44 protein-coding genes, 1 other RNA gene and 1 pseudogene (1 of these 46 running past the window's edge) are annotated in these 57,671 nt (G+C 65.9%); 28 read left to right on the forward strand and 18 right to left on the reverse strand.

Annotated features, from left to right (window positions below; translation table 11 throughout):
* Positions 1-278, reverse strand: a 278-nt coding sequence (locus XcodCFBP4690_RS18435; protein ID WP_146091960.1) for a leucine zipper domain-containing protein, incomplete at its 3' end; no start/stop codon positions are given.
* Positions 279-1,025: 747 nt separating this feature from the next.
* Here XcodCFBP4690_RS18435 and XcodCFBP4690_RS18440 point away from each other — a divergent pair.
* From XcodCFBP4690_RS18440 to XcodCFBP4690_RS18445, 3 genes are all read left to right on the forward strand, one after another.
* Positions 1,026-1,283: a KGG domain-containing protein gene (locus tag XcodCFBP4690_RS18440; protein WP_064630009.1), complete on the forward strand. Its 258-nt coding sequence runs from the start codon at positions 1,026-1,028 to the stop codon at positions 1,281-1,283.
* Between the two features lie 215 nt (positions 1,284-1,498).
* Entirely contained in the window at positions 1,499-1,855 is a 357-nt protein-coding gene (locus XcodCFBP4690_RS22545) for a hypothetical protein (protein WP_146091962.1), read from the forward strand.
* A 166-nt stretch (positions 1,856-2,021) separates the two neighbouring features.
* Positions 2,022-2,942 carry a M14 family metallopeptidase gene (locus XcodCFBP4690_RS18445; protein WP_104543242.1) on the forward strand — a complete coding sequence of 307 codons (921 nt, stop codon included), beginning with the start codon at positions 2,022-2,024 and terminating at the stop codon, positions 2,940-2,942.
* Positions 2,943-3,035: 93 nt separating this feature from the next.
* Here the strand turns inward: XcodCFBP4690_RS18445 and XcodCFBP4690_RS18450 are convergent.
* Positions 3,036-4,846, reverse strand: a pseudogene (locus XcodCFBP4690_RS18450) (EAL domain-containing protein).
* 695 nt (positions 4,847-5,541) lie between these two features.
* Here XcodCFBP4690_RS18450 and XcodCFBP4690_RS18455 point away from each other — a divergent pair.
* Complete coding sequence (locus XcodCFBP4690_RS18455; protein WP_104543246.1) at positions 5,542-15,741, forward strand: autotransporter-associated beta strand repeat-containing protein; 10,200 nt, start codon at positions 5,542-5,544, stop codon at positions 15,739-15,741.
* Between the two features lie 179 nt (positions 15,742-15,920).
* On the opposite strand, the gene XcodCFBP4690_RS18460 is transcribed toward XcodCFBP4690_RS18455, so the two are convergent.
* Together XcodCFBP4690_RS18460 and XcodCFBP4690_RS18465 are read right to left on the reverse strand one after the other, a co-directional pair.
* Positions 15,921-18,680, reverse strand: a complete 2,760-nt coding sequence (locus tag XcodCFBP4690_RS18460; RefSeq protein ID WP_104543247.1) for a S8 family peptidase — start codon at positions 18,678-18,680, stop codon at positions 15,921-15,923.
* A 998-nt stretch (positions 18,681-19,678) separates the two neighbouring features.
* Positions 19,679-20,311 (reverse strand): carboxymuconolactone decarboxylase family protein, encoded by a 633-nt coding sequence (locus XcodCFBP4690_RS18465; RefSeq protein WP_104543249.1) that lies wholly within the window; start codon positions 20,309-20,311, stop codon positions 19,679-19,681.
* A gap of 271 nt (positions 20,312-20,582) precedes the next feature.
* On the opposite strand from XcodCFBP4690_RS18465, the gene XcodCFBP4690_RS18470 reads away from it, so the two are divergent.
* Together XcodCFBP4690_RS18470 and XcodCFBP4690_RS18475 are read left to right on the forward strand one after the other, a co-directional pair.
* A complete protein-coding gene (locus XcodCFBP4690_RS18470; RefSeq protein ID WP_104543313.1) occupies positions 20,583-20,999 on the forward strand; it encodes a hypothetical protein in 417 nt (138 codons plus the stop codon).
* Positions 20,996-22,318, forward strand: coding sequence for a PQQ-dependent sugar dehydrogenase (locus tag XcodCFBP4690_RS18475; protein WP_104543251.1), 1,323 nt, complete (start codon positions 20,996-20,998; stop codon positions 22,316-22,318). The genes XcodCFBP4690_RS18470 and XcodCFBP4690_RS18475 overlap by 4 nt, the downstream gene beginning before the upstream one ends.
* 296 nt (positions 22,319-22,614) lie before the next feature.
* On the opposite strand, the gene XcodCFBP4690_RS18480 is transcribed toward XcodCFBP4690_RS18475, so the two are convergent.
* The 6 genes from XcodCFBP4690_RS18480 to XcodCFBP4690_RS18505 all read right to left on the reverse strand — a co-directional run bounded on the left by XcodCFBP4690_RS18480 (position 22,615) and on the right by XcodCFBP4690_RS18505 (position 29,355).
* Positions 22,615-24,069 (reverse strand): amidase, encoded by a 1,455-nt coding sequence (locus tag XcodCFBP4690_RS18480; protein ID WP_104543253.1) that lies wholly within the window; start codon positions 24,067-24,069, stop codon positions 22,615-22,617.
* Positions 24,070-24,076: 7 nt separating this feature from the next.
* Complete coding sequence (locus tag XcodCFBP4690_RS18485) at positions 24,077-25,294, reverse strand: MFS transporter (RefSeq protein ID WP_208622767.1); 1,218 nt, start codon at positions 25,292-25,294, stop codon at positions 24,077-24,079.
* A 34-nt stretch (positions 25,295-25,328) separates the two neighbouring features.
* Positions 25,329-26,258 carry a SphA family protein gene (locus XcodCFBP4690_RS18490; protein WP_104543257.1) on the reverse strand — a complete coding sequence of 310 codons (930 nt, stop codon included), beginning with the start codon at positions 26,256-26,258 and terminating at the stop codon, positions 25,329-25,331.
* Positions 26,259-26,375: 117 nt separating this feature from the next.
* Positions 26,376-27,344 (reverse strand): helix-turn-helix domain-containing protein, encoded by a 969-nt coding sequence (locus tag XcodCFBP4690_RS18495; protein ID WP_104543259.1) that lies wholly within the window; start codon positions 27,342-27,344, stop codon positions 26,376-26,378.
* Between the two features lie 276 nt (positions 27,345-27,620).
* Positions 27,621-27,989: a cupin domain-containing protein gene (locus tag XcodCFBP4690_RS18500; protein WP_104543261.1), complete on the reverse strand. Its 369-nt coding sequence runs from the start codon at positions 27,987-27,989 to the stop codon at positions 27,621-27,623.
* A 64-nt stretch (positions 27,990-28,053) separates the two neighbouring features.
* Positions 28,054-29,355, reverse strand: a complete 1,302-nt coding sequence (locus tag XcodCFBP4690_RS18505) for an NAD(P)/FAD-dependent oxidoreductase (protein ID WP_104543263.1) — start codon at positions 29,353-29,355, stop codon at positions 28,054-28,056.
* Between the two features lie 349 nt (positions 29,356-29,704).
* On the opposite strand from XcodCFBP4690_RS18505, the gene feaR reads away from it, so the two are divergent.
* Positions 29,705-30,670: a transcriptional regulator FeaR gene (gene feaR, locus XcodCFBP4690_RS18510; RefSeq protein WP_167394699.1), complete on the forward strand. Its 966-nt coding sequence runs from the start codon at positions 29,705-29,707 to the stop codon at positions 30,668-30,670.
* Between the two features lie 326 nt (positions 30,671-30,996).
* Here the strand turns inward: feaR and XcodCFBP4690_RS18515 are convergent, their stop codons facing one another.
* The 3 genes from XcodCFBP4690_RS18515 to XcodCFBP4690_RS18525 all read right to left on the reverse strand — a co-directional run bounded on the left by XcodCFBP4690_RS18515 (position 30,997) and on the right by XcodCFBP4690_RS18525 (position 32,577).
* Complete coding sequence (locus XcodCFBP4690_RS18515; RefSeq protein ID WP_104543267.1) at positions 30,997-31,272, reverse strand: hypothetical protein; 276 nt, start codon at positions 31,270-31,272, stop codon at positions 30,997-30,999.
* A gap of 151 nt (positions 31,273-31,423) precedes the next feature.
* Positions 31,424-31,849 carry a YqaA family protein gene (locus XcodCFBP4690_RS18520; protein WP_104543269.1) on the reverse strand — a complete coding sequence of 142 codons (426 nt, stop codon included), beginning with the start codon at positions 31,847-31,849 and terminating at the stop codon, positions 31,424-31,426.
* A 185-nt stretch (positions 31,850-32,034) separates the two neighbouring features.
* Positions 32,035-32,577: a TetR/AcrR family transcriptional regulator gene (locus tag XcodCFBP4690_RS18525; protein WP_104543315.1), complete on the reverse strand. Its 543-nt coding sequence runs from the start codon at positions 32,575-32,577 to the stop codon at positions 32,035-32,037.
* Between the two features lie 141 nt (positions 32,578-32,718).
* Here XcodCFBP4690_RS18525 and XcodCFBP4690_RS18530 point away from each other — a divergent pair, with 141 nt between their 5' ends.
* The 11 genes from XcodCFBP4690_RS18530 (at position 32,719) to XcodCFBP4690_RS18580 (ending at position 42,922) form a co-directional block, all read left to right on the forward strand.
* Positions 32,719-33,402, forward strand: coding sequence for a DUF1349 domain-containing protein (locus tag XcodCFBP4690_RS18530; protein ID WP_104543271.1), 684 nt, complete (start codon positions 32,719-32,721; stop codon positions 33,400-33,402).
* A gap of 51 nt (positions 33,403-33,453) precedes the next feature.
* Positions 33,454-34,593, forward strand: coding sequence for an MFS transporter (locus tag XcodCFBP4690_RS18535; RefSeq protein WP_104543273.1), 1,140 nt, complete (start codon positions 33,454-33,456; stop codon positions 34,591-34,593).
* A gap of 939 nt (positions 34,594-35,532) precedes the next feature.
* Positions 35,533-36,051: an acyl-CoA dehydrogenase family protein gene (locus tag XcodCFBP4690_RS18540; protein ID WP_104543317.1), complete on the forward strand. Its 519-nt coding sequence runs from the start codon at positions 35,533-35,535 to the stop codon at positions 36,049-36,051.
* On the forward strand, positions 36,039-36,797 hold the full coding sequence (locus XcodCFBP4690_RS18545; RefSeq protein WP_104543275.1) for a PIG-L deacetylase family protein: 759 nt from the start codon (positions 36,039-36,041) through the stop codon (positions 36,795-36,797). Before XcodCFBP4690_RS18540 ends, XcodCFBP4690_RS18545 begins: the two co-directional genes overlap by 13 nt.
* On the forward strand, positions 36,794-37,396 hold the full coding sequence (locus tag XcodCFBP4690_RS18550; protein WP_104543277.1) for a class I SAM-dependent DNA methyltransferase: 603 nt from the start codon (positions 36,794-36,796) through the stop codon (positions 37,394-37,396). The genes XcodCFBP4690_RS18545 and XcodCFBP4690_RS18550 overlap by 4 nt, the downstream gene beginning before the upstream one ends.
* Positions 37,393-38,061: a glycosyltransferase family 2 protein gene (locus tag XcodCFBP4690_RS18555; protein ID WP_104543279.1), complete on the forward strand. Its 669-nt coding sequence runs from the start codon at positions 37,393-37,395 to the stop codon at positions 38,059-38,061. Before XcodCFBP4690_RS18550 ends, XcodCFBP4690_RS18555 begins: the two co-directional genes overlap by 4 nt.
* 265 nt (positions 38,062-38,326) lie before the next feature.
* Positions 38,327-39,688 carry an alpha/beta hydrolase gene (locus tag XcodCFBP4690_RS18560; RefSeq protein ID WP_104543281.1) on the forward strand — a complete coding sequence of 454 codons (1,362 nt, stop codon included), beginning with the start codon at positions 38,327-38,329 and terminating at the stop codon, positions 39,686-39,688.
* The gene (locus tag XcodCFBP4690_RS18565; RefSeq protein ID WP_104543283.1) at positions 39,685-41,226 is read left to right on the forward strand and encodes a GMC family oxidoreductase; all 1,542 of its coding nucleotides are present in this window, start codon (positions 39,685-39,687) and stop codon (positions 41,224-41,226) included. The genes XcodCFBP4690_RS18560 and XcodCFBP4690_RS18565 overlap by 4 nt, the downstream gene beginning before the upstream one ends.
* A gap of 43 nt (positions 41,227-41,269) precedes the next feature.
* On the forward strand, positions 41,270-42,073 hold the full coding sequence (locus XcodCFBP4690_RS18570) for an SDR family NAD(P)-dependent oxidoreductase (protein WP_104543319.1): 804 nt from the start codon (positions 41,270-41,272) through the stop codon (positions 42,071-42,073).
* A gap of 171 nt (positions 42,074-42,244) precedes the next feature.
* Positions 42,245-42,320: non-coding RNA, sX9 sRNA (locus XcodCFBP4690_RS18575), on the forward strand.
* A gap of 158 nt (positions 42,321-42,478) precedes the next feature.
* Positions 42,479-42,922: a Rid family hydrolase gene (locus XcodCFBP4690_RS18580; RefSeq protein WP_104543285.1), complete on the forward strand. Its 444-nt coding sequence runs from the start codon at positions 42,479-42,481 to the stop codon at positions 42,920-42,922.
* 264 nt (positions 42,923-43,186) lie between these two features.
* Here the strand turns inward: XcodCFBP4690_RS18580 and XcodCFBP4690_RS18585 are convergent, their stop codons facing one another.
* Complete coding sequence (locus tag XcodCFBP4690_RS18585; protein ID WP_146091964.1) at positions 43,187-44,212, reverse strand: alpha/beta hydrolase; 1,026 nt, start codon at positions 44,210-44,212, stop codon at positions 43,187-43,189.
* Positions 44,213-44,323: 111 nt separating this feature from the next.
* Between XcodCFBP4690_RS18585 and XcodCFBP4690_RS18590 the strand changes: the two genes are divergently transcribed.
* On the forward strand, positions 44,324-45,154 hold the full coding sequence (locus XcodCFBP4690_RS18590) for an AraC family transcriptional regulator (RefSeq protein ID WP_104543287.1): 831 nt from the start codon (positions 44,324-44,326) through the stop codon (positions 45,152-45,154).
* A gap of 148 nt (positions 45,155-45,302) precedes the next feature.
* Here the strand turns inward: XcodCFBP4690_RS18590 and XcodCFBP4690_RS18595 are convergent, their stop codons facing one another.
* The 4 genes from XcodCFBP4690_RS18595 to XcodCFBP4690_RS18610 all read right to left on the reverse strand — a co-directional run bounded on the left by XcodCFBP4690_RS18595 (position 45,303) and on the right by XcodCFBP4690_RS18610 (position 49,444).
* The gene (locus XcodCFBP4690_RS18595; RefSeq protein WP_104543289.1) at positions 45,303-46,427 is read right to left on the reverse strand and encodes an acyltransferase family protein; all 1,125 of its coding nucleotides are present in this window, start codon (positions 46,425-46,427) and stop codon (positions 45,303-45,305) included.
* A gap of 272 nt (positions 46,428-46,699) precedes the next feature.
* A complete protein-coding gene (gene hisN, locus XcodCFBP4690_RS18600) occupies positions 46,700-47,488 on the reverse strand; it encodes a histidinol-phosphatase (protein WP_104543291.1) in 789 nt (262 codons plus the stop codon).
* Positions 47,489-47,498: 10 nt separating this feature from the next.
* Entirely contained in the window at positions 47,499-48,638 is a 1,140-nt protein-coding gene (locus tag XcodCFBP4690_RS18605) for an MFS transporter (protein WP_104543293.1), read from the reverse strand.
* A gap of 29 nt (positions 48,639-48,667) precedes the next feature.
* Entirely contained in the window at positions 48,668-49,444 is a 777-nt protein-coding gene (locus XcodCFBP4690_RS18610) for a DeoR/GlpR family DNA-binding transcription regulator (RefSeq protein ID WP_104543295.1), read from the reverse strand.
* A gap of 152 nt (positions 49,445-49,596) precedes the next feature.
* Here XcodCFBP4690_RS18610 and XcodCFBP4690_RS18615 point away from each other — a divergent pair, with 152 nt between their 5' ends.
* The 9 genes from XcodCFBP4690_RS18615 to tssG form a co-directional block, all read left to right on the forward strand.
* Entirely contained in the window at positions 49,597-49,920 is a 324-nt protein-coding gene (locus XcodCFBP4690_RS18615; protein ID WP_279628115.1) for a LacI family DNA-binding transcriptional regulator, read from the forward strand.
* Between the two features lie 33 nt (positions 49,921-49,953).
* Positions 49,954-50,634 (forward strand): substrate-binding domain-containing protein, encoded by a 681-nt coding sequence (locus XcodCFBP4690_RS18620; protein ID WP_104543299.1) that lies wholly within the window; start codon positions 49,954-49,956, stop codon positions 50,632-50,634.
* A gap of 437 nt (positions 50,635-51,071) precedes the next feature.
* Positions 51,072-51,578 carry a type VI secretion system contractile sheath small subunit gene (gene tssB / locus XcodCFBP4690_RS18625; RefSeq protein ID WP_104543323.1) on the forward strand — a complete coding sequence of 169 codons (507 nt, stop codon included), beginning with the start codon at positions 51,072-51,074 and terminating at the stop codon, positions 51,576-51,578.
* A 7-nt stretch (positions 51,579-51,585) separates the two neighbouring features.
* On the forward strand, positions 51,586-53,091 hold the full coding sequence (gene tssC, locus XcodCFBP4690_RS18630; RefSeq protein ID WP_104543301.1) for a type VI secretion system contractile sheath large subunit: 1,506 nt from the start codon (positions 51,586-51,588) through the stop codon (positions 53,089-53,091).
* A gap of 101 nt (positions 53,092-53,192) precedes the next feature.
* Positions 53,193-53,696: an Hcp family type VI secretion system effector gene (locus XcodCFBP4690_RS18635; RefSeq protein ID WP_104543303.1), complete on the forward strand. Its 504-nt coding sequence runs from the start codon at positions 53,193-53,195 to the stop codon at positions 53,694-53,696.
* Positions 53,697-53,725: 29 nt separating this feature from the next.
* Positions 53,726-54,565, forward strand: coding sequence for a type VI secretion system accessory protein TagJ (locus XcodCFBP4690_RS18640; protein ID WP_104543305.1), 840 nt, complete (start codon positions 53,726-53,728; stop codon positions 54,563-54,565).
* The gene (gene tssE, locus XcodCFBP4690_RS18645) at positions 54,553-55,056 is read left to right on the forward strand and encodes a type VI secretion system baseplate subunit TssE (protein WP_104543307.1); all 504 of its coding nucleotides are present in this window, start codon (positions 54,553-54,555) and stop codon (positions 55,054-55,056) included. The genes XcodCFBP4690_RS18640 and tssE overlap by 13 nt, the downstream gene beginning before the upstream one ends.
* Positions 55,057-55,059: 3 nt before the next feature.
* Positions 55,060-56,937, forward strand: coding sequence for a type VI secretion system baseplate subunit TssF (gene tssF / locus XcodCFBP4690_RS18650; RefSeq protein ID WP_104543309.1), 1,878 nt, complete (start codon positions 55,060-55,062; stop codon positions 56,935-56,937).
* Positions 56,901-57,671, forward strand: partial view of a type VI secretion system baseplate subunit TssG gene (gene tssG / locus XcodCFBP4690_RS18655; RefSeq protein WP_104543311.1) — the 5' portion only. 240 nt of this gene lie beyond the right edge of the window; only the first 771 of its 1,011 coding nucleotides appear in the window; the start codon lies at positions 56,901-56,903; the stop codon falls past the right edge of the window. The genes tssF and tssG overlap by 37 nt, the downstream gene beginning before the upstream one ends.

The following is a 57,671-nucleotide window of genomic DNA, read 5'->3' on the forward strand; positions in this document are numbered from 1 at the left end:
GTGGCGATCTGCCAATAGGTGGCGCGTTGTCGGCGTTGCTGCAGGATCTGCTCGACCAGTTCCGGCGGCGTGGCATGCGGACAGTGAGGGCGCGAAGAACGGTCCTGCAGGCCATCCTCTCGCAGCAGGCGGTAGCGGGCCAGCCATTTGTAGGCGGTCCGCACGCTCACGCCACTGGCGTGCGCGGCCTCTTCCACTCGCAAGCCGTGCTCCACGATGCGCTGCACGAGCAAGGCTCGACCTCGCGGCGTCAAACGGGCATGTTGATGCAGGTTCATCCGGGGCTCCTGGGGGCTGGGTTGGTGTGGTAACCCCCATCTTCCAGATCGGCCCCGGATGAACAACCTACTGAGAGATCACAGCTAGGGGTGACGCGACATCGGCCGCGCAGCAGGACAGCAGCGCGGTGGTTCGATCGCTGACGTCTTGCAGCCTGCCCGGCATGCGCCGTTCGCACTCCCATCCGCTCGCGCGGGGGGCTGGAACGGCCTTGCCGGTCGCCTGCGCCTGCGCACCTGCAGGCCGATCGATCGCTTACCAGGTGAGTGCGCCGACCTCACCCGGTCAGGCCGGCCAGCGCCGTGGCTGCATGGCGGGCCGGCGCCTGGGGTGAGGAATCCACGCGTGTGCCGTTGATCGTCCCGATGGCAGGTGGTGGTTATCGACATCCCGCACTGTCGGCGATCCCGGTTGAACGCCGAATGCGCCATGGCGCGTCATCGCGACGCATTGCCGCCTGGTCCGGGACACACTCCGGCGGACTACAGGAGCCCGTGTACCACCGGTGCCGAAGAGCGGATTGCGGAATACGGCCGATGAGCGCATCCATGTGGTAGCGCTACCCATCGCACGGCGCGGCGCAGCCGGATTGGCTATGAAGGTGTGCAAGATTTGCGCAGCGAGCGCAGCGGTTTTTTCCTGCATGTGCCCGTTTGCCACCGTATAGCCTGCTTTTGCGGGTTGGCACGATTGTTGCGGTATGAACATTACCCAATGACGTACCCGATGCATCGAGAGGAGGCACAATGGAAGACGCACAGAACAGTACTCGTAGCCGGCGCGGTTTTGCCGCATTGGACCCGGAAAAGCGTCGCGTACTGGCCAGCAGCGGTGGCAAGGCTGCGCACGCCAGCGGCAATGCGCATGAATTCACCAGCGACGAAGCACGCGAGGCAGGCCGCAAGGGCGGCCAGGCAGTAAGTCGCGACCGCGATCACATGTCGCGCATCGGCAGCAAGGGCGGTCGCTCCAAGCAGGCCAAGCCGCAGGAAGAATCCGCATGACCGAGTGGCAGCATGCAAGGCATGCTGCCAGGAGCGGCTGACAAAACGCCTGTGCACCCGCCAGGCTGGCGCGGTCGGTGCCCGGAATCGGCAGGTACCACTTTCGCTCCGGTTCCGAGCACGCCATTCGCAGGCATCTGGCGAATGCGCGCTACGCTCCATTCGCCGCTTTTAGGGGCGCAGGTCCTGTGCCGGTATGGCGCAGGGCCTGCTGTTTGACGGGGCAGCAGGCAGGTGTCTGGCGCGCCCCGGCAGGCAATCGATTGCATGATGGCGTACCAGATCGGGTGCATCAGACCGGTCTGCGGAACATCGACCCGGGCAAACGCCTGCTGCACAACGCATCACGAACGGTGCGGAAATTTTTGCAGTGTCTTTTCCTTTTCACCATCGATTGCAGGAAAATTTTCCGTGTTGCCGTTGAAGGCGGTGCGCTGCAGGCAAAATTTGCAGGCATCGCAGTGGAACAGGGGCGAGCCGTCCGCCTGCCTTCAGACGCGGGAGACCTGTGGACCGATGGCGGCCGAGATCGCGGCAAGGCAGCGGCGCGAAGTGGAAGCTGTGCGTCGTGAGTTCCCCTGCCGCGCCGCACATCCACATATGCAGTCTCGCCCGCCACCGTCAGCGAGACCTCTGTGCTCGTAGTGGCCGCGTCCTGAGCCGCCACGCAGCCTGGATTTTTCTTTCTGCATGCCCAGCGCGTACCCTTGGGCGCTTTCCAATGGCGCAACCTTGGCAATGAAGACACAGCTCGGCTATCCGATCGGTACCCCAGGCCAGGCGTGGGGCGATGAAGAGCGCGGCGCGTGGCGCGCCAGGCAGCGGGTACAGCGCAGTTACGCAGCCGAGGTGGTACGGGCCATCGAGGTACTGGACGATGGCTATACGGGCGTGCAGTACGGAACGATTGCGGCGGGATCCACGCAGTACCCTCTGCTGGCATTGCGCAGCGCCACATGGGACAGCGCGCTGCCATGCGCGCTGGTGACCGGCGGCGTGCACGGCTACGAAACCAGTGGCGTGCAGGGCGCTCTGCAATTCCTGCAGCAACGCGGTGCCGACTATGCGGGCAAGTTGAACCTGCTGGTCGCTCCCTGCATCAATCCCTGGGGCTACGAGCGGATCCAACGCTGGAATGCCGAGGCGATCGATCCCAACCGCGCGTTCCGCGACGACAGCCCGGCCGCCGAGTCGGCAGCGCTGATGCAGCTGGTCGCCGACACCGCCGGCAGGATGCTGGTGCATATCGACCTGCATGAGACCACCGACAGCGACGAGAGCGAGTTCCGCCCTGCGCTGGCGGCACGCGATGGCGTGGCGTTCGTGCCGGGCAGCATTCCGGATGGGTTCTACCTGGTCGGCGACAGCGAAGACCCGCAGCCCGCCTTTCAACAGGCGGTGATCGCCGCGGTGGCCGGGGTCACGCATATCGCGCCGGCTGATGCGCAGGGGCAGATCATCGGCTCGCCGGTGGTGGGTCATGGCGTCATCAACTATCCGGTGCGGCGGCTGGGTCTGTGCGCCGGCGTGACCGATGCGCGCTATCGCACCACCACCGAGGTGTACCCGGACAGCCCGCGCGCCACGCCTGCGCACTGCAATGCGGCGCAGGTGGCGGCGATCTGCGCTGCGCTGGAGTACGCGCTGTCGGCTCCCTGAGGACGCATGCCCTGCGTGTGCAAGGACTTCCACCACGGTGGGGAGGCTGACTGCTGGTCGAGCCGGCGCGATCTGCATGCCGGTTCCGTCGTTTCAGGGAAGGCGTTGCCGTTCTGCGGCCTGCTGCACATACCCAGCCACCAGGTGCGCTTCCATCGGCCGGGACAGCAGATATCCCTGCGCCTCGTCGCAGCCCCAGCTGCGCAGCAGGGCGATTTCGTCGGCATGCTCGATGCCTTCGGCCACGGTGCGGTAGCCCAGCGCACTGGCCAGCCGCACCACCGCTTCTGCGCGCATCTGCATGCCGGCTTTGGTGGCGATACCGGTGACCAGCGAGCGGTCCAGCTTGAGAACGTTGATCGGCAATTCGGTGAGGTACCCGAAATTGCTGTAGCCGGTTCCGAAGTCGTCGATGGCCACGCTCACGCCGGCCTCGCGCAATGCACGCAGGCGCGGAATCGCCTCGACGTTGCTGCGCAGCCAGCGGCCTTCGGTGATTTCCAGTTCGATTCGCGCGGTCGGGATCGCCAGTTCGTTGCAGCGGTTGATCACGTCCGCAGCCAGATTGGTGTTGCCGAAATCGCGCGAGGACAGGTTGATCGAGACGGAGAAATCCAGCCCTTGCGCCCGCCACTGCGCCAGCTGCAGCAGGGCATGTTCGATCACCCAGTTGGTGACGGTGCACATCAGTGCGGTCTTTTCGAACAGGGGAATGAACTCGTCCGGGCCAATCGGCCCAAGGCTGGCGTGGTGCCAGCGCAACAATGCTTCGAATCCGGTCACCGACAGGTCTTCCAGATTGATGCGTGGCTGGAAGACCAGACGGAAATCGCCGGCATCCAGTGCTTTTTCCGCATCCAGCGCCAGGCGGTACGAGCGCTGGATGGCATCGTCCTGCGATGCGCTGTACCAGCACACCACGGCGTGGTTGTTGATCGCGTCGCCTAGCGATACCAGGCCCTTGCGCATCGCATCGTTGGTATCGGGCTGCTGCGGTGCAAAACGCACCACACCGGCATGAAAGGTCAGCGACATCGGCACCCCGGCCGCGTCCACCGGCTTTTGCAGCATGTCGCGTAGATCCAGCAGCAGGTCTTCCATCTCGTCGGGCGCAGAGTTGAGCAGGAAGAACGCAAAGCGCATCGGTGCCACATGGTAGACCGTCGCCTTGCCGCGCAAGGCGCGCGTCAGTACGTAGCTGGCATGCCGGATCAATTCCTCCAGCGGTTGCATCCCCAGCGCCTGGCGCGCCTCGTTGGCCGCCTGCGTGTCGTAGACCTCGATGAAGGCGGCGATGGTGGGCAGGCAGTGGCTGCCCAGGGCGAGTGCATCCAGATCCGACTGCAGCTGGCGCGCATTGAACAGCCCGCTATGCGGCTCGCGACGGCCCGCACCGAACTGCAGTTCGAGCTGCGCAGCGGCCACATTGGCGAACATGCGCAGCTGCTGATGCTCCTGGCTGGCCAGACGGCGCTCGCGCGAATCGATGACGCACAAGGTGCCGAAGATGCCGGTCTGCGGCGCGCCGACCGCAACACAGGCGATAAACCGCGCGGGCAAGCCGGGGAAGGCCGCGTCGCCGAGTTGGATCGGCTCCAGTGCATCGCACTCGATCAGTTCTGCGACACCGTTGATCGAACCCAGTGGCGATGGGCACAGCGCGATCGCCTGTTCGACATGGCCTGGATCGATGCCGCGCGCCGCGAGCACACGCATGCGGCCGCCCTCGGTGATGGTGAGTGCCGCCGCCGGGGCGACCAGTGCGTGACACAGCAGACGTGCGATCTGTTCGAGCGGCTCCATGCCGCCCAGGTCGATTGGAACCCCCGACCAGTCGGAATGGCGTTCCTGCGATTTGTCCCCCGTGCCAAGCGTCATTGGTCAGACTCCGTGTCGAAAGTCACACACCGCACACCTTCTGGAACAACGCCGGTCGTGGATCGGTGAATCCCAGCATGGCCGTGAACAGGATAAACGCAAGCCGGCATCCGGATGTGAGCAACCGGGCTCGACGAAAATACGTCCTGACATATCGCCTTACACGCGAATCCTTTCCGGCCTGGCTTGCCGTTTGGAATTGGTCTTATCCAACAAGCAGGCATGTGTGAAAATCGGTCGCCGAATGGCTCGACTGCAGATCGGAATGGCGTGCTTTTCAATATATTGCAATGGTTCGCCTCGCTATCGCTGTGAACCGCCTGCATCAGGCTGCCAGTCGCTACCGAGCGCAGTTGGACAGGTGTCTCATGTTCTGAAATATCGCAAAGATATTCGATAAATAAGCATTCTCTACTATTGCTTTGGTCGGACTCGCTGCCCTGAATGCACGGAAGCGGGCGCAAGCGAACTATTCGACACATTGGTTTTGTTTCACCCGATGAGTGCATGGTTAGTGATATTCGGCACGGTTTCAATAGTATGGGTTCGACTACTAATCTCCACCACTGAATTTGCGATTGGTATTAATCACCCTTTCGCCTTCCATGAGGCGGGAATGGCCGGTGTTTTGCTTGATAAAAATCGAATCTCAATCCACTGCCGACATTAAGCAGGCGCATCCATCGGCGCGTGCGCGTGGGCGGCTATCAGGGGAATCAGGATGAATCGTGCATTTGCGCTTGTCTGGAACGCAGCCATCGGCAACTGGGTGGTGACCCATGAACTGGTACGTCGTCGACGCAAGCCTGGCGCCGGGCGGCGCATGTTGCCGGGCCTGGTGATATTGGCTGCAGGGGCGGCCAGCCCCTCGCTGGTCTGGGCAGCCTGCACGCCCGCGATTCCCGCCGCGGGCGCAACCGTCACATGCAGCGGTCTGGCGATCACCAGCAACGCCTTCTCCAGCAACGCAAACAATCTGACCGTCAACGTGGTGGCCGGCACGCAAATGACCGCCGGCTTGTTGGGTGGCACCGCGATCGCACTCGGCGGCACCAATGCCACGCTCAACAACAGTGGCTCCATCGACCCCTCCGTACTCGGCCTGTTGTCGGTGCTGTCCACCGGCGTCACCATGGGCAACGCAAGCTCGACATCGGTGATTGCCAACAATCTTGCGGGCGGCAGCATCTACGGCACCGGCGGGCTGCTCGGCGCCAACCTGCTCAATCTCGACGGCATGGCGCTGGGGATCACCTCGGCCAGCAATGGCTCGGTCCAGATCAACAATGCCGGCTTGATCAGCAGCAGACCGCTGCTCAACCTGTCGATCCTGGGTGCCGACACCCCGGTGATCGCAGTCAGCGGCGGCGGTACCGTCAACGCCGTCAACACCGGCACCATCGAAGGACGCGTCGGGTTTCAGTCGTCCGCCGCCGGCAATACCTTCATCAATGCCGGCACCATCAACGGCAGCGTGGCGATGGGCGTCAACAGCGCCAATACCTTCACGGCGGTGACCGGCAGCAGCGTCAGTGCCGCCGGTGGGCTCGGCCTGGAACTGCTCGGTCCCGGCGGCCTGCTGAGCTTTGCGCGAACCGGCGTGGTCGATGGTGGCGCCGGGGGAAGCAACACGCTGGTCGCGCAGAACGCGGTGAGCGGAACAGGCAGCGGCAATGCTGGCACCGGTACGCTGAGTACGGACCAGTACATCAACTTCAACGGCCTGCGCGTCAACAGCGGGACCTGGACACTGGGCGGTGCAAGCAACTTTGGCAGCAGCGCGCTCAACGGCGGCGTGCTGCGATTTGCCACGCCTGCGCAGCTGGGCACCGCCATTACCGCCAACGGCGGCACGCTGGAAGCCACCGCTACCGGCCTGACGCTGTCGCCGACCGGTGGCATCGCGTTAGCCGCAGGTGGCCTGACCGTGCAAGGCGCCAACACGCTGACCATCGGCAGTCCGTTGAGCGGCAGCGGAGCGTTGATCAAGACCGGCACCGGTGGGCTAAGCCTGACCGGCACCAACACCTTCACCGGCGGCGTGACTCTGGCTGCCGGCTCCCTGACGGTCGGCAACAACAACGCGTTGGGAGCGGGCGCCATCACCGCATCCGGTGGCAGCTTGCTGGCCGGTGCCGCACTCGATCTGCCGAATGCAGTGGTGTTGAATACCGCATTGGGCATCGGCGGCGCGAACAACCTGCGCCTTGGTGGCGTCGTCAGCGGAACCGGCGCCTTGAACAAGACCGGTACAGGCACGCTCACCCTGGGCGGCGCCAACAGCTATGTGGGGGGAACCACGCTGAGCGCGGGGACCACGGTGCTGGAGACTGCCAGTGCGCTCGGCAGCGGGACAGTCACTGCGGCAGGCGGCCTGCTGGATACCGCCGCGCCGTTGACGCTGGGCAATGCATTCGCGTTGAACAGCACGCTGGGCCTGGGCGCCAGCGGCAATGCGCTGACACTGACCGGTGTGCTGTCAGGTAGCGGTGGACTCGCCAAGACGGGCACCGGCACGCTTGCGCTCAGTGGCGCCAACACCTACACCGGCGGCACGACGCTGGCAGCAGGCACGCTGCAGCTCGATAACACCGCTGCGCTCGGCAGCGGCGCATTGAATGTCACCGGTGCGTCCAACCTGAGCACCAGCGCCCCGCTGACGCTGGGCAATGCCGTCAATCTCGCCGGGCCGTTGAGCTGGACCGGCACGCAGGCACTCACCCTGGGCGGCGTGATCAATGGCGCTGGCAGCCTGATCAAGAGCGGCGCCGGCGATCTCACCCTGACCAACAGCAATGGCTATACCAGCGGCACCACCCTGAGCAATGGGCGGCTGGTGGTCGGCGCCAATGCGGCGCTGGGCACCGGCACGCTCACTGCCAGCGGCGGCACGCTCGATGCGAGCACCGCGACGACAGTGACCAATGCGATGTCGCTGACAGGCACGCTGGGCCTGGCCAGCAATGGGACCGCGTTGAACCTGGCCGGCACCATCAGCGGCGTGGGCGCATTGAACAAGCTCGGTGCCGGCACGCTCACCGTCAGTGGCCTGAATACCTATAGCGGCGGTACCACGCTCAACGCCGGCACCTTGCAGGTAGCGAACGGCGACGCGCTCGGCAGCGGCACCCTGACGGTCACCGGCAATGCCGCCCTGCAAGGCAGCGCGCCAACCACGTTGAACAATGCGATCGCGTTGAATGCCGGGGCACTCACGCTCGATGGCGCGCAGGCACTGACGCTTGGCGGCGGCATCGGTGGCGCCGGCAGCCTGGTCAAATCCGGGAGCGGGGATCTGGCCCTGACCGGCAACAATACCTATAGCGGCGGCACCACGCTGAGTGCGGGCCGGCTCAGCTTGGGCAGCAATACTGCGCTTGGCATCGGTGCGCTCACTGCCGCTGCCGGCACCACGCTGGATACCCTCGCGGTCAGCACGCTTGCCAATGCCATTGCCTTGACCGGGCTGGTCAACATCGGCGGCAGCAATGCGCTCACGCTCACCGGCACCATCGGCGGCGCCGGCGGCCTGGACAAGCTCGGCCCCGCCAGCCTGACCCTGGCAGGGAACAACACCTATGCCGGAGGCACACGGCTGACCGCAGGCAGCCTGTTGCTGGGTAGCGATACGGCGCTGGGCAGCGGCGTCCTGACCGTTGCCGGCGGCCTGCTCGATGGCACGGCGGCGCGCACGCTCGCCAATGACGTCGTGCTGGATGCGGACCTTGTGATCGGCGGCAGTCAGGCGCTCGCGCTCAATGGCGTGGTCAGCGGGGCGGGGGGGCTGGTCAAGGACGGCAACGCGGCGTTGAGCCTGGGCGGTGCCAATACCTTCGCTGGCGGCGTGGATCTCAATGCAGGCGCCCTGCTGGTCGGCAGCAGCACGGGCCTGGGCAGCGGCGTGTTGACCGCCGCCAACGGCACGCAGTTGCAGGCGACCAGCGCCATCACCCTGGCGAACGATGTCGCGTTGAATGGCGCGCTGTCGCTGACCGGCAACAACAGCCTCGGGTTGACCGGCACCGTGAGTGGGACGGGCAGTCTGGTCAAACAGGGCACCGGTGCATTGACGCTGATCGGCAACAATCTCTACACCGGCGGAACGCTGCTGGATGCCGGTTCGCTGGTGGTCGGCAGCAATGCTGCGCTGGGGACGGGCGCGCTGACCGCCGCCGATGGCACCACGCTCAACGCAAGCACCGCGGTCGCCTTGCAGAACGCCATCACGGTGAACGGCACGCTGGGCATCGATGGGCAGGACCTGGGCCTGGCCGGTGTCATCGACGGTGCCGGAAGCCTGATCAAGAACGGCACGCAAACACTCACGCTCAGCGGCGCCAATACCTGGTCGGGCGGCTTGCAGTTGCAGGCCGGCGCCCTGGTGGTTGGCAGTAACACGGCGCTGGGGACAGGTACGCTCACCGCCGCTGGCGGTACGTCGCTGGATGCCAGCAGCGCGGTGACGTTGGCGAACGCGCTGGCGTTGAATGGTGCGCTGACGCTGCCAGGGACGCAGGACATCGCACTGGACGGCGTGATCAGCGGCACCGGCAGCCTGCAGAAGCAGGGCCTCGCCACCCTGACCCTGGGCAACGCCAATACCTTCAGCGGCGGCCTCACCCTCGACGCCGGTCGCCTGGTGCTGGGCAACGGCAATGCGTTGGGCATCGGTGATCTGACGGTCGCCGGTGCGGCGGAACTGGATGCCAACACGGCGCTGAGCATCGGGAATGCCGTGCAGTTGAACAGCCAGCTCAGCCTGGTCGGCAGCAACGATCTGGCGGTGAATGGCGTCATTACCGGCACTGGCAGCCTGATCAAGAACGGCGCAGCCACACTGGCGCTCACGGCGGGCAACAGCTACAGCGGCGGCACCACGCTCGCGGCAGGCACGCTCGCGGTCGGCGCCGATGCTGCGCTCGGCACCGGCAGCCTGTCGGTCACCGGCGATTCGGTGCTGAGCAATGCGATCGCCGTGGCTCTGGGCAACGACATCGACCTGGGCGCCGCGCTGACCATCGACAACGCGGCCGACATGCTGGCCAGCGGCACCATTGGCGGTGCCGGCGCATTGACCAAGACCGGTCTCGGCACCTTGACGCTGAGTGGCAGTAATACCTACACCGGCCCGCTGGCGATCCAGGGCGGAACGGTGGTAGCCAGCACCGCGGCCTCGCTGGGCAATGCCAGCCTGGTCGACGTTGCCGCTGGCGCGTCCCTGAACCTGACCAACGGTGGCCTGATCAACGCGCTGGCCGGTGCGGGCAGCGTGGATACCGATGCCGGTGCGACCCTGCAGTTGGGCAGCGGCGACTTTGCCGGCAGCCTCGGCGGTGGCGGCAACCTGGACAAGATCGGCACGGGCATCGTGCGTCTGCTCGGCAACAGCGCGATTGGCGGCGCGACGCAGGTCAGCGGTGGCACCCTGGATGTGGTCGGCAGCCTTGGCACCAGTGCGGTGAACGTTGCGCTTGGCGGCACGCTGACCGGTTCCGGCACCAACGGCAGCGTCTCCAGCGACACCACCATCGGCAACGGCGGCCGGTTGGCATTGACCAGCGGCGCATCGCTCAGCGTGGGCAGCCTGACGCTGGCACAGGGAGCGATCGTGGATGTCGCGCTGGCCGCGCCGAGCGCCACGCGCCTGTTGGCGGTCAACGGCAATCTCACCCTGGATGGCACGCTCAATGTCACCGACATCGGCGGCTTCGGCACCGGTGTGTATCGGTTGATCGATTACACCGGTGCGCTGACCAACAACGGCATGCTGTTCGGCGCGATACCGGGCAGCGTCGACATCAGCCAGCTGGCCTTGCAGACCGCCATTGGCCAGCAGATCAACCTGGTGGTGACGGCGCCGGGCAGCATCGTGCAGTTCTGGGACGGCGCGCAGACCGTTGCCAACGGCACGGTGGACGGTGGCTCGGGCGTGTGGGGTGCCGCCACCAACTGGACCGGCCAGGATGGCTCGGCCAACAGCACCTGGCAGGGCGACTTTGCGGTGTTCTCCGGTACGGCAGGCACTGTGGGCGTGCAGGGCACGCAGGAGCTGGGTGGCCTGCAGTTCGTGAGCGATGGCTATCAGTTGACCGACGCCGGCGCCGGTGCGCTCAACGTCACCGCGCCGCTCACCGCCATTCGCGTGGACCCCGGTGCCACCGCGACGATCGATGTCGCCATCTCCGGAATCGGCGGCGTGCAGAAACTCGACACCGGCACCCTGGTGCTCGATGCCGCCAACAGCTATGCCGGCGGCACGTCGCTGGGCGGCGGCACGCTGGTGCTGGGCGATGCGCAGGCCCTGGGCAGCGGCGTGCTGACCGCCGCCGGCGGCACCGGCATCGACAGCAACCAGGCGCTGACCGTGGGCAACGCGGTAGTGCTCGACGGTGCGGTGACGCTGCCCGGCAGCAACGATCTGGGGCTGTCCGGGGCGGTCAGTGGGGCGGGTGGGTTGATCAAGAACGGCACCAGCACGCTCACCCTTGCCGGCAACAACAGCTACACCGGCGGCAGCGTGTTGAATGCCGGTACCCTGGCGGTGGGCAGCAACACGGCGCTGGGGACGGGCAGCCTGTCGGTGCTGGGCAATTCCACCTTGAGCAATGCAATTGCGCTGGCGCTGGGCAATAACGTCGATCTCGGTGCCGATCTGACCATCGCCAGCGCCGCCGATCTGGCGCTGACCGGCACGCTCAGCGGTACCGGCGCACTCACCAAGACCGGGCTCGGAGCCCTGACCCTGTCCGCCGCCAACAGCTTCAGTGGTCCGGTAAGCGTGCAGGCCGGCGTGCTTGCCACCTCCGCCGGCGGCACCCTGGGGGGCGCCAGCACGGTGGATGTGGCGGCTGGTGCGCAACTGGCGCTGGGCAGCAGCACCAACCTGAGCGCGGTGAGCGGGCTGGGCGATGTCGCCATTGCCGGCGGCAGCAGCTTGCAACTGGGAGGCGACAACAGCGACCGGATCTTTGCCGGCAGCTTCAGCGGTGCCGGCAATCTGGACAAGGCCGGTACCGGCACCTTGCAGCTCACCGGCAGCAGCGCGCTGGGTGGCACCACCCAGGTCATCGGCGGCACGCTGGACGTGGATGGCACCCTGGCCAGCGCTGGCGGCGTCAGCGTGGGCAGTGGCGGCACATTGAGCGGCAGCGGTGTGGTCGATGCCGCAGTCACCGTCAACGATGGCGGCCGCCTGGTGGTGAGCAGCGGCGCACTGCTGACCACCGGCAGCCTGAGCATGGCTCCCAATGCCACGCTCGACGCCTTCCTCGGAATCCCCAGCCAGACCGGCGTGCTGGCGGTCAACGGCAACCTCACGCTGGACGGTACGCTCAACATCACCGACATCGGCGGCTTCGGCAGTGGCGTCTACCGTTTGATCGACTACACCGGTGCGCTGACCGACAACGGCATGAACATCGGCACGCTGCCCGGCAGCGTGGATCCCACCCAGCTGAGCTTGCAGACGGCGCTTGCCCAACAGGTCAACGTAGTGGTGCTCTCGCCCGGCAGCAACGTGCAGTTCTGGGATGGCGCGCAGACCGTCGCCAACGGCGCCATCGACGGCGGCAGCGGGACCTGGACCGGCACTGCCACCAACTGGACCGCGATCGACGGCCTGACCAACGATGCCTGGCAGAACAGTTTTGCCGTCTTCGGCGGCAGCGCCGGCACCGTGGGTGTGCAGGGCACCCAGGGCATCACCGGCATGCAGTTCCTCACCGATGGCTATGTGCTGAACGATGCCGGCGCCGGTGCACTGAGCGCCAATGCCGCCACCACCATCATCCGCGTCGATCCCGGCGTCACCGGCACCATCGACGTTGCCATCGGCGGCGCTGGCGCACTGCAGAAACTCGACACCGGCACCCTGGTGCTCGATGCCGCCAACAGCTATGCCGGCGGCACGTCGCTGGGCGGCGGCACGCTGGTGCTGGGCGATGCGCAGGCCCTGGGCAGCGGCGTGCTGACCGCCGCCGGCGGCACCAGCATCGACAGCAACCAGGCGCTGACCGTGGGCAACGCGGTGGTGCTCGACGGTGCGGTGACGCTGCCCGGCAGCAACGACCTGGGGCTGTCCGGCACGATCAGCGGGGCGGGTGGGTTGATCAAGAACGGCAGCAGCACGCTCACCCTTGCCGGCAACAACAGCTACACCGGCGGCAGCGTGTTGAACGCCGGCACGCTACTGGTCGGCAGCAACACGGCGCTGGGAAGCGGCGCGCTGTCGGTGACTGGCGATTCGGTGCTCAGCAATGCGATTGCCGCCGCGCTGGGCAACGCGATCAACCTGGGCGCTGCGCTGACTGTCGCTACACCGGCCGACCTTAGCCTGGCCGGCACTATCGCCGGCAGCGGCGCGCTGATCAAGACCGGCACCGGGACGCTGACGCTGGCCGGCAGCAATACCTACAGCGGTGGTACGACGCTCGATGCAGGCACCTTGGTCGGCAATAGTGCGAGCCTGCAGGGAGCGATCGTCGACAACGCCACGCTGGTGTTCGACCAGGCTGGCGATGGCGTGTTTACCGGCTCGATCACCGGCACCGGCAGCCTGATCAAGGATGGCGCGGGCGCATTGCTGCTCAACGGCGCCAACGGCTACACCGGCGGGACCACGATCGTCGCCGGCAGCCTGATCGGCGACACCAGCAGCCTGCAGGGCGACATCGCCAACACTGCGGCGCTGGTGTTCAACCAGGGCAGCGGCGGCGTGTATGCCGGCGTGGTCAGCGGCACCGGCTCACTGGAAAAGACCGGTAGCGGCGCACTGCAGCTGACCGGCGCCAACAGCTATACCGGCGGCACCCTGGTCAGTGCAGGGACTCTGATCGGCGATACCACCAGCCTGCAGGGCAATATCCTCGACAATGCGGTGCTGGTGTTCGATCAGGCCGGCGACGGCACGTTTGCCGGCGCCATCAGCGGCGTCGGCAGCGTGGTGAAACAGGGCGCCGGTGTCCTCACGCTGGCCGGCAGCAATGCCTACAGCGGCGGTACCACCGTTGCCAGCGGCACCCTGCAGGGCAACACCAGCAGCCTGCAGGGCAACATCCTCGATAATGCGGTGCTGGTGTTCGATCAGGCCGTGGACGGCACCTTCGCCGGCAACATCACCGGCAGCGGCTCGTTGATCAAGACCGGCACCGGTGCGCTGACCCTGGATGGCACCAACACCTACCTGGGGGGCACCACCGTCAGCGCAGGTACCTTGATTGGCGATACCGACAGCTTGCAAGGCAACATCGTCGACACCAGTGCGCTGGTATTCCTGCAGAACACGAACGGTTCCTACGCAGGAGTCCTGTCGGGCACTGGGAGCCTGGTCAAGGAGGGCACCGGCACGCTCCTGATCACGGCGGACAGCGGCGGCTTCGCCGGTGCGACAGCTGTCAACGCCGGCACCTTGAGCGTGGGCAACCTCGCCAATCCAGGCGCCGCGCTTGGCGGGCCGGTCACCGTGGGGCCGGGCGGTACGCTCACCGGCAACGGCACCATCGGCAGCCTCGTGCTGTCCGGCGGCAATTTGCTCATCGGCGGCGCCAATGGCAGCGTCAGTGTCAGCGGCAATGCCACGATCGGCAGCGGGTCCACCGTGCAGGTCGCGCCAGGAGCCAATGGAGCCGTGACGCCGGTGACAGTGGGCGGTGCAGCCACCGTGGCACCAGGCAGCACCTTGCAGATGGTGCGTGCCGCCGAGTGGCCACTGTTCACCGAAATCCCGGTGATCAATGCAGCCGGTGGCGTGAGCGGGCAATTCAGCAACGTCGTGGCCGATTACGCCTTCGTCGACCCGAACTTCAACAGCAGCGCCACCGGGCTGTCGATCTTCCTGGGTCGTAACACCGTGGGGATGATCGACACGGTCACCACCCCCAACCAGCAGGCCGCGGCATCTGCCGTGGATGGCCTGCCGGTGACCAGCCCGGTGTATCAGTCGATCGTGCGGCTGCCGGACGACCCCACTGCGTTGGCCACCGCCTTCGCGTCGCTGTCGGGAGAAAGCCATGCCAGTACCGCCACCGCGATGCTGGACAGCCGTTTCCTCACCAGCGGCATCGGTAGCCACCTGCGTGGCGACAGCCAGGACACCCGGATCGGCGAGACTACGGTCTGGATCACCGGACGCAGCCTGCCCAACCGCGTCGATGGCGATGCCGACACGTACGCGGTGCGCCGCGAAGACAACGGCGTCATGGCCGGTGCAGAACGTCGCGTCGGCGAGCGCAGCGTGGTCGGCGTTGCCGTGGGGAGTCAGGACATCGACAGCTGGTCGCGCGAGTGGGGCGATCGCGCCGACATCAAGGGCACGCATGCCGGCGTGTACGCACAGGCGGCGTGGTCGGCATTCTCGCTGCAGGGAGCGCTGGACTACGCCGACTACCGGGTGGACGGCTCGCGCCGTGTGCTGCTGCCCGATGTGCTCGAAGAACGCCTCAACAGCGACTACGACGCCAACGCGATCACCGCATCGCTGGAAGCGTCCTGGCAACTGCGTAGCGGCGATGCGGTCTACACCCCGTTCCTGGCCGCCGACTACACCCGCCTGAAGACCGATGGCTTCAGCGAGCGCGGCGGGATTGCCGGGCTGGCGGTGGAGGGTGCCACCGACGAGTTCATCACCAGCACGCTGGGCGTGCGTGGGCGCTGGGCGCTCGGTCAGCAGGCGGCGCTGCATGCCTCGCTGGGCTGGCGGCATGCGTTCGTCGATCGCGCCGTGCAGCGCACTGCCGGCTTCCTCGGCACCAATGCGCAGTTTGCGGTGCAGAGCGTCACGCTGGCCAAGAACGCGGTGATCGGTGAAGTGGGAGTGAGCCTGATCACCTCCCCGAACAGCCGCATGTCGTTGTCGCTGCAAGGGCTCGAAGGCGATGGCCAGACCGCCTATGGCGGGCAGGTGACCTGGGGCTGGAGCTTCTGATCGCCAGCGTCCGATGAGCCGATCCAGATGAACTGATCGCACCGCACCGACTGCAAGCGCCAGAACTCCATGGGCGGCCATGCAACCACAGATACGCCCCGGCATGCCGGGGCGTATCTGTGGTACCTGTCTTCGAACGCGCCAGAGCGTCGGGCGCGTGGACACGCTCACGCAGGCGATCAGAACTGCCAGCGCAGGCCGACATTGGCATTGATGCTGTCGGCACTGGAGCTTGCGTGTTCTGCACCCACGTTGCCGTAGACGGAAAACGCCTCGTTGACTTGGTAACGCACGCCGACCGACGCACGTGCCGCCTGCTTGGTGACCGGAGCGCCGGAGACAGTGAAGCGCGCTTCCGGCAGACCGGTGAACCACGCGGTGAAGTCGGCATTCGGATTGCCCAGCAGCGAGCGGTAAGCGAGCAACCCATCCAGCCCCCACTTGCCGCGCGTCAGCTGACCGCGCACGCCCGCCTCGGCATAGCCGGCCCGCAGGCTGTCGCTGCCGGCGCTCAGGCCCAGGCCGGTCACCGAGGTCTCGCTGAACGCGTCCTGGGTCTGGCTGACCACACCCGCGGCAACGAACGGCGACACCCCTGCCTGCGGCATCAGTCCGACCTCCGCGCGCAGCGACCAATTGCTGTCGTGGCGGCGATCCTGCAGACGCTCGCCGACGGTGCCGGCCTGCACGCTGCGCTCGGTTTCCACCGTGCTCATGCCGTACGAGCCAATGCCCGACAGATAGGCCTGGCCGATGGGCTGGTACAGATACGCAGTCATCGCATAACGGTCCGAACGCAGACGGCTGGCCGAGGCATCGATCTGCGCGCGGTCCTGGCCCGACGTCACCGCCGCACCGACGATGGTACCGGCGCCACCCAACGGCAGGTCCACGCCGAAGCTGGTGGCTTGCTGGGTATAGTCGGCCGCAGCGAAGCCGCTGCGGCTCAGGTCGCCATCCAGGTAGCTGCCCTGCACCCAGGTAGTCAGGGTGGTGGTGTCGGCCAGGTAGGGCAGCCGATCGGCGGCAACCCGCGCATCGTTGAGGGCGGACTGGAAGCCCAGCGTGCGCTCCACGCCATGCACCTGCCCGGTCAGGGTGGGCAGCGACGCGGCCACCTGTGCGTTGGACGCCGCCAACAGCGAACCGGTGGCGCTGATCAGGCCGCCCAGATTGGCGGTATCGCCGGAGGCCACGCGCGTATCCAACACCTTGACCAGCGTATCGGCCTGGGCGGCGCCGGCAACCACTGCCTGCGGTGCGCCGGCGGCCTGCGCGTTGCTGGCCGAGGCGTTGCGGGTCAGCGTCGCGGTGACCGTGGTCGGCGCATAGGCAAGCGCCGCGGTCCAGAAGAAATTGTTGGCATATTGCACGTGGTCGAAGCTGCCCTGCAGGGTGCCGGCGCGGAGAATGGTTTCGGTGCTGCCGACGCTGTAACCGGCGGCTTCGGGCAATAGCAGCAGATTGCCCTTGAGGCTGGCCTGGCCGGTGACGGTCAGGCCCTTGCCCAGTTCGATGGCGGTGGTGCCGGTGTTGTTGACCAGGCTGTAGCCGCCGTTGATCACGCCGCCGCGCGATTCGAAGGTGGCCGAGTTGGCCACCAGCAGGTCCGAACGCAGGCTGCCGGACAGCGCGAGCACGCCATCGAGAATGGTGGTGCCGCCGCTGTAGCTGTTACTGCCGCTCAGGGTGAGCCGTCCGGCACCATTCTTGGTCAGGCTGCCGGTGCCGGAAATGTCGTTGCTGAAGGTGCTGGCGTAGCCTGCACCCACATTGGCCGACCAGTTGGTGGCGAACTGCCCCGGACCCTTGATCGCCTTGGCGGCGTTGACCAGGCCCCAACCGTACAGCGTATCCACACCTGGCGCGCCCAGATCGGTGGCGGTGGTCAGCAGGGTCTGCTGCAGGTTGGACGCGCTCATCCACGGATACACGCCCAGCACCTGCGCTGCGACGCCGCTGACGGCTGCCGTGGAGAACGAGGTGCCGGCAACCTGGCCCTGCAATTCGGTGCCGGCCAGCGCCGGCGCGGTGAAGCTGCCCGGTGCCACCAGGCACCACTGCGCGGCGGCGCCGCAATGGTTGGAATAACTGGTCAGACCGGCCGGGTTGCCGGCGCTGTCGACAGCGATCGCGCCCACGGCCAGCCAGTTGTTGCGAACGCCAGCTTCCTGCACCGGCGTGGCCGCCGGATACGCCGCCTCGGCGGCGCCTTCGTTGCCGGTGGCGGCGACGATCAGGGCGCCGGCCTGCACCAGCGGCGTCAGCGCAAAACGCCAGGCGGCGGCAGCATTCGCACTGCTGGCGGCATCGGCATACGACGCGCCCAGCGACAGGTTGGCGATCCGCACACCGGCGGCCGCCAGACCCACTGCCGCGTTACGGGCCTGCTGGGTACCGCAGGAATTCTCCGCGCAGATGCGTGCATAGAACAGGTCCGCATCCGGCGCCACGCCACCGGCAAATCCGTCCTGCGCCGAACCCAGCACCAGCGCCGAGACGATGGTGCCGTGGCCGCGCAGCGCATTGGAAGAAGATTCCGGCGTGCCCGGGCTAGCGGTGTAGTCGGTGAATCCATCGACCTTGCCCGCAAGCGGCGCATAGCTCTGCACCAGGTTGTCGTCCAGCACCGCGAGCTTGACGCCCTGGCCGCGTGCGCCGGCCTGTTGCGCCAGATCGGCATTGATCGGCACCAGCAGGTTGCTGTCCACGCCCTGGTAACGAGGGGGGGCAGGCGTCGGGGCGGGCGCGGTCTTGGGCAGCGGGTCGGAGGTGGTTCCCGGCGTGGTAGGCGTGGTAGGCGTGCTCGGGGTAGGGGCCGGCGCGATCACCGTGCTCTGCGGCGGGTCGCTACGGACGTTGCCGCCACCACCACCACCGCCACAAGCGGTCAGGACAAGACAGGATGCGATGGTCGTGGCGAGCAGCGAACGATTCATGGTTGGTCGATTCCGTTGATTGAAGGCGCGCCGCACTGCTGGATCTGACAATGGCGCAGAGAGTCTTGCGCCGCTGGCCAAGGTTGCAGACGGTGTTTGGCACAGTGATCGCTTTAGCCATTCGCCGGTCCGTCCCCTCGGACCCGCACGCGCGGCAAATAAGGCATCTGGCTGAGAGTTTCGTGTGCTTGCGACTTGTTTAACGGCGCTAGCCAACGACTCTAAAGTCTGAATGGACAGTTGCTATTCAGACAAAATTTCGGGCAATAGACAGTTGCGATTTATTCCATAGCTAAAACGAATTAGTTTGCGCTTAAACGAGGGATGTGTGGAGAAAAGTTAGACCGGGCGCGACAATAATCCATCACATTTTTTGAAGGGCGGTGATCCTAAATGTGAAGCGAATCCGTGGTAATCAGGGAATTGCATCAAGGTTATGGGTGAATCACCTACCAGCTGTAGCGGATTCTAGCGCGAGTCAGCGTTTCTAACGGACTCCAGCGTACGTCGGTATGGCCGAGCGGTCTTTAATCTGCTCTTTGTCGCCCCGGGCCCGACGATTTTGTGCGTATAAGTGCAGGCTCTTTCTGGCGCATACGAGTCCGCATCCGATGCGTGTGCGGAATTCGACGCTCCGGCCGGGGTTAAATCAACAATGACGGCATATAAAGGTGATTTAAATAATTAATTATTGGGCATGCCCTGGACCTGCCCAATAAAAGTGACCGGCGAATTGAATAAAACGCCAAGAAGTTGGCGTCAGTCGATCCGGTTTCGGATATCCAGCCATCCATCGCGTGGGGAATGCACAGGGACATCCGGTGCGCACACCGCCTAGCCTGGTTTGTGCATCGCTGCGCGTCGTGGTCATCACCCGGAAGGGTTGCCAAGGTCTGCTTGACCCCCAGCGCGCCGGCGGCCGGCGACAGCTGTGGGCCAGATCTGCCGGCCCGGGGCACGCTGGCTTGATCCTGCCGTGCGTTTGGACCGGCGTGGGCCTACTGGGTCCTGGCCAGTGCCGCCTTGGCACGCGTGCCCGCCGCAGCGCCGACCCGCTTGTCCAGTACCTGTGCCAGCGCATTGAGCTGCGCCGTGGTCACGCCGATGTTGATGCTGATCTTCAGATGCGACTGCAGCTGCGCTTCCACACCTTCCAGCGCAGCAAGCATGCTCACGGTCGCCAGCTCGCGGCTCACCCAGTCCAGGTTGTCGCGTGCAAAGATGTCGCCGAACAGATGCGTCTTCAGATACTGGTCGATGGCTGGCGCAAACTCGAACAGCGGGCCGGTCACCGGTGCGCCTGCCAGCTGGGTTTGATTGGCGGTTCCCACTGCGAGCAATGCCTGGCCGGTGGGCACCGGGCCCGGCGAGTCGCCATCCGGGTCGACAACGCCACGCTGCCGTCGTGCCTGGATGACCTGCATCAAGGCCGCCAGCGCATTGAGGCTGCGCGGAAAGCCGGCATAAGCGTAGACCTGCACCAGTACTTCCTTGCAGTGGCTGATGGTCAGGCCTGCGTCGAGGCCGGCGTCGAGCACCGGCTTCAACCGTTCGATATCGCCGGTGGCCGCGAATGCAGCGATGGGGGCGAGGGCTTGCTGCCTGGGCGACAGGCTTTCGGAAATAGGCATCACGATTGACTCCGGGGAACATGCTGCCGCGGGGGAGGGGCAACGACGCAGAGCACTGCCACACCGACGCCTGCGCCGCGCAAGCGGGCATCACGCCATGTGCAGCATGGGTGCACATATGGATCTAGGGGTCGATGCGCGCGATTCCAAGCGTTGGCAGCGACACCGGCGCGCGCCGGAGCCGGCAGCGCCACATGCACGTATCGTCCTGCTCATCACACGCAAGCTGGCAGCATCGGATCTACGTTTTGCCATGCCATACGAGTCCGCCATGCACGCAACCGCTGTCCCGACCCGCTTGCGGGCCATCCATCCGTTCCACGCCGCCATCCTCGGTGGTGTGTGGCCCCTGTTCCTTGGCACGCTACTCTGCGATTACGCCTACTGGAGCTCTTACCAGATCCAGTGGAGCAACTTCGCGTCGTGGTTGCTGGTCGGTGCGATGGTGATGACCACCGTTGCGCTGCTGGCCGCGGTCATCGGGCTGGCTCGCGGTAGCCGCAATCTGGTCTATCTGCTCGCGCTGGTCGCCACCTGGGTGGTGGGCTTGTTCGATGCCCTGCATCACGCACGCGACGCATGGGCCATCATGCCGGCAGCGCTGGTGATGTCGGGCATTGCGACGCTGTTCGCGATGGTGGCCGCCTGGTCGGGGCTGTCCGGTCTGCGCCTGGGAGGTGCACGATGAACCGCCAATCCCGAGTGCTTGCGGTCTCAATCCTCGCTGCCGCGCTGGCTGGCTGCGGTCAGGCGCCCGAGTTGAACCAGCATGGCGCGACGCCCAACCTGCCGGCACCCGATCGCGGCGTGCTGCCGGACATGACGATCGCCGAGCCCACTGCGTGGGGTAACAGCATCCCAACCGTGCCGTCCGGGTATCGCATCACCGCCATCGCGCGCGATCTGGCCATTCCGCGACAGACGCTGGTGCTGCCGAACGGCGACATCCTGGTGGCCGAAGGCCGCGGCGGTTCGGCGCCCAAGCTCAAGCCCAAGGACATCATTGCCGGCCCGATCAAGGCCAAGGGCACCACCCAGGTCAAGAGCGGCAATCGCCTGACCTTGCTGCGTGACGCCGACGGTGACGGCACCTATGAACTGAAGACCGTCTTCGCCGACAAGCTCAACGCACCGTACGGACTCGCGCTGATCGGCAATGCGCTCTACGTCGCCAACCAGGATGCGCTGGTGCGCTTCGATTACACCGACGGCCAGACCAAGGCCAGCGGCGCGCCGAGCAAGCTGACCGACCTGCCGTCGGCCATCAATCACCACTGGACCAAGGCGCTTACCGCCAGTGCAGACGGTCGCTATCTGTATGTGGCGATCGGCTCCAACAGCAACATCACCGAACGCGGCATGGATGTGGAAATCGATCGTGCACAGGTCTGGCAGGTCGATGCGGCCACCGGTGCGCACAAGCCCTATGCCACCGGCCTGCGCAATCCGACCGCGCTGGCCATCCAGCCCGGCAGCGGCGCGCTGTGGGCGGTAGTCAACGAACGCGACGAGATCGGCCCGAACCTGGTGCCCGACTATCTGACCTCGGTTCGCGAAGGCGGCTTCTACGGCTGGCCCTACAGCTACTGGGGCAAGCATGTGGATACGCGGGTCATGCCGCAGGACCCGCAAAAGGTGGCCTCGGCCATCGAACCGGACTACGCCTTGGGCTCGCATGTGGCAGCACTGGGCGTGGCGTTCTCCGCGCCGGTGATGGGCGCGAAATTCGCAGACGGCGTCTTCGTCGGCGAGCACGGCAGCTGGAACCGCAGCCCGCCCGTCGGCTACAAGGTGGTGTTCGTGCCGTTCCGCGACGGCCGGCCCGCAGGCGACCCCATCGACTTCGTGTACGGCTTCCACGGCGAGGATGGCAAGACGCGCGGTCGCCCGGTTGGCGTCACGGTCGATCCGCGCGGCGCACTGATCGTGGCCGATGACCTGGCCAACATCGTCTGGCGTGTGACTCCCGACGCCGCGCCGGCATCGCCGCCGCAAGCGATGCGCTGAGGCGGTGCGAGCGATCGCGACCCAGGCTGTCACTGCGTTCGCGCCGTGACAGCTCCACGGCGCGAGCTTGCCGCGGCTTGATCCTGTCTGCGCGACTGAAGCGCTCCTGCAGGCGCGCCAGGTGCGTAACAGGTGTCGTACCGCGGCATCGAGATCGCACAGTTACCAGCACTGCGCGCCTGCCAGGCCGCTGACAGCGGCATCAAACACCCCGCACTGTTGAAGGATGCAGCCTGCTTCCATGCAGATGCACCGGCGTGGCATGCGCTGCGCCGGCCAAGCGCAGCACCAGCGTCTTACCGGCTCACAGCGCCGGCATTGAGCGGAGGAATGCGTCCGGCCCACGGTTGCGCGCGTTCCAGTTGCGCGGCCAGCGCCAGCAATGTGCTTTCCTCGCCGAAACGCGCGGCAAAGTGCGCACCGATCGGCAACCCGGCCGGGCTCCAGTACAACGGCACCGACATCGCCGGCTGACCGCTTGCGTTGAATAACGCGGTGAATGGCGAATAGCTGTGGAAGTCCTCGATCAGTCGCGGCAGCGGGAGGGTGTCGTCGAACGCGTCCAGCGTTCCCAGCAGCGGCGGTACGCGGGTGAGGGTCGGGGTCAGGATCAGGTCGTAGTCCTGCAGCAAGGTCGCCAATCGCCGCCCGAGGGCGTGGATCGCGGCCACCGCGGCGGCATAGCGCGCACCGCTGACCTGGCCTTTTTCGCGCAGGATCACCCGGGTGCGTGGCTCCAGCTCGGCGTCGTTCACCGGCGCGCCACGCAGATGGCCCAGCATGTCCAGATAGCAGCGCGTGCTGGGGCCGATGATGTCGAACAGCTGGTCCAGCAGCACCGGCAGGTCCACCGGCAGGCGCGCCGCTTCGACTTGATGGCCAAGGCGGCTACACAGCCCGGCCGAATGACGGACCGCGGCCAGCGCGTCTGCGCCGCTGGGCCAGGGCGCCAGGTGTTCCACCAGCGCGATGCGCAATGGAGCGGGGTCGCGTTCGATCGCGGCCATGAACGGGGATGCCTGGGCTGGTGCGGCGTAGGGCGCCCCCAGGTCGGCACCGGCGGTGGCGTCCAGCAGCGCCGCGCTGTCGCGGACCGAACGGGTGATGGCGTGTGCGATGCCCATGCCGGCCCAGCCTTCGCCGATCAATGGCCCGGAGGGCATGCGGCCGCGGCTGGGCTTGAGCCCGAAGACGCCGCAACACGAGGCAGGCACCCGCAGCGATCCGCCACCGTCGTTGCCATGCGCAAACGGCACCGCACGCGCGGCCACCAGCGCGGCCGCGCCGCCGCTGGAGCCGCCGGCACTGCGGGCGATGTCCCATGGATTGGCGGTGGCACCGAAGCGGGTGGATTCGGTGGTGTAGGACGTACCGAACTCCGGCGAGGTGCTGGTGCCCAGGAACACGCAGCCGGCCGCCCGCAGCCGCTCCACCACCGCGCAGTCCAGATCGGCGCGCGCATCGCCCTGCGCCAGCGAGCCATTGCCCATGCGCGCCCCACGCAGGGGCGAGAACAGGTCCTTGATCAGCGTAGGCACGCCGGCCAGCGCCCCCTGCCGGGTGGCGGGCAGGCACGCGGTGGCACGCGCTTGGTCATAGAGCGTCTCGGCCACGGCGTTCAGCGATGCCACCCGTTGCAGCCGCACGATCGTGGCCTCGGCCAGCTCCAGCGGCTGGATCTCGCGGTTCCTCACCAGGGCGGCCAGGCCGACTCCATCGTGGCTGTCCAACAACGCATCGATATCCTGCATCACGCCATTACCTCGCTTGCGAATCGGTGGAAAGAGCAGGCGCCCGGCGCAGCAACGCCCGCGCCGCCCACAGCATGGCGACCGCCAACGCGGCGCCGGCGGCGATCCGGATTGCGCCATGCAGATCGCCACCTGCCGGCAGCAAGGCGGTGATCAGCAACGGGCTGGCGAACTGGCCCAGGTACAGGCTGGAGGTAAAGCCGCCCATGCCGCGGCCGCGCACGCGCAACGGCAGCGCGTTCATCACCGGGGTCATCGCATTGGGCACCAGCAGCCCGGCACCGAATCCGTGCACGCTCACCGCCAGCAACACCTGTGGGTAGGTCTGCGCGCCGACCAGCAGCCACAGGCCCAGCGCCAGCAAGGCCAGCAGCAGCGCGTTGGTGGCAGGCATGCCGATCCAGCGACGCAGCAGCGGCCAGGCCAGCGAGCCCCCCAGCGTCGCCAGCAGTCCAAGGCCGGCAGACATGCCGATCATGGTGCTCGAGGTGATCCCCAGCCCGACCAGCAGCACCGGCGTCTGTACCGGCACGACGAAACTGAGCGCCATGCCGAAGAACACCAGCAGATAGCCCACCGCCAGTGCGGAGCCGCCGACCTTGCCTTCCGATGCCGCCGCATGCGGCGTCGCCTGCGTCGCGGCCGGTTCCCACAGCACCTTCAGCATTGCCGGCACCAGCAGCAAGGGCAGCAGGTAAAGATAGAACGGCGTGCGCCAGGAATGCTCGCCCAGCGCACCGCCGACCACGAAGAACAGCGAGCCGATCAGCGCAATGCACACCACCTGCAGATTGACGTAGCGCAGGCGGCGTTCGCCCTGCCAGTAGTCGGCAATCAGCGTGGTGCAGCACGTCATCACCGCCGCTTCGGCACACCCGAACAGCAGGCGTGCACCCACGATGCTGGTCAGGTCCTGCAGAAATGCCGGCAGGACGCCGAGCACGGCGTAGGCGAGCGTGGCCAGCACCAGCAGGCCCTTGCGACCGAACAGGTCGGCCAGCCCACCGGCGGCCGGTGCGAACAGCGCGATGGCCAGTGCCGGCCCGGTGACCACCAGCGGCACCAGCAGCCCGGCCTGAGGATCGATGGGCCCGAACTGGGCGCCGAGTTTGGGTAGCACGGGCGCGATCATCACCGCGCCCATGATGGTCAGGCTGCTGCCGAGCAGCAGCACCGCGCCCTGCGCGCGCCCTGCCTGACGGGTCGAGTCGCTGGCTTGGTTCATGGCATCCCCCTTGGATGTGTTCATCGGCGCTCGCTCAGAAGGTGCGCGCAAAGCGCAACGCCACGTTGTAGCCCTCGGCACGATTGCGCGCGCCGAACTCCCTGTAGACATGCAGCCAGAGCGGCATCTTGCCCGGCTCGAAGAAGCTCACCGCCGGACCCAGCGCGACCACGCGCGCGCGATTGCCGATGTCCTGGCCATTGCGCTGGTCATCGGTGATCTGCCGGTAGTAGTAACCGCCCAGGCCTGCTGTCCATGCGCCCACCTGCTTTCCGACGGCGAATTCGTGGCGGTATTCCACGCCGCTGCGGTAGTCGGCGTCGGGATTGCGCGCATTGATATCGAACTGGAACGAGGACGACAGCTCCACGCCGCTCTGGCTGATCCAGCTGACATTGACCAGCGGCGAGTACGTCCAGCGATTCAGGCCCGGAGAGATCAGCCGGCTGGCATCGTAGTCGCCGGTCGGAGCCTGGATCTGGAACTGGAAGTTGATGCCCAGGTTGGGCGAGGGCGTCCACTGCAGGATCACCGGCGTCACCTGCACATCGGCCAGCCGGAATACCTTGGCCTGATCGCGGAACACGGTCACGCCGTTGACATTGACCGCCAGCGACGCATCCATGCGGAAGAACGGCACCACCGTGCTGAAGCCGTAGCGTGCGCCGAGGAACTGCGCGTCGGTCATGCGGAGATAGGCCAGCCCCAGCGACAGCACATCCAGCGAAAAATCGTTGGGGCTGCGACGGCCCGCGCCGTCGTTCAGGCGATCGGTCGAGTAATACGCGGCGCGAGCGCCGAAGGTGCCGACAGGTGTACTGGGCGGCATGAAACCGCCGCCGAAATCGTAGAGCCCCATCGGGGTGGACGGCGCGCCGTTCTCGGTGGCCTGGGCGGAGAATACGCTACAGAGGAGCAGACTTGCAGACAGCGAACGGATGGGACGACAGCGTTGCTGGGACATCGGTGGTTCCTCGCCTGTCGGAGTTACAACTCCAACCTAAGCGGAACGCTCGCCTGCCCGTTATCCAGAATCGGCAATGTCGTGCTGTGTTGTTGCGGCCGCGTGCCGGCCTTCGTCCTATCCCGCCAAGGCGCCCAGCGCCTGACGGCGGGTCTCCGACGGACTCTGCCCGAACAACTGGCGGTATTCGCCGGCGAATCGGCTTGAATGCCAGAATCCCCAGGCGGCAGCGATGTCCTGCACCGAGCGGCCCGGGCCCTCGCTGGTCAGCGAACGCCGTACCTGGTTCAAGCGCAGGGTGCGCAGATAGGCCACCGGATTGGTGCCCAGGCTTTCCTGAAAACAGTACTGCAGCTTGCGCCGGCTGGCACCGACATGCCCGCACAACTCCAGCACCGTGGGCGCGCGTTCGGCGTGTGCCAGCGCGTAATCGCGCGCGCGATCGACCAGGCGCTTTCTCGCGCTGGGGCGCAGCGGTGCGGCCTCGGTGGTGTCGAGCATGTCCAGCAGCAGTTGCAGCAGCCCGTCACGGGTGCCGCGACGCACCACGGCATGCGTGCGCATCGCGCTGGTCAGCGTGTGCGAATCGAACAGGTCCTGGCTGACGCATTGCACCTCATGCAGGCTTCGCGGGGGCATGCGGTACAGCGTGCGGGTACGCGAGGGCTGGTCGCAGCGCTGACGCTCCAGCAGCCAGTCCACCAGGCGCTGGTCGACCGCGAACGACAGCAATTCCACCTGCGCAGGAGTGTGCAGCTCGGGCAGGCGATGGCCAGGCGTCACCAGCAGGCAGGGCTCCTGATGGCGATGGCCCTCGCAATACATCTCCAGGTCGATCCCGCCCAGCGGCAGGCTGAACACCAGCGCGCCTGGCCAGGCCTCGCCGCATTTGAGCATGGCCTGGTTGGCACGGTCGCGCACCACCTGGATGCCGTCCAGCTGCAACTCGTCCAGCTGGCCGGTGAAGTGCCCGCCACTGGTTTGGTCGTAGCGGACCTGCCAACGCGGCAGGGCAAGAGCGTGCGCCTCCACCGCAGCGGTGCTGCAGTGCCGGACCACGAATGCGGGAACGGAACTGGCTGACATGGCAGGTCCCGAAGCTGGAAGGAAGTGCGAAGGCGACAGCAATGCGACGCGGGGCGCGATGCGCCGCCTTCGGCAGGCGCACTGTTGCACGAATCCGGGATGGCGTGCATCCCGGCCCCGGGGCAGTCTGCGACAGCGTCATCCCGTGCATGCTGCGACACGCTGGTTGTGCGCAGCGACGCTGCAGTGCAGCGCGGTTATCGTGCGGTGTCGCGGATCCTGCGATTCATCGGCCGGATCCGCGCAGTACTCGACGCAGTAGGCTGGCGGGTATGCTCAGACCACAGCGAAGTAGTGCTTGATGAAGCCCGCATCGCTGACGATGTCCCACAGCATCGGCGTGCCTTTTTCGACGAACCAGCTGTCGCCGCTCTTCAGGTGATGCGTGATGCCGGTGGATTCGTCTGTCATCAGCACTTCGCCCAGGACCACGGTAGCCTGCTCGCTGAAGGGATAGGTCATGCGAAACCTGCCCTTGGTGGTGCCGAAATAGGCGGCACCGACCGGGTCGGTCGGCGCGCCATGGGTCATGCGGCCGTAGGCCTTGAGCTCGTCGCCTAGCATCTGCGTGCCAAGGTAGGTCACCTTGCCCCAGTCGTCCAGTTCGTCCAGGCTCAGTGCGTGCTTGATCGGAGTAAAGGTCATGCGGGGTGGCTCCTTTGGGTGTGCTCAGGTGGAACGGCGGTACGAGGCGAACGCAGGGCAGGGCTCAACGCCGCCCGTGCCGATAGCCCGAGCCTTGGTGCATCAGCTTGCCCAGGCTCACCAGCAGTTCGCGGAATCGATCCTTGCCGGCAATGGCGGCGTGGTTGATCGAACTGATCAGGCGGTAGCGCTGCGATCCACCCAGGATGCCCTCGGCCAGCACCTTGCAGATGATCTGGCTGGGCGTGACGCCGAATCCGGAATAGCCCTGGACGTAGAAGGCATTCGGGCGATCGGACAACGTGCCGATCTGCGGAAACAGGTTCTTGGAACAGGCCAGCGGCCCGCCCCATGCCAGGTCGATGGCGACATCCTTGAGGTAGGGAAAGATCTTCAGCATCAGGCGGCGATTCCACTGTTTGAGATCGCCGGGGATGTATTCGAGCAGCGGCGTGGACGAACCGAACATCAGCCGGTTGTCGTTGGTGACGCGGTAGTAATCGATCACCGGGCGGATATCGCTGAAGGCACCGCGGATGGGGCTGATCCGCTCGATCAGGTCGCGGCTCAGCGGCTCGGTCACCGAGTTGTAGGCGTACACGTTCAGGGTGCGGGCATGCAGTTCCGGCATCATGCGGTTGTTGAAGCCGTCGATCGCCCACACCAGTTTGCGCGCGCGTACGCGACCGTTGGCCGTGCGTACCGTGATCCGGTTGCCGTAGCTCACCTCCAGCGCCGGGCTGTGCTCGAAGATGCGCGCCCCGTATGTCTCGCTCAGCGCCTTGGCTTCGCCCAGCAGCAGGTTGAGCGAATGCACATGGCCCCCGCCCATATGCAGCAGGCCAGCATGGTAGGCATCGCTGCCAACGATTTGCTGGACCTCCGAACGTGGCAGGTAGCGGATCTCGTGCGGCGATCCCAGCGACTTGAATTCCGTTTCCCAGGCGCGCAGCGTGCGGGCCTGGCGGGCATTGAAGGCCATGTAGCCGTAGCCGCTGCGAAAGTCGGCATCGATGCCGTAGCGCGCGATGCGCTCGCGCATGATCTGCGGCCCCAGGTCGCTCAGTGCGAACAAGGCCTGCACGCCCTCCTTGCCGACGTCGCGGGCGAGCGCATCCAGATCGTGGCCGATGCCGGCCATCACCTGGCCGCCGTTGCGCCCGGTCCCGCCGTAGCCCAGATGACGTCCCTCCAGCACCACGGTATCGGTGACCCCGTGCTCGGCCAGTTCCAGCGCGGTGTTGATCCCCGAAAAGCCTCCACCGACGATGACAACCTCCGCATCGATCTCGTTTTCCAGCGAAGGAAAGCTCAACGCGTATTTGCGGGTAGCGGTGTAGTACGTCGGGGTTTCGGTATTGATCATGGGGCAGCAAGCATCCTGCGCGGCGGTCGCAGACACTGTAGACAGGCATGTGACCGCAACGCTTGTCGTTGCCTGCCAGCGCACTTGACTGTCTGTGCCAGCGCTGCCGGCAAGCGGGCAGGCCGGATACGCGCCTGCGCGCCCTGCGGTGTCCTTCAATGCGCGATGCCTGCGCTGCGCGTCCGCGGCGGCGCGCCAGGCGTCCCCCCAGACCCGTGGCGTTGGCGATGCGCGTTGGCAGGCAGCGCGGGGTGGGGAACCCGCACCGTGCCAGGAGCTAGCACAGCGCCTAGACCTGGCACGGAGCTTGCGTGCCGCAATGGGGAGGTCATCACATTTCGGTCCCCCAATGCGCACTCCTGTCCGGGTCTGTCACGATGTCGAAGCGTGGAATCACGCACTGGATTCCGCTTGTGGCGGCTTTCGTGCAAGCGTGGACCCGCAAGGTCCACGCTTCGTGGGCGAGCTGGCCCATGACGACGACGGTGACCTGAAGACATCGCTGATTCGCACCAATGTGGCGCAAATCGTGCACCAACGCACCAAGGGAGACCGCCTCGACGACCGCTACTGCTTCCTGGTCATGCAGCGCAGCGGGAGCAGCCGCATGCTGTACCAAGGCGAGCATGCCTTGCAGTTGCATGCCGGCGAACTGATGCTGATGGATTCGGCCACGCCCTACGATATCGTCGGCTGCGGGTTGATCGACCACGTCTCCATCCACCTGGATCGCTCCGAGCTGCAGCGGCGGTTGCCCGAGGGGCGTGCCCTGTTCGGCAGGATTTGCCCGCTCGGAGTCAGTGGCCAGGTGCTGCGTGTGATGATCGAGCAGCTCTGGCAGGCGGGCGAGTCGGCGAGCCGGGACGATCGCCGTGCCCTGCGCGAAGCCATCCTGGCCCTGCTGCCGTCGGCCCTGAGCGGCGATCCCCGGAGCGCGGACAGGCAGTGCCTGCTGGATGCCGCGTCGAGTCAGCTACGTCGCTACGCCGAGCAGTTGATCGAACATCAGCTCGACGACGCCTTGCTCACCCCGGCTGCGCTGGCACGCCAGCTCGGGGTATCGCTGCGTCAGTTGTATCGCCTGTTCGACGATGGCGACACCGTGTGCCGCTACATCCTGCGTCGGCGGCTGCTGCGCAGTGCCGAGGACCTGCGCCACCCGCAACGGCAGCGCGAATCGATCACCCAGATCGCTGGCAAGTGGGGCTTTGCCGATTCGGCGCATTTCAGCCGTGCATTCAAGAAGCGGTTCGCCTGCACGCCACGCGACTATCGCGCCGATGTGCGGTGCACCGCGTTTGCCCACGATGCGTGACGACAGGATGGGTGAGCATGGGCGCTGAGCCGGCCGCGCGGCAGTCGGCGATTGAGCCGCATGCCAGGGACCGCTATCTTGCGATGAAGAACACACCGCAGGCAGTAACAACAAGCCCCGCAACGCGGGGCTTGTTGCTACCGATTCAAGAGCAGCGAACGGCACGTAGCGAGCAGACGTCAGACAGGTGCTGAAGGCACGCTCGGGACCGGAGTAAACGAACCGACCACGCCGATGTCCAGTACCGACCGCATCCCGCTGGCGGTGCAGCAATTCTCTTGGCTGCCCTTAACCACTGAGATGGCAGCACTATTGCTATCAGGGACTCAGGGCAGATCGCACTTGATCTTGCCATCCACGTAATAGGGTTTGGGCACATCCGGATTGGTGCTGGTCTTTTCGAACACCACCTCGAACGAGGCCATGTCCACCTTGCCCTTGCGCGACTCGCAGGCTTCCTGCAGCTTCTTCTTGACCGCGGCGATACCGGCCTCGCGGTTGGCGCCATCGGCGCTATTGGTCAGGTTGGCAACCTCGGCAGAGGCCAGCGGGCTGAGGCCGAGCAGGCATCCAGCGAGCACCATGCTGTGCAGCTTCTTCATACGATCTCCTTTGCGATGTCCAATGTGCAGCGTCCTGTGCACCGCTAGAGGCCTGCGGCGCGCCCACAGCATAGGCGCGCCGCGTTAAGCGGCCGTGCGCATGGGGGGCACGGCGGGCTCGCGCCGCACGTCCTGCACGCTGTTTCCAGGCTCAGGGAATGAGTGCCAGCGTCGCCGCCGCGACCACGAGGTAACGCGCGGTCTTGGCGATCGCCACCAGCGGCAGAAAGACGCGCAGCGGCTCGCGCATCACACCGGCGGCCAAGGTGAGCGGGTCGCCGATGATCGGCATCCAGCTCAATAGCAGCGACCATCGGCCGTACTGCGCGTACCAGCGCTGGGCCCGCTGCAGGGCGCGTGGCGTGACCGGAAACCAGCGCCGCTCCTGGAAACGCAGCGCCTCGCGCCCGATCCACCAGTTGATCAGCGAGCCCAGCACATTCCCCAGGCTGGCAACGACCACGAGCCTGGCGACCGAGCCGCCGTCCAGCAACAGCGCCGCCAATGCCGCTTCCGACTGTGCGGGCAGCAAGGTGGCAGCGATCAACGACAGTGCGAACAGCGAAAGATAGGTCACGACGGCCTTGGGCGGAGTGGAGCGGGTCAGGCCGTTGCCGGCTTGCCGCGAGCGAGGGCAGGGCGCGTCAGCCGAGCATCGCGTGACGGAAACAATCGCACTGCAATGCATCTGCCGGTGGTCTGAGGCGATTGGAGTCAGGCGCGACAGTGCCAGCTCTGGCAAGAATGCGCTGCCACCGGCCGTCACAACAACGCCAGCTGCCCCACGGCCTTGCGCACGCTCTTCTTGGTCATGCGCACCACCGAGCGATGGATGGTCATGCCTTCGATCAACGCGTCGATCGCGCTGGCCGCGGGCTTGGAGAAATGCAGCTCCAGCGCAGCCCTGCTGCGCGCCATCCATTGCTCCATGATGGCCGTCATCTCCGAATGGCGGCGGGCGAAAGCGTACAGCTCGTAGCTCAGCAGCAGAATCCGTGGCGATGCGGTGGCATCGGCAAAAATGATGTTGACCACCGCGTCGCAGGCCTGGTCGCGGTTCCTGGCTGCGCGGATCTCGGCAGCGAAGTTGCGCGAGACCTCCTGCGAGAAGCGGGTGAACGCGGCGATCAGCAACTCGTGCATGGAGCCGAAGTAATAGGTGGTCGCGCTCAATGGCACGCCGGCCTGCTCGGCAACCTTGCGGAAGGTCGTGCCGGCCACGCCATGGTCCACCACCACCTGCAGCGTGGCCAGTTCGATGTGCTCCTTGCGATGGGGATCCTGGCGCCACGTCCTGCCGCTCATCTGCATCCACGCCTGTTTCGGTCCTGCGATGGTAATCCAGAGTTGACGCGCCAATTGGTACGGATGTACAAATTCACCCTGGCTGCTGTCTTCCAGGCGCCTGGAGACGATTGCGGCGTGGCGAACGCGAAGAGGCGATGCATGAATGAGTCCAAGCAGGTCGATGTCGGGCGCAGGCTGACCCTGGGTGGCCTGGCCGCCGGCGGCGTGGTCATGACCACCGGTGCAGGCGCGGCGGCTACCAGCTCCTGGCAGCAAGGCACCTGGCTCAACGCACCGAAGGTGCACCGGGTACTGCAGGGCGATGTGCTCGAGGTCGTGACCGACAAGGGAACCGACTTCTGGCGCGAGACACATTACGGTTTCACCCGCGATAGCGGGCATTTCCTCGGCATTGCGGCCCCTGCGGCCTTCACCTGCCAGGTACGCGTGCGCGCCCGGTTCGAGCAGCTCTACGATCAGGCCGGCATCATGATCCGTGTCGACGAGCGGCACTGGGTCAAGGCCGGCATCGAGCTCAGCGATGGGCGCGCCATGCTCAGCAGTGTGCTCACCAATGGGATCTCGGATTGGGCCACCGGGCCGTATGAAGGCGATGCTTCCGATGTCTGGATGCGGGCCACGGTGGAAAAGGGTGTGCTGCGGCTGCAGGCATCCCGGGACGGCAGCTATTGGCCGTTGCTCAGGCTATGCCCGTTCCCGGTGGCCGCGCAGTATCTGGTGGGGCCGATGACGTGTACGCCCGAGCGCGAAGGATTGCAGGTGCAGTTCTCCGACTGGAAACTCGGCCCGGTGCTGGGCAAGGATCTGCATGATCTGTCCTGACGTTGTGGTGCTGGTCTCACCTCGCTCGCGGTGCCTGCGTTGATGGCAGGGATGCAGTCATCCTCGCCACGCGCGCAGCAGCTCGCGACACGCGCGGCTTTTTTCATTCCCGGATTCGCGGTATCGATCTGGGCACCGTTGGTTCCCTTCGCCAAACAGCAGTCGGCGCTGGACGAGGCCAGCCTGGGTCTGGTGCTGCTCTGCCTGGGCGCGGGATCGCTGCTGGCGATGCCGCTTGCCGGCCTATGGGCATCGCGCATGGGCTGCAGGCGCGTGATGCTGGTCACCGTGGCGACGATGTGCGCGGCACTGCCATTTTTAAGCGCAATGCAGTCTGCAGTGGCATTGGGAGCGCTGTTGTTCGTGTTCGGCGCCGGCGTCGGCGCGATGGACTGCACGATGAACATGCAGGCAGTGGCGGTCGAACGCGATAGCGGCACGGTGATGATGTCCGGTTTCCACGCGTTCTACAGCATCGGCGGGTTTGCCGGCGCGTTGCTGATGACGGTGCTGCTCAGCAGCGGCATGACGCCGGCGCTGGCCTCGATGAGCGGCGTGCTCGCCATCGTGTCGATGACTGCCATTGCGGCCCCGCACTGGAGAACCGAGCGAGCCGCGCACGAAGGACCATTGCTGGCATGGCCACGCGGCAGCGTGCTGTTCATCGGCCTGCTGGCGTTTGTCGTGTTTCTTGCCGAAGGCACGATCCTGGACTGGAGCGCGGTGTTCCTGACCCAGGTTCGCAATGTCGACGCCAGCAAGGCCGGCGCGGGCTATGTGATCTTCGCCCTGACCATGACCGCGATGCGGCTGTGTGGCGATGCGCTGGTGCGGCGCCTGGGACGCACGCGCGCGATCGCGCTGGGCGGTGTGTGCGCCTGCGTGGGTTTCTCGGTGGCGGTGCTCACGCCGTGGTGGGAGCTTTCGCTGCTCGGCTATGCGTTGCTCGGCCTGGGGTGCGCCAATATCGCGCCTGCGCTGTTCTCGATGGCAGGACAACAGCGCGCCATGCCGGAGGGCATGGCGATCACCGCAATGACCACGCTGGGCTATGCCGGCGTGCTGGCCGGCCCTGCGCTGGTGGGCTTGGCCGCACACGGCTGGGGGCTGACGGCCGCGTTGATGGTGGTGGCCGCGGCAATGCTGGCTGTCGCAGCGTCCACGACCTGGCTCAAACAGGACATCGGCTGATCACACGGCGTACCGGGCGCGGCCAGGCTGGATCGCCTGGATGCCGGAGCGCCGCTTCTCCGCTGACGCAGGTCTGCCGTTTGCAACGGGCCTGGCCGGCCAGCGCCTGTAACGAAACGGCGGGCATTGCTGCAGAATTTTTCGTGCCATAAGCGCACCCCCAGTACTCTGCTTAGGAACTGCGGGCAGCTGGTAGGTATCGCGATCATCGATTCGTCAAAGAGCAAAGCTTGTTGCGGCCGCCGTCTGATAGGCGAGGCGCGGAATTTCGTAAGGGATCTTGCTTGATCGCAGGTAGCGCTCGTTGTAATCGCCTGAACTCTTCAGCACGTGGATAGATGTGTCTCCTTGTGAGTTGTCCGACTATGGCCATGCTGCAGGTCAACATGATCATTTTGTTATGAGCATGCGCATCGGGCTCACTTCGGATTGACGAAGCCGCGCCTAGATTGGCGCATGTCTCAAACAGCCTACGCCCGTGAGCATCTACCGGGCATGCCTTCAACACCGGCAAATCCAGCACTCGCGCGGCGTGTGCGTGCATATGTGCATGCGACGCCGCAGCTTCCGCGTCCTGGAGCGGGACAGACGCGCCTGCGTTGGCAGGCGCTGAGCACGCTGGGTGCCGAAAGCCTGCCGCTCGCCAAGGTGCTGGAGGCCCATTACGACGCCTTGTCGATCTTTTCCGAAGCCGGGCAGCCTGCACCGCCAACCGGGGAAATCTGGGCCGTATGGGCCGCCGGTGGGCCGCACGACACCGCCACATATGAAACGGGCTCGTGCACTGTGTCTGGTGTTAAACCCTGGTGCAGTGCGGAGCTGGGTGTGGTGACGCATGCATTGGTGACAGTGCGCAGCGGCCAGCAGCACCCGCTTGCAGCAGTGACGTTGGCACGGGGGCATTTCGACCTCGATGCAAGCCAGTGGCACGGCCCGGGCATGGCCGGAATTGCAACCGGTAGCGGCCACTTCACGCGTGCTCCTGCAGTCTTGTTGGGCGAACCGGCGTTCTATCTGCAGCGGCCGGGATTCTGGCATGGTGGCGCAGGCATCGCCGCCTGCTGGTATGGCGCCGCCACGGCCATCGCCGAGCAGGTCCGTCGCTCGCCAAGGGTGGCGAGCAACCCGTTTTCTGCAGCGCACCTCGGTGCCATCGACGAACAGCTGACAGCGGCACGGCTGATGCTGCAGGACCTGGCCGATGCGATCGACGACGCGCCCAGCGACAGCCACCAACTCGCTGTCGTCCGGCTACGCAGCCTGATGGACCGCATTTGCCGGGACGTGATCGAACGTGCCGCATTGGCGTTGGGGCCGGCCTCGCTGTGCTGCGACGCCGAACATGCGCAACGATGCGCAGACCTAGCCGCGTTTATCCGCCAATCCCATGGCGAGAAGGACGAGCAATGGCTGGGCGAACAACTGCATTCGCGCGAGGGCAACCCATGGCTGCTGTGAGAGGCGAGCCCATCCAAGGGCAGGGTGTGCCCGAGGCGCGCTGGACTGCATCGCGCCAATTGATCGAGTTGCCCGTCACCAGCATCGATCAACTCCTTGGCGACGCCACGCGTGTGGTAGTTGTCTCTCCGCATCCGGACGACGAAGTGCTGGGCTGTGGCGGGCTGCTTGCCATGGCGGCCGCTTCGGGGCGACAGGCGCTGATCGTTTCCGTCACCGACGGCGAAGCGGCCTATCCGCAGGAAGACGCCTGGCCGCCGGCACGCCTTGCCGCTGCGCGTCGCGACGAATTGCGCCATGCGCTGGCATGCCTGGGGATCGATCCCTCCAATGTGCTGCGGCTGGACGCGGGAGATGGGCAGGTCCGCGCGGGCGTCGAAGGGCTCGGCAGGCGACTTTCCGCCCTGCTGCGACCGACCGACGCAGTGCTGGTGACATACGCACGCGACGGCCACCCCGACCACGAGGCATGTGCGGATGCTGCCATCGACGCCGCTACCCACTGCGGTGCGCGGCTGATCCAGTTTCCGGTGTGGGCATGGCACTGGGACAACCCGGACCACAGCCAGATGCTGGCGTCGGCCATGCGGCTTGCGCTTCCGCCCGCTGCTCACGCGGTAAAGATGCGGGCGATGTCAGCGTTCAAGACGCAGACCGGCCACGTCACGCCAGCGCTGCGCAGCCCCATCCTTCCCGACTGGGCGCTGGCCCGGTTTCGGCGCGACTTCGAGGTCTATCTCCCATGAATGCCCAGGCCAACGCCGAGTACTTCGACAGCATCTACCAGCAGCAGGATCCCTTCGGTTATGGGACGCGTTGGTACGAAACGCGCAAGCGCGACATCCTGCTGGCAACCCTGCCTCGCATGGGATTCGCACGCGGCTGGGAACTGGGATGTTCCAACGGCGAGGCAACGCGCGGGCTGGCAGCCCGCTGTGAGCGCCTGCTGGCAACCGACATGTCCGCGGCCGCGGTGGAGCAAGCCAGGCAGCGCGTGGGTGACCGACGCAATGTCGAGATCGTGCAGGCCTGCCATCCGCAGCAATGGCCGGTTGGCAACTTCGATCTGATCGTACTGAGCGAGATCGGTTACTACCTTGCCGCCGCCGAACTCGATGAGCTGATCGTACGTCTGCAGGAGGCGCTCACGCCGGACGGACTGCTGGTGGCCTGTCATTGGAAGCATGCGTTCGAGCAGGCGCAGCAGGACGGCATCGCAGTCCATGCCTGCATCGCCCGATGGCTCACCGCGCCCTTGAGCTATCGCTACGAAGACAGCGATTTTCTGCTGGAAGCGTGGACGGCCCAGCCATTGTCGGTGGCACAACAGGAGGGTTTGCGGTGATCGCGGTCATCATCCCGGCGCATAACGAGGCCGAGTGCATGGGCGCGTGCCTGGCATCGGTGTTCCGCGCTGCCTCGCATCCCGAGCTGGATGAGCCGGTCGAGGTGATTGTCGCGGTGGACCGCTGCACCGATGCCACCGCCGAGCTGGCGCTGAGGTTGGGCGCGCGCGTGGTCGACGTCCCAGCACCGGGCGGCGTGGGCATTGCACGCGCCGCCGCCGCATCCCAGGCCATTGCGCTGGGTGCCGACTGGTTGGCCGTTACCGATGCCGACTCGCGTGTTCCCAGCGATTGGTTGCTGGAACAACGCCGGGCAGGCACCGGTGTGTTCTGTGGCGTGGTGGAAGTGGAGGACTGGCTGGACTATTCCGACGAGGTGCGCAAAAGGTTCGAGCAGACCCAGGCAACCGGCGAAGGCCACGGCCGCATTCATGGCGCCAACCTGGGCGTCAGCACCGATCTGTATCAACAATGCGGCGGATTCTCTGCATTGACGTGCAGCGAAGATGTCGCGCTGGTGCACGCCTTGCAGGCGATCAAGGCCTCGATCGCCTGGTCGCCACGCTCGGTGGTGTGGACCAGTGCCCGCAGGCACGCGCGTGCGCTCGGCGGTTTCTCGGATTTTCTGAAACAACTGGAAGCCCTGCCTTTCGTCCCTGCATGAATGCGACTGGTGAGAGAGCGCCATCGCCGCAACGACTACATTCGGCGCCGATCGCGTAGCTCCTTGCCATCCGCGAGCCGACCGCAGCGCCATGACGTCGCCATGCGATCTGCCGATCAGGCAGTCGCGCCCGTTCATGGCGTCGGTCAGCAACGCCATCGCATCAAACACCAGCCACCTGCGACAAACCTGCTTTCGACCTCATCTGCACGGGGTGTGGACGAAGCCTGCGGCACCATGCCGCACTCGCAGACTCGGGTGTGACATGGCAAAGCCAATGCTGTTCTTCCTGCATGCCCTCGGAGGCAGCCGGCACGAGTGGAGCCACGTCATCGCGCAACTCGGTGACCAGTGCGACTGTATTGCCCTGGACATCCCGGGTTTCGGCGATGCGGCCCCACTGGAGCACTTCGATACGCACGCGCTGGTTGACTGGTTCAGCGCTGCGGTCATCGCGCGGCAACCGGCATGCTGGTTCGCGGTGGGGCACAGCATGGGCGGGAAGATCGCCACATTGACGGCGGCGCGCGCGCGCGAGGGTGTGGCAGGCCTGGCCGGTCTGGCGGGCGTGGTACTCGTTGCCGCATCGCCGCCGGCGCCTGAACCGATGGAGGAATCGCGGCGCCGCACGATGCTGGCCTGGTTCGAAGCCGGCCGGCCCACGCGTGATGAAGCAGCGCAGTTCGTGGATGCCAACTGCGCCTCGACGCTGCCGGACGAGCGCAGGAACGCGGCGATCGACGACGTCCTGCGTACCGCGCCCAGCGCATGGACGGCATGGCTCACACGCGGCAGCCGCGAAGACTGCACGGCGCAGGCCGCGTGCATCGGCGTACCGGCAATGATCGTGGCTGGTGGTCAGGATGGCGATCTGGGCGAAGGCGCGCAACGGCGCTTGAATGTGCCGCACTATGCGCAGGCGCAGCTGGCCGTCGTGGCCGATGCCGCGCACCTGATCCCCTACGAGCAGCCGCAGCAACTGGCACGATTGATCGCTGAGCATGTGCAGCGCTGCAGGCCGCACTGCCTGCCCGAGGACTTCATTGCCCTGCTGAATTCCGAACGCGTGATGCCGCGCATGCGCAAGACGCTGCTCACGCGCCACGCGGGCCCGCCTGCCACGGCCGAAGGGGTGTTGAATCCGCGCCAGCTGCAGGTGCTCGCAGCCGCGGTCGCACGCGTGCTCGATGGCGAAGGCGACGCGCGGCAGATTGCGCGGCGCATCGACGTGCAGCTGGCAGCAGGCACGGGCGATGGCTGGCGGCATGCGGATCTTCCGGCCGATCGCCTGGCGTTACCGTTGGGACTGGAGGTACTGGATGCGCTGGCCGGCGGTTTTGCCGAACAGTCCGTCGCTGCCCAGGAGCGATGGCTGCAGGACATTGCGCACGCGGCGGCCGGCGACACCTCGGCACACGGCCTGGATGCCAGGCAGCTGGCGCATTGGTTCGAGGACGTGCGCGCCGAGACCATCCGCATCTGGACCAGCCTTCCCGCCACGATGGCTGCGCTGGGCTACGACGGGTTCGCCGTTGGGCACGTCGGCACCGTGAGCGTAGGCTACGAAGAAACCGCAGCGGGTCGGCAGGAACCCTGGCAGCTCCATGCCTTCGGAGCCGATCGATGAAGGCTGCTGGTACGCAGGATGCTGGTACGCAGGATGTTGTCGATGCAGTGGTGATCGGCAGCGGCGCGGGCGGCGGCCCGCTGGCGGCGCGGCTGGCGCAGGCCGGCGTTTCGGTGGTCGTGCTGGAGGCGGGTGCAGCGTTCGCGCCGCACTCCCACATCCCCGACGAGTTGACCACCGGCATCTACTGGATGGACGAGCGCCTGAGCGGTGGACAGACGCCGACCGCGTTCGGGCCGAACAATTCCGGATCCGGGCTTGGCGGCTCCACCCTGCACTGGGGCGCGTTCTGCCCACGCCCGGACCCGCGCGACCTCAGGCTGTCGACCCAGACCGGGCAAGGCGCCGACTGGCCGATCCCGCACCAGGACTTGCTGTCCTACATCCGTCGCGTCGAAGCCTTTATCGGTGTCTCCGGTCCCGCGCATTACCCATGGGATCCGGAACGCAGCTACGCGTATCCACCGCCGCAACGCAACGCGTCGGCCGCGGCCATGGAACGCGGTTGCCGCGCACTCGGCATCAGCGCGACCGATGCGCCCGCGGCACTGGTCAGCCGACCCCATCAGCAACCGCACTGGGGCCTGCGCGCGGCCTGCAACAATTGCGGCGCCTGTCACCAGGGCTGCAGCAATGCCGCCAAGGTCAGCGTCGATACTACCTGGCTTCCGCTCGCCAGAGCGCATGGCGCACAACTGCGCAGCGACAGCCGCGTGATCGATCTGCAACGCGATGGCCGCGGTGCGCTGACCGCAGTGATCTATCGCCAGCATGGGCATGAGTATCGCCAGCGGTGCAGCAACGTCTTCCTGTGCGCGGGCGGGGTGGAGACGCCGCGCCTGTTGCTCAACCTGGGCTTGGCCAATTCCAGCGGGCAGGTGGGGCGTAATTTCATGGCGCATGTGGCCACCCAGGTGTGGGGCGAGTTCGACGCCGACATGCGCATGAACCGGGGATACCCGTCTTCGCTGATGACCGAGGACATGCTGCGCCCGGCCGATGCCGACTTTATCGGCGGTTACCTGGTGCAGAGCCTGGGCGTGCAGCCGATCACGCTGGCCAACACGCTGGCACGCGGCGCCGGCCTGTGGGGCAGGGAGCTGGTCGGCACCATGCAGAGCTACAACCGCCTGGCCGGTATCGGCATCAATGGCGAATGCCTGCCGCAGGATCGCAACCGGCTGACGCTGTCCGACGAGCAGGACGCGTTCGGACAGCGCAAGGCGCGTATCGATTTCAGCTACGGGCCGAACGAGCAGGCCCTTGATGCCCATGCCCGCGCAATGCTGCAAGCCATCTGGCACGCCGCTGGCGCCCGCAACGTCTTCGCGGCCGCACGTTCGGCGCACACGCTGGGGACCTGCCGGATGGGCACCGATCCCGCGCAGGCCGTGGTCGATCCCGATGGCCGCGCCTTCGATGTGCCCAACCTCTATCTCTGCGACAACTCGACCTTTCCCAGCGCACTGGCGGCCAATCCGGCGCTGACGCAAATGGCGCTCGGGCTGCGGACCGCAGAACGCTTCCTCGCGCGCTAGCAGCGTGCGCACCGCCACGTTCTTCAACCATCAGGAGCTCGACATGGATCTCGGAATCAACCAGCGCATCGCCCTCATCAGTGGCGGCGACTCCGGCATGGGCAAGGAGACCGCACGCCAGCTGCTCGAAGCGGGCGTGCGCGTAGCGATCACCGATCTTGCCGATGGCACACTCGACCAGGCACTGGCCGAGCTGTCAGGCCTGGGAGAGATCATCGCCATCGAAGGCGACGTGACGCGCGAACAGGACGTTACCGCCATCTGGGCGCAGGTGCGCGAACGACTGGGTGAGCCGGACATCTACATCAATGCGGCCGGCGTCACCGGCGCCACCGGCGATTTCCTGGAGGTCAGCGACGCCGGCTGGCTCGAAACGCTGGACATCAACCTGATGGGCGCCGTGCGCATGTGCCGCCAGGCCATTCCTGCCATGCGCCGCAAGCAGTGGGGGCGGATCGTGTTGTTCGCCTCCGAAGATGCGGTGCAGCCGTATGTCGATGAGCTGGCCTACTGCGCCTCCAAGGCCGGCATCCTCAGCCTGGCCAAGGGGCTGTCCAAGGCCTATGGCGGCGACAATGTGTTGGTCAATACGGTGTCGCCTGCCTTCATCGCAACGCCGATGACCGACAAGATGATGCAAAAACGCGCGCAGGAGAACGGAACCAGTGTCGAAGACGCGATCTCCTCGTTCCTGGACGAGGAGCGCCCGGGCATGGTGCTCAAGCGACGTGGCCGCCCGGAAGAAGTGGCCTCGGTGGTTGCGTTCCTGTGTTCGGAACGCGCCAGCTTCATCAACGGGGCCGGGGTACGCGTGGATTCGGGTTCGGTGTTTACCATCGCTGGTTGAGACTGGCGGTGCTGCCACGGTGGCGCCGCATGTCAGCAGTCCACGACCGATAGTTGCCGGTGTTGTCGGCACCGCTCCATGACCACATCAAACAGCGATGCCGAGATTAAGAGCGGCTAACAAAACTACTGCGCGGCCGCCAGGCGGCCGCGGCCGGTGCTCGGAATCCTCATGTACCGCCCTTACACTCCGGTTCCTCCGCGCCGTCCGCACCCACCTGACGACCGCTCGCTACGTTTTGGTAGCCACTCTAAGTCTGGCTGCGGACGGTAACGCGACGGCGCGGTGTCGCCGGCAGATGCCATCGAGTAGGGCGGTTGGTCGGCAACGGGCCATCCCTCGATCAGGGGAGGCGCGCACATTCCCGCGCACGCCATGCTTGCCCTTTGACCACGAGGCAGCATCATGACCAACGTCATCCGCAAGACCGCCAGCTTCGGCGTGCCGTGGGAATCGGCCTATGGCTATGTCCAGGCACTGCGTGTCAACAACTCCATCTTCGTCTCCGGTCAGCTCTCTCACACCCCGCAAGGCGACCTGGTGGCCCCCGCACCGCTCGGTGCCGATGGCAAGCCCGCCAGCTTCGACAGCATGGAAGCGCAGATGCGGCGCACCTACGAAAACGCGCGGATCCTGCTGGCCGAGTTGGGCAGCTCGCTCGATGACGTGGTCGAAGAGACCCTGTTCGTCATCGATGTGCCTGCCGCGTTTGCCGCGAGCGGCAAGGTACGTCCCGTTGCCTACGGTCAGGCCGTACCGCAGGTAGCCAGCAACCTCATTGGCGTCTCGGCGCTGGCCTTTCCCGAACAGCTGATCGAAATCGCGTTCCGCGCCGAGCTGCAGGGGTGACTGCAGCCTGCATTCGAAGCCGCCTACAGAACCTGGCGAGGCCAGATCGCTGTACCGTCAACGTGCGGCGAAACAGGAAGATCTTTCGTCGCGGGCCACGTCACCCCGCTCACCCATGCGATGACACCAGGCGCGTGTCATCGCGCAGTGCCGCAGCATCCGCCAGGCGGCAAGGCCCATGTCGCCAGGTCGTCAGGCTGCTTCGGCACATCGCAGCGACCGCCTGTTCAACAGGCGATCGCTGCAGCCCCGAACCGGCGGCGATTACTTCAAATGCTCGCGCAGCCCATCGCCGGCCTGGTGGATGGCATCGTGCACCGCGGGGACGTCGCGCAAGGCATTGAGCAGGCCGTAATCGTGAATCAGCCCGTTGTAGCGCGTCACGGTCACCTCCACGCCGGCCTGGTCCAGCTTGCGGCCGAAGGCCTCGCCTTCGTCGCGCAGCACGTCCAGTTCCGCGGTCTGGATCAGCGTTGGCGGCAGGCCGGCCAGTTGGGTCGAGGTCGCGCGCAGCGGCGAGGCGGTGATCTCTGCGCGGGCCTTGGGGTCGGTGGTGTAGTTGTCCCAGAACCAGGTCATCATGTTGCGGCTGAGGAAGTAGCCGCTCTGGTAACGCTGGTACGAGGCATTGTCGAACGCGGCGTCGGTGACCGGCCACAGCATCAGGGTGTAGCGCAGCGCCGGGGTGCCCGCTGCCTTGGCCTGCAGCGCCACTGCCGCCACCATGTTGCCACCGACGCTGTTGCCGGCCAGTGCCAGGCGTTGGCCATCCACGCCGATCTCCGCGCCGTGCTCGGCAACCCAACGCGTGGCGGCATAGGCCTGATGGATCGCCACCGGGTAACGCGCCTCCGGCGAGGGCGTGTAGTCGACATACACGGCTGCTGCGCCGGAGGCGTTGACCAGATCGCGGATCAGGCGCTCGTGGGTCGGGAAGTCGCCCAGCACCCAGCCGCCACCATGGAAGAACATGAAGGCCGGCAGCACCTGGCCGGCGGTCTGCGGCGGTCGCACGATCACCAGGTTCAGCGGCTTGCCGTTGACCTGGATGGTCTTGCGGCTGACCTCGGCCGCCGGCAGGGGGGTATTGGCCTGGGCGTTGATCAGCACCTGGCGCGCCTGCTCGGGGCTCAGCTGTTCGATCGGCTTACCGCCACCGCTGTCGAGGGCCTTGAGGAAGTCGGCGACCGGGCGCAACGGCGCCGGCTGGTCGCTGGGTGCGGCCGCGACAGCGGTGCCGATCGATGCCGCCAGCAGCGTGGTGGCAATCAGGGCGAGGGGAGTCTTCATGATGCAGGTCCTAGATGAGCCGGGCAGGGCGCCGGCGACAGGAGTTACTTTGTGCGTCAGGGCGGTACGATAGGGCGCGAATCGTCCATAAAACTTTACCTGGAGTCCAAGATGGTCGACCGTCTGGCCGCCTTGCTGAGCCATTTCTCGGTGACCGCCGAGGTCTTCCATGCCGGCGCGTTGTGCGGCATCAACCAGCTCGACAGTGGCGACCGGGGCCAGCTGCACCTGATCCGTCAGGGCGCGGTGGTGGTCCACAACGGCGACGGCAGCCACCTGCAGATCGACCGGCCCAGTTTGCTGCTGTATCCGCGCGCGCTTGCGCACCGCTTCGACACCGACCCGGTGCACGGGGCCGACTTTGCCTGCGCGCACCTGAGTTTCAGCGGCGGCGCGGCCAATCCATTGGTGCGCGCACTGCCTGCGTGCATTTGCCTGCCGCTGGAGGCGCTGCGCCACGGTGCGGTGCTGGTGCATGCCTTGTTCGAAGAAGCCTTCGCCCAGCATTGCGGGCGGCAGGCAGTACTCAACCGGCTCTTCGAAGTGGTGCTGGTGCACGTGATCCGCGAACTGATGGAGCAAGGCCACGCCAAGGGCGGCATGTTGGCCGGCATGGCCGACGCGCGGCTGCGCCTGGCCCTGGTCGGCATCCACGAACACCCCGCCCAGCCCTGGTCGCTGGAGTCGCTGGCCGCCCGTGCCGGCATGTCGCGCAGTGCCTTTGCCCGCAGCTTTCACGACACGGTGGGCTGCACCCCGGGCCAGTACCTGCAGGACTGGCGTATCGCGCTGGTGCAACGCGGCCTGCGCCAGGGCCGGCCGCTCAAGCAACTGGCCGACGAGGTGGGCTACGCCAGCGAGGCGGCACTTTCGCGTGCATTCAAGGCGCAGGTGGGGCAATCGCCGCGGGTCTGGCGCGGTGTCGCCAATCATCACGCATGACAAGGTATTCGATGCATGCAGCACCGCAAACTCCAGTCGGCGTGCCTATCCGTAAGAGTCCGCATTAGTTCTTTTTAGACAAGTGCAGGCAGTGTTCTGCATGCCGGCACCTTGCCGCTGCGCGGTCCACTGCATATGCGGATGACAACTAACGCTTTCCGGCCAGCCAACGCTTGCGGAGCCGTGCACGGACTGGCTCATCGAAGTATCGCAGGATGGCCAAGGCGAAGACCACCATCGCCACGAAGGTCGCAACGCCTGCTGCCAGAGCCATCGGTGGCGATGGCTTTTGACTGACGGTGTAGTTGAGAAACACGAATGCCATGGGAAAGTGGGTGATGTAGAGCGGATACGAGATCCGGCCGAACCATCGCGCCATCTCCGCGCGCCATCCTGCCGGTTCGGAATGTATGCCGAGCAGCAGGATGGTCGGGAACATCACCGACACGCAGAACAGATCGTAGAGGGCACTGAGCTTGACGCCGCCTACTTCGCCAAGCGACGGAAAACAGAACAATCCGGTCATGATGATGGACAACGGGATAAGCCCCAGGCGTATGTGCGCGAGCTTGTGGTGCGTCCGGTAGACGAGCAGGCCCACAGTAAACGGATAGGCAAGTCGCAGCGGCGCGCCCCACAGGTTGTCCCAGCCATAGCCGATATCCAGGGATCCGGCCGCCAGCGCTCCGCCAGCCAGCGCCACCCATGCGACAGACGCCACGATGCACAATGCGCGGACGGACAAGGACCGAAGGATCAACGCGTAAGCGATGTTGGCGATGTATTCCTGAAGCAGCGACCATGACGGTCCGTTGATTGGGTGGGTATCGTGCCAGCGGTTCTCGAGCATCGGAGCAGGCAGCACCAGCAGGCAGAGTGCGAATGCGGCCAGAACCAGGGGCAGCGGACTGGTTTGGGCGGTACTGGCAAACGGACCGAACAGGTAGCTCAATACACCGAGCACGGCTCCTGCCACCACGAGGGGGTGCAGCCGGATCAGGCGAGCCATGAAGAACTGGCGTGTACTCATGGCGGACCAACGATCATCGTAGGCGTAACCGATCACGAAGCCTGAGAGCGCGAAGAAGAAGTCCACCGCCAGATACGCGTGCGGAAGGATCAGTTTGTCGTGCGCGAACGCAACGCCGATTCCTTGGAGATGAAACACCACGACCAGGAGTGCGGCGGTTCCACGAAGGCCATCGAGAACGTCGAAATGGGTCTTGCCACCGGCCGTACGTTGCAGCGGCGGTTGCGTGTGCGGTCGGTTCATGTGCGCTCGATGCGATCCTCGGATACCCGGTCCTGCCGGAGATGGGCCACGCTAGGGAGGTTTATCGATAAACTCAAGGACATGGCCGGATTGGCTGCGCTGCACGAGCGACCAACGCTGGCTTGCAGCCACGCGTCGATGCGCTGCAAACCACCGTGCGCTGGCGCTCTCACAACGCCCTGCGCGTTGGAGGCCGAGCGGGCGCCGTCTCTCGCTGGCTGGCCCGGCATGCGCGTTAAGCAACACACACGTCTTGAACACTTCCCATCGGCTTACCTCAGCATCCCCAGTGCCAGTTCGTGCAATCGCGCGCTACCGGATATCAGCACCGGGCCTCCCACTTCGGGCCGGCCACCATCCACACGCGTGACCACCCCACCAGCCTTTTCGATGATGGGAATGAGCGCCACGATGTCGTAAGGCTGCAACGAAGGTTCCAGCGCGATGTCGATGTGGCCTGCGGCAACCATGACCATGGCGTAGCACTCTCCGCCATATCGCGTCATGCGGACCTGGCTCTTGAGCCGTTCGAATCCCTCTGCAAGCGCGCCGTGGTAGCCCTGCGGACTGGTGGTGTGCAAGATTGCTTCGCTCAGCGCAACCTGCTGCGTGTGGAGACGCTCGACGGCTGATCCGCGCCTGTGCCAGGCGGCATCGGCGTCGGCCCAGAACCGCTCGCCGGTGAACGGCTGGCTCATCATGCCGCGCACCGCCACGCCCCGTTGCGTCAGGCCGATAAGCGATCCCCAGACCGGGATGCCGCAGAGATAGGGCTTGGTCCCGTCGATCGGATCCAGTACCCAGCAGTAGTCGTTTTCGCCTTCGGCACCATACTCTTCTCCGAGGATGGCATGCTCGGGGAAGCGCTCCCTGATCAGGGTACGCATGGCCGCTTCGGCGCTGCGATCGGCGTCGGTGACGGGGTCGAACGGGTCGCCTTCCTTGTACTTGGTGTCCACACCGATTGGCCTGCGGAACCGCGGAAGCGTCTGCGCATCCGCAAGGTCTGCGAGCTGGTGCAGGAACTCGGTATCCGGATCTTCGACTCGATGGGTATGCATGACTGCCTCCTCAGACCTTGAGCCAGCGCGTGGACACGGCAACGCCGATCAGCAGCACAGCCACCCCCATGAACGCACCGATCAGGCCGATGCCATGGGCCGCAAAACCGATCAGTGCGGGCCCGGCCAGGACGCCGGCGTAGCCCAGCGTGGTGACCGCGGTGATCGCGATGCTCTCCGGCATGCGCTGCTGCTTGCCGGCCAGGGAGAACAGGGCCGGCACGATGTTCGCGCAGCCCAAGCCGAGCAGGACATAGCCGGTCAGCGAAGCCTGCCACGGTGTCACCCAGGTCAGGACCGCGAAGCCAAGGCTCGCCAGTAAAGCACCCACCACGATGGAGCGAATGCGTCCGAGCGATTCGACCACCGAATCGCCGAACAGCCTGGTCACCGTCATGGTCAGCGCGAAGGTCACATACCCCAGGCCTGCCATGGTCGGCTTGACCTCGCGCACATCGGCCAGGAACACCGCGCTCCAGTCCAGCATCGCACCTTCTGCCAGGAACACGACGAACGCCAGGATGCCCAGGAACAGCACGATCCCCTTGGGCCAGGCGAGCAGTGGGCCATCCTGATGCAGTGCTTCGCTGCGCCAGTGCTTGAGCGACACCATCGCGATCGTCGCCATCGCGGCGATGCCCGTCAACGACGCCGCCATCGGGCCGACCTGTGCCGACAGCAGCCCGGTCATGGCAGCGGCGCCGAGGAATCCGCCGATGCTGAAGAAGGCATGGAAGCCGGACATCATCGCCCGATCGGCCTCGCGCTCCACCGCAACAGCCTGCATGTTCATGGTGCAATCCATCGCGCCCACACCGGCGCCGAAGACGAACAGTGCGCCACAGAGCAGCCAGGCATTGCTGGTCAAGGCCAGCAACGGAAGGCTGACGCAGATGATCGCGGTCGTTGCAATCATCACGCTGCGGCAGCCGAAGCGAGCGGCCAGCGCGCCGGAGACGGGCATGGCAATGAGCGAGCCTGCTCCCAGGCACAGCAGGATCAAGCCGAGGACACCGTCCTCCACACCGGTTCGGGTCTTGGCGAATGGCACCAGGACCGCCCAGATCGCCGTGGCGAATCCTGGGATGAAGAAAGCAGCGCGGGTGGCGTACTGCTGCGCTCGGGCGCTGGAGGTGAATATCGGGGACATGGGGTAACCGTTGATGAAGTGGGAAAGAGTCAGCGCGGCAAGCGATGGACGGCGATGCCTGCATTGGCAAAGGCGTGAAGATGGGTGTCGGAGACGCCCGCTGTGACCACCAGATCATCGATTTCGGCCAACGCCGCCACATGGTGGTTGGCTTCCGTGCCCACCTTCTCGGCCGAGGCGGCCACGACGACGCGTGAGCTGTTGGCGACCACCAGCCGCTTCAGTGCCGCTTCCTCGACATCCGTGGCCCAGACACCGGTCGTTGAATCCAGTGCGCACGCACCGGGGACGCAGACATCCATGCGCAGGCGTTGCAACTGCGACAACGCCTCAGCACCGAGTATTCCGCCCGCATTGGGAGCGAAGAGGCCGCCGATCAGCTGGACGCGGACTCCACGGCGCTGGCCGGCGGCGATGGCGATCTGGGGGGAATTAGTGACGATGGTCAGGTTCTGGTGTTCGGGCAGGCGCTGGGCGGTAAGCAGATTGGTCGTACCTGCATCGAGAAACACGCTCTGCCCAGGCTGCAGTAGCGCGCAAATGGCAGACGCCAGGTCTGACTTGCCCGCAATGCTCTGCTGCGCGCGATCCTCGAAGCTGGCCACCTCGACTGCCGCTCTGACTGCTCCGCCATAGACGCGTTTGCAGAGGCCCTGGCTGGCAAGTTCGCGCAGATCACGACGGACGGAGTCTTCGGAGACGCCAAAGCGCGTTGCCAGATCGCTGGAAGAAACCCGGCCCTGTTCGCGAAGCAGTGCCAGTACGGACTGGGCGCGCTCTGCGGGAAAACGATTGTCGTCGCTCATAAAGCATCACGGATCAAGAATGTGCAACATCATGCACTATCGTGCACAATGCTGCATTAACGCGCATGCTCTGGCCCGCTCCAAATGCCTGCTACCGTTCGCTCGGACCGTTGCGTTCGGTGGCGAGGAAACATCACTAATGAGGTCTCGCAGTGCCCATTCGACGTCCTGGCGCTCGTCCACCCATCACGCTTCAAACAGTCGCCGAGCGGGTGGGAGTCTCCACGATGACGGTCTCCAATGTGATCAATGGCCGCGGAAATATAAGCTCCCAAACGCGTGAGCGGGTCAAGGAGGCAATCAGGCTGACCGGCTATGTGCCCAATGCTGCAGCTCGCCGCATGGCTGGCGCTGCACGTACCCGGCTCGGACTTCTTTATTCGGATATCCGATCGCCGTTTCTGAGCGAAGTTCTGCTCAACACGCTCTCCAGCGCCACGTCGATCGGCGCGCACCTTGTGGTCAGGGAGGGGTGAGCGCCGAACATCGACCATGCCGAGCAATTGGTCATGGAGGCGATAGAGGCCGGTGCCGAAGGCCTGCTGCTGGTTCCTCCGTACGCGGAACTGCTCGCGGAATCGGACTACTTCCAACGTCTTGGTGTTCCGGCTGTGGCGATCGCCGGCGCAGCGCCCCTGGCAGGCATGCAGACCGTCCGGATCGACAACCGACTCGCCGCCGATCAGTTGACAAGTCACCTGATCCAGCGCGGCCACAAGCAGATCGCCTTCATCGCCGGACCGTTGGACCATGGCGACAGCCATGCGCGGTTGCTCGGCTTCCAAGAAGCGATGAATCGGCATGAGTTGGGCGTGCCCCCCGCGTTTGTCCGGGGTGGCCGGTTTTCCTTCCAGTCCGGATGCGAGGCCGCCGAGGCGCTGCTTGCGCTACGGTCGCGGCCCACGGCGGTGCTGGCAAGCAATGACGACATGGCGCTGGGCGTCCTGTGGATCGCGCAGCAGTCGGGGCTGCGAATTCCAGTGGACCTTGCCATCGCCGCGTTCGACGACACTGCCGCGTCCAGGAAGGCATGGCCACCGCTGACTGTCGCAGCACAGCCCATGGCGCGGATGGCCGATGCCGCCATCACATCAATCGTCGCCTGCCTGCTCGGACACGCTGGCTTGCCCTCCGGGGAACTGATCCTGTCACACGAGCTTTTGATACGCACCTCTTCCGGCCCACCATGAGGCTGGACAGGATGGCAATCAATCTGCCGCGTGTCATGACGCGTTTCGCGTAGTGCACGTGCCGGCCAGCAAAAGTATCGAGGCCAGCACGTGCAGTCCGCGCACTCCGGCGGCCTGTGTACATTCTGGGGCGACGGCGCTTGTCTCACGCGCGGGCCGGTTGCGTTAGGTCCACACGCATCACCATTGTCCCCTACAAGACCTGCGCAAGCCGCGTTGTGAAGTGCGCACGCAAGCGGCAGCACTACTTTCAGGTTGCCGTGCGTCGCTCGCTGAAGCCGTTGCCATCAGTCGTGCCCATACCTGCCATGCAGGCATTCGATTTCACCCCGCAGCAGCCGGCACGCACGATGCGTTTCCAGTGCAAGGGACTTCCCTTCGCCACCCGGCCGCTGCAGCCGCAGTGCCGAGCCATCACGCAGACCATCGGAGGCGGCATGTCCGTTCGCAGCAGCAGTCAGAAGTTCATTGCCCGGAATCGCGCGCCACGCGTGCAGATCGAATACGACGTCGAGATCTACGGCTCGCAGAAGAAGGTGCAGGTTCCCTTCGTCATGGGGGTGCTGTCGGGTCTGTCCGGCGCCAATACCGGGAACCTGCCTGCGCTGGAATCACGCGAGGCGGTGGAGATCGATGTCGACAACTTCGACAGCCGGCTGCGTGCCATGCAGCCGCGGGTGGCGTTGACCGTTCCCAATACCCTCACCGGAACCGGCGCATTGCCGGTGGACATTACCTTCGACAGCCTGGACGACTTCTCGCCCACGGCAGTGGTGAAGAAGGTGGCACCGCTGGCCGAGCTGCTGGAGGCACGCACCCAGCTCGCCAACCTGGGTACCTACCTGGACGGCAAGGCCGGTGCCGAGCGCTTGATCGCCGATGCGATCAAGGATCCCGCATTGCTGCGCTCGCTGATCGCAGCCCCCAAGTCGACCGACGAGTAACGCTGCCATGGCCACTTCCAATTCCGCCGCCGTTACCGACCAGGCCGACGGCCAGACCGAACTCTCGCAGGCCGACGATTTTGCCGCCCTGCTGAGCCGCGAATTCCGCCCGCGCAGTGAGCGTGCCGGCGAAGAGGTGCGGCGTGCCGTGCTCACGCTGGCCGAGCAGGTGCTGGAGCGCAGTGACATCATCAGCGACGACCTGGCGCAGACGATCAATGCCTATGTGGCCGAGATCGACCGCAAGCTCACCGAGCAGCTCAACCTGATCCTGCACGCGCCGCAGTTCCAGGCGCTGGAGGGCGCGTGGCGCGGCCTGCATTACCTAGTCAGCAATACCGAGTCGGACACGCAGTTGAAGATTCGCGTGCTCAACGTGTCCAAGAAGGAACTCGCCAAGAACCTCAAGCGCTTCAAGGGCACCGCCTGGGACCAGAGCCCGGTGTTCAAGAAGGTCTACGAGGCCGAATACGGGCAACTCGGCGGCGAGCCCTATGGCTGCCTGATCGGCGATTACCACTTCGACCATAGCCCGCAGGATGTCGATACCCTGCGCGGCATCAGCCAGATTGCCGCCGCTTCGCATGCGCCATTCATCGCGGCGGCGGGCCCCAGCCTGATGGGCATGGAAAGCTGGAGCGAACTGTCCAATCCGCGCGACCTGGCCAAGATCTTCTCCACCCCCGACTATGCGGCCTGGCGCTCGTTGCGCCAAAGCGAAGATGCCAAGTACCTGGCGCTGACCATGCCGCGCACGCTGGCACGCTTGCCTTACGGTGCCAAGACCGATCCGGTGGAAGCGTTCGATTTCGAGGAAGACACCCAGGGTGCCGATTCGTCGCACTACACCTGGCAGAACGCGGCCTACGCGATGGCGGTCAACATCAACCGCTCGTTCAAGCAGTACGGCTGGTGCACGCGCATTCGCGGCGTGGAATCGGGTGGGGCGGTGGAGGGCCTGCCGACGCATACCTTCCCGGCCGACGATGGCGGTGTGGACATGAAGTGCCCGACCGAGGTCGCGATCACCGACCGTCGTTCGGCCGAACTCGACAAGATGGGCCTGATGCCGCTGGTGCATCGCAAGAACACCGACATGGCGGCCTTCATCGGCGCCCAGTCGCTGGGTAAGCCGGAGGAATACGACGACCCGGATGCCACCGCCAATGCAGCGTTGAGCGCGCGCCTGCCGTACATGTTCGCGTGCTGCCGCTTCGCCCATTACCTGAAGTGCATCGTGCGCGACAAGATCGGCTCGTTCAGTACGCGCCAGCAGATGCAGAGCTGGCTGACCGATTGGGTGATGAACTACGTCGACGGCGACCCGGCCAACTCCAGCGAGGAAACCAAGGCGCGCAAGCCACTGGCCGCCGCAGAAGTGGTGGTGGAAGAGGTCGAGGGCAATCCCGGCTACTACACCTCCAAGTTCTACCTGCGCCCGCATTACCAGCTGGAAGGCCTGACGGTGTCGTTGCGCCTGGTCTCGCGACTGCCCTCTGCACAGGCCGCCTGAGCGCGGCGCAGCCCTCGCATCCACGTAATGCCCCGACCTGCGGCCGGCCTGGCTGCGGGAACGGCCTCCCTTACCGCACTACCCACCACTGGAGAAGTTCCATGGCTTTCGATATGCATCTCAAATTCGGCTCCGGCGACGTCGAGATCAAGGGCGCGTCCAACCATTCCAAGCACAAAGATCAAGTGCCGATCATTGCCTGGTCCTGGGGCGCCAGCAACACCGGCAATCTGCATACCGGCGCCGGTTATGCGGCCGGCGGCAAGGCCAACGTGCAGGACATTTCCATCACCAAGTACGTCGACAGTTGCTCCAACGCCTTGCTCAACGCCTGCTGCACCGGTGCGCGCGTGGATTCGGCCACGCTGTACGTCACCAATGCCACCGGCGAGCAGACCGACTACGTCACGGTCGAACTCAGCGAGGGCGTGATGATCACGTCCGTCTCCACTGGCGGCAGTGGCGGCGAAGACCGCCTGACCGAGAATGTGACCTTGCATTTCGGCAAGTTCAAGTACTCGTTCCAGCCGCAGGACGACAAGGGCAAGAAGCAGGGCGGCACCAAGGACTTCACCTTCAACATGCAGGAAGTGAAGAAGTCCTGAGCCTCACGCATCCACCGACTGGAGCGCCCATGCCGACGTCCACCGTCCACCCCGAACACGATTGCGCCCGCCTGCTCAAGGCGGGCAATCCCGAACAGTCCCTGGCCATCGCCAAGGACTGGGTGCGGCAGTGTCCGGGCGATGCGGCCGGCCGCATCGGCTTGTTCCAGTTGCTGGCAGTGGCCGGAGACTGGCAACGGGCACGGCAGCAACTGTGCCTGGCTGCCGAGCTGGATCCGGAGTTGGGCGGTGTGGCGAGCGCGTATGCGCGCATCATCGATGCCGAGCTGCAACGCGAGCAGGTCGTGGCGGGACGGGTGCTGCCACTGATGCCCGGCCAGGTGCCGCAGTGGCAGCACGATCTGCTGCAGGCCTTGCAACACGACCGCGCAGGCGAAGCAGTGCAGGCGGCGCAACGGCGTGCGCTGGCAATGGCGCAGGCCGATACCGTCGCTGGCATTATCGATGGCCAGCGATTCGACTGGCTGGGCGATGCAGATCCGCGGTTTGGCCCCTGTCTGGAGGTCATTCTGGAAGCGGGGTATGCGTGGGTGCCGTTCGCACAGTTGCGCAGCCTGCGTTTCGAGGTCCCCACCAGCTTGCGCGACCTGCTGTGGCAACCGGTGGAGATCCAATGGCAAAGCGGCATGCACGCGCGTGGCGTGGTGCCGTGCCGTTACCCCGATAGCCCGCATAGCCAGGACGGTGCGATCCGGCTCGGCCAGCGCACCGCCTGGGAGGGCGATGATCTCTCTGCGCGCGGCATGGGGCAGCGTCTGTTGGCTGGCAGCGAGGACGACTATCCCATGCTCGACATCCGCCATGTCGCCTTCGACACCGCCGTGGTGGGCACGCCATGGCCGAACTGACCCAACAGGAGCGGCTGCAGCCCTCGCTGCTGGATCGCTTGATCGACGATCGCCGCCATGAGTTGGTGGAAAGCCGCGATGCACGTGCGATCGGCCCGGCCCAATTGCGCGACTGCGTCATGCGCGACCTGGCCTGGTTGCTCAACTGCACCCGCCACTGGCACGAGGACGCGCTGCAGGACTATCCGCAGGTTGCCAACTCGGTCCTCAACTACGGCATCCCCGACCTGGCCGGCACGCGTCTGGTCGGTCTGGACGTGATCGAACTGCAACACCGCATCCATGCCGCCATCGTGGCGTTCGAGCCACGCCTGGCTGCGGCCAGCCTGCAGGTCACTGCGAAGGTGGACACCGGGCGCATGGACCGCCTGTCGCTGTCGTTCGTCATCGATTCCGAACTGTGGGCGCAGCCGCTGCCGCTGGCCCTGTATCTGCGCACCGATCTGGACCTGGAAACCGGTCGCTTCAACCTGCTGCCCGGAGCGCACTGAGCCATGGACCCGCGCCTGCTGCATCACTACAACCGCGAATTGCAGCACGTGCGCGAGATGGGCGCGGAGTTCGCGCAGGCGTATCCGAAAGTAGCGGGGCGCTTGGGGATGAGCGGCATCGATTGCGCCGACCCATATGTGGAACGCCTGCTGGAAGGCTTTGCGTTTCTGTCCGCGCGGGTGCAACTCGAGCTGGAGGCGCAGCAGCCGGTGTTCGCGCAGCACCTGATGGAAATGCTGTATCCGCACTTCCTGTCGCCGGTGCCGTCGATGGCGGTGGTGGAGCTGCAACCGGAGCAGGGCGAAGACATCGGCCCCGCCGGGCATCTGGTGCCATGGGGCAGCGCTCTGCGCTCGCTGATCGGGCACGGCGACCGCACCGCCTGCGAATACCGTACCGCGCACCCGGTGACGCTGTGGCCGCTGCGCCTGGTCGCTGCCAGCTACCTGGCCTCACCGGCAGCGCTGGCCGCGCTCGGCGTGCCGGTCGAGCCGCGGGCCAAGGCGGGGCTGCGGCTGGTGTTCAACGTGCATGCCGGGCTACGCCTGGACATGCTGGCGCTGGACAGCTTGCCGCTGTTCATCACCGGTGCCGATGGCCTGGCCGGAAATCTCTACGAACAACTGCATGCCAATACGCTGGGATTTATGGTGCGCGCGCGCTCTGCAGAGGGCCAACCGCTCAGCCGCGCGTTCGGCCCCGAACATCTGCAGCCGCAGGGCTTCGACGACGAGCAGGCACTGCTGCCACGCAGCGAGCGCTCCTTCAGCGGCTATCGGCTGCTGCAGGAGTACTTCGCCTGCCCGGAGCGCTTCATGTTTGCCGCCTTCGACGGCCTGGCGCAGGTGCTGCCACGCGCGGCGTGTACCGAGTTCGAGATCCTGGTGTGGTTCGATCGCGCGGTGGAGCGGCTCGATAACGCAGTGGATGCGAGCAATTTCCGCCTGCACTGTACGCCGGCCATCAACCTGTTTCCCAGGCGCGGCGATCGCATCCACCTGCAGCCCGGCATGTCCGAGCATCACGTGCTGGCCGACCGGACGCGGCCGATGGATTTCGAAATCCATGGTGTGGAACAGGTCGAAGGCTTTGGCGACAGCAACGCACCGATGCAACGCTTCGAGCCGTTCTATGGTGCGCAGCCGCGCAGCTGGCATGAGCGGCGCTCGGCCTTCTACGCGCTGCGCCGGCAGCCGCGGCAACTGTCCAGCGGGCAGCGCCGCACCGGGCCGCGCTCGAGCTATGTCGGCAGCGAGGTGTTCCTGTCGCTGGTCGATGGCGAGCAGGCGCCGTACCCGCACCAGCTGCGGCAGCTGGGCATGCAGCTGTGGTGCAGCAACCGCGACCTGCCGCTGCACATGCCGGTGGGCAAATCCAGTACCGATTTCGTGCTCGACGAGGGCGGGCCGGTAGCCTCGGTGCGCTGCGTGGCCGGTCCCACGCGGCCGCGCTCGGGCGTGACCGCCGGCGACACCCGTTGGCGCCTGATCAGCCACCTGCAGTTGAACTATCTCTCGCTGCTGGACGCCGGCGACGATGGCGCCACAGCATTGCGTGAGATGCTCACGCTGTATCACGACCCGCACGATGCCGCGGCGCGCCGACAGGTGGAAGGCGTGCGCCACATCGCCTCGCGACCGATCGTGCGGCGCATTCCCGTGCCCGGCCCGGCCACCTACGGCCGTGGGCTGGAGATCACCCTGACCTGCGACGATGCCGCCTTCGAAGGGCAGGGTGTTTACCTGCTCGCCTCGGTGCTGCGGCATGTGTTCGCGCGCCAGGCATCGTTGAACTCCTTCACCGAAACCGTGCTGTGCACGCAAGAACGCAACGAGGTCGCCCGATGGCCAGCCCATCTCGGCAATCGACCGACGCTGTAGCGCTGCTGGCGCAGCTGGACACGCAACCGCAGGCCTTTGAATTATTCGAGGCGTTGCGGCGGCTGGAATGCGCGCATCCGGCGCAGCCGCGGCTGGGGCAGGCGGCGCGTCCGCTCGAGGAAGCCGTGCGGCTGGGCCAGCGGGCGTCGCTGGAATTTCCCCCACGCGACATCGACAGCCTGCAGGTCGCTGCCGACGGCCGCCCGCCCACGCTACGCACGTTGGCGCTGGGCCTGTTCGGTCCGCATGGCGCGCTGCCGCTGCACCTGACCGAACACGCCATCGAACGCGAAGGCGCCGGCGACCCCACCTTCGCCGCGTTCGCCGACATCTTCCACCATCGCATGCTCGCGCTGTGGTATCGCGCTTGGGCCGACGCGCGTCCCACGGTGCAGATGGACAGGCCGGGCGAGGACCGCTTCGGCGCGCGGCTGGATGCGCTGACCGGTGTGGACCAGCCGGCGTTGCGCGGCCGCGATGCGATGCCACTCGCCGCACGCCGCCACTTCGCCGGCCGGCTCGTCGCCCAGGCGCGCAATGCCGAAGGCTTGCGTGCGGTGCTGGTCGGCGTGTTCGACGTTCCGCTGCAGGTGCAGGAGTTCGTCGCCAATTGGCTGCCGCTGCCCGAAGAAGGGCGCCTGCGCATGGGCCGTGCCGCTGCGCGCCTGGGCCAGGAAGCCACGCTGGGGGCGCTGGCACGCAATGCGCAGCATCGCTTCCGCCTGCGCATCGGC

The organism is Xanthomonas codiaei, from assembly GCF_002939785.1.
Taxonomy (GTDB): domain Bacteria; phylum Pseudomonadota; class Gammaproteobacteria; order Xanthomonadales; family Xanthomonadaceae; genus Xanthomonas; species Xanthomonas codiaei.

Bases quoted from the DNA above. Each gene is read 5' to 3' on its own strand.
- XcodCFBP4690_RS18580 (WP_104543285.1), top strand. From the start codon at position 42,479: ATGACCAACGTCATCCGCAAGACCGCCAGCTTCGGCGTGCCGTGGGAA.
- XcodCFBP4690_RS18590 (WP_104543287.1), top strand. From the start codon at position 44,324: ATGGTCGACCGTCTGGCCGCCTTGCTGAGCCATTTCTCGGTGACCGCC.
- XcodCFBP4690_RS18525 (WP_104543315.1), bottom strand. From the start codon at position 32,577: ATGAGCGGCAGGACGTGGCGCCAGGATCCCCATCGCAAGGAGCACATC.
- XcodCFBP4690_RS18530 (WP_104543271.1), top strand. From the start codon at position 32,719: ATGAATGAGTCCAAGCAGGTCGATGTCGGGCGCAGGCTGACCCTGGGT.
- XcodCFBP4690_RS18535 (WP_104543273.1), top strand. From the start codon at position 33,454: ATGCAGTCATCCTCGCCACGCGCGCAGCAGCTCGCGACACGCGCGGCT.
- XcodCFBP4690_RS18445 (WP_104543242.1), top strand. From the start codon at position 2,022: ATGAAGACACAGCTCGGCTATCCGATCGGTACCCCAGGCCAGGCGTGG.
- XcodCFBP4690_RS18635 (WP_104543303.1), top strand. From the start codon at position 53,193: ATGGCTTTCGATATGCATCTCAAATTCGGCTCCGGCGACGTCGAGATC.
- XcodCFBP4690_RS18565 (WP_104543283.1), top strand. From the start codon at position 39,685: ATGAAGGCTGCTGGTACGCAGGATGCTGGTACGCAGGATGTTGTCGAT.
- XcodCFBP4690_RS18570 (WP_104543319.1), top strand. From the start codon at position 41,270: ATGGATCTCGGAATCAACCAGCGCATCGCCCTCATCAGTGGCGGCGAC.
- XcodCFBP4690_RS18640 (WP_104543305.1), top strand. From the start codon at position 53,726: ATGCCGACGTCCACCGTCCACCCCGAACACGATTGCGCCCGCCTGCTC.
- XcodCFBP4690_RS18480 (WP_104543253.1), bottom strand. From the start codon at position 24,069: ATGCAGGATATCGATGCGTTGTTGGACAGCCACGATGGAGTCGGCCTG.
- XcodCFBP4690_RS18460 (WP_104543247.1), bottom strand. From the start codon at position 18,680: ATGAATCGTTCGCTGCTCGCCACGACCATCGCATCCTGTCTTGTCCTG.
- XcodCFBP4690_RS18440 (WP_064630009.1), top strand. From the start codon at position 1,026: ATGGAAGACGCACAGAACAGTACTCGTAGCCGGCGCGGTTTTGCCGCA.
- XcodCFBP4690_RS18560 (WP_104543281.1), top strand. From the start codon at position 38,327: ATGGCAAAGCCAATGCTGTTCTTCCTGCATGCCCTCGGAGGCAGCCGG.
- XcodCFBP4690_RS18475 (WP_104543251.1), top strand. From the start codon at position 20,996: ATGAACCGCCAATCCCGAGTGCTTGCGGTCTCAATCCTCGCTGCCGCG.
- XcodCFBP4690_RS18610 (WP_104543295.1), bottom strand. From the start codon at position 49,444: ATGAGCGACGACAATCGTTTTCCCGCAGAGCGCGCCCAGTCCGTACTG.
- XcodCFBP4690_RS18515 (WP_104543267.1), bottom strand. From the start codon at position 31,272: ATGAAGAAGCTGCACAGCATGGTGCTCGCTGGATGCCTGCTCGGCCTC.
- tssF (WP_104543309.1), top strand. From the start codon at position 55,060: ATGGACCCGCGCCTGCTGCATCACTACAACCGCGAATTGCAGCACGTG.
- tssC (WP_104543301.1), top strand. From the start codon at position 51,586: ATGGCCACTTCCAATTCCGCCGCCGTTACCGACCAGGCCGACGGCCAG.
- XcodCFBP4690_RS18540 (WP_104543317.1), top strand. From the start codon at position 35,533: ATGGCCGGAATTGCAACCGGTAGCGGCCACTTCACGCGTGCTCCTGCA.
- XcodCFBP4690_RS18545 (WP_104543275.1), top strand. From the start codon at position 36,039: ATGGCTGCTGTGAGAGGCGAGCCCATCCAAGGGCAGGGTGTGCCCGAG.
- tssB (WP_104543323.1), top strand. From the start codon at position 51,072: ATGTCCGTTCGCAGCAGCAGTCAGAAGTTCATTGCCCGGAATCGCGCG.
- XcodCFBP4690_RS18595 (WP_104543289.1), bottom strand. From the start codon at position 46,427: ATGAACCGACCGCACACGCAACCGCCGCTGCAACGTACGGCCGGTGGC.
- XcodCFBP4690_RS18585 (WP_146091964.1), bottom strand. From the start codon at position 44,212: ATGAAGACTCCCCTCGCCCTGATTGCCACCACGCTGCTGGCGGCATCG.
- XcodCFBP4690_RS18495 (WP_104543259.1), bottom strand. From the start codon at position 27,344: ATGTCAGCCAGTTCCGTTCCCGCATTCGTGGTCCGGCACTGCAGCACC.
- XcodCFBP4690_RS18505 (WP_104543263.1), bottom strand. From the start codon at position 29,355: ATGATCAATACCGAAACCCCGACGTACTACACCGCTACCCGCAAATAC.
- hisN (WP_104543291.1), bottom strand. From the start codon at position 47,488: ATGCATACCCATCGAGTCGAAGATCCGGATACCGAGTTCCTGCACCAG.
- tssE (WP_104543307.1), top strand. From the start codon at position 54,553: ATGGCCGAACTGACCCAACAGGAGCGGCTGCAGCCCTCGCTGCTGGAT.
- XcodCFBP4690_RS18620 (WP_104543299.1), top strand. From the start codon at position 49,954: ATGGAGGCGATAGAGGCCGGTGCCGAAGGCCTGCTGCTGGTTCCTCCG.
- XcodCFBP4690_RS18490 (WP_104543257.1), bottom strand. From the start codon at position 26,258: ATGTCCCAGCAACGCTGTCGTCCCATCCGTTCGCTGTCTGCAAGTCTG.
- XcodCFBP4690_RS18500 (WP_104543261.1), bottom strand. From the start codon at position 27,989: ATGACCTTTACTCCGATCAAGCACGCACTGAGCCTGGACGAACTGGAC.
- XcodCFBP4690_RS18605 (WP_104543293.1), bottom strand. From the start codon at position 48,638: ATGTCCCCGATATTCACCTCCAGCGCCCGAGCGCAGCAGTACGCCACC.
- XcodCFBP4690_RS18465 (WP_104543249.1), bottom strand. From the start codon at position 20,311: ATGCCTATTTCCGAAAGCCTGTCGCCCAGGCAGCAAGCCCTCGCCCCC.
- XcodCFBP4690_RS18455 (WP_104543246.1), top strand. From the start codon at position 5,542: ATGAATCGTGCATTTGCGCTTGTCTGGAACGCAGCCATCGGCAACTGG.
- feaR (WP_167394699.1), top strand. From the start codon at position 29,705: ATGCGCACTCCTGTCCGGGTCTGTCACGATGTCGAAGCGTGGAATCAC.
- XcodCFBP4690_RS18485 (WP_208622767.1), bottom strand. From the start codon at position 25,294: ATGAACCAAGCCAGCGACTCGACCCGTCAGGCAGGGCGCGCGCAGGGC.
- XcodCFBP4690_RS18470 (WP_104543313.1), top strand. From the start codon at position 20,583: ATGCACGCAACCGCTGTCCCGACCCGCTTGCGGGCCATCCATCCGTTC.
- XcodCFBP4690_RS18550 (WP_104543277.1), top strand. From the start codon at position 36,794: ATGAATGCCCAGGCCAACGCCGAGTACTTCGACAGCATCTACCAGCAG.